The 56962-nt window shown below is 57.2% G+C and carries 58 protein-coding genes (1 of these 58 cut by a window edge); 40 read left to right on the top strand and 18 right to left on the bottom strand.

Translation table 11 applies throughout. The features are described from left to right. The 8 genes from GFC01_RS05815 to GFC01_RS05780 form a co-directional block, all read left to right on the top strand. A protein-coding gene (locus GFC01_RS05815) for a TRAP transporter small permease (protein WP_194174833.1) crosses the window boundary here: on the top strand, positions 1–281 show its 3' portion. It extends 220 nt beyond the left edge of the window; only the last 281 of its 501 coding nucleotides appear in the window; its start codon lies beyond the left edge, outside the window; it ends in the stop codon at positions 279–281. A gap of 40 nt (positions 282–321) precedes the next feature. Then, positions 322–1608: a TRAP transporter large permease gene (locus GFC01_RS05810; RefSeq protein WP_152945697.1), complete on the top strand. Its 1287-nt coding sequence runs from the start codon at positions 322–324 to the stop codon at positions 1606–1608. Between the two features lie 189 nt (positions 1609–1797). After that, complete coding sequence (locus tag GFC01_RS05805; protein ID WP_152945696.1) at positions 1798–2862, top strand: TRAP transporter substrate-binding protein; 1065 nt, start codon at positions 1798–1800, stop codon at positions 2860–2862. 149 nt (positions 2863–3011) lie between these two features. Next, a complete protein-coding gene (locus GFC01_RS05800) occupies positions 3012–4214 on the top strand; it encodes a CaiB/BaiF CoA transferase family protein (RefSeq protein ID WP_152945695.1) in 1203 nt (400 codons plus the stop codon). Positions 4215–4278: 64 nt separating this feature from the next. Further along, entirely contained in the window at positions 4279–5025 is a 747-nt protein-coding gene (locus GFC01_RS05795; RefSeq protein WP_152945694.1) for an IclR family transcriptional regulator, read from the top strand. Between the two features lie 83 nt (positions 5026–5108). Continuing rightward, positions 5109–6272 carry a glutaryl-CoA dehydrogenase Acd gene (acd, locus tag GFC01_RS05790; RefSeq protein ID WP_152945693.1) on the top strand — a complete coding sequence of 388 codons (1164 nt, stop codon included), beginning with the start codon at positions 5109–5111 and terminating at the stop codon, positions 6270–6272. Positions 6273–6297: 25 nt separating this feature from the next. Next, a complete protein-coding gene (locus GFC01_RS05785; RefSeq protein ID WP_152945692.1) occupies positions 6298–7839 on the top strand; it encodes an acyl-CoA carboxylase subunit beta in 1542 nt (513 codons plus the stop codon). Positions 7840–8043: 204 nt separating this feature from the next. Then, entirely contained in the window at positions 8044–8259 is a 216-nt protein-coding gene (locus tag GFC01_RS05780; protein WP_341473778.1) for a biotin/lipoyl-containing protein, read from the top strand. A 161-nt stretch (positions 8260–8420) separates the two neighbouring features. On the opposite strand, the gene GFC01_RS05775 is transcribed toward GFC01_RS05780, so the two are convergent. After that, positions 8421–9281 (bottom strand): flavodoxin family protein, encoded by an 861-nt coding sequence (locus tag GFC01_RS05775; RefSeq protein ID WP_152945691.1) that lies wholly within the window; start codon positions 9279–9281, stop codon positions 8421–8423. 689 nt (positions 9282–9970) lie between these two features. On the opposite strand from GFC01_RS05775, the gene aroF reads away from it, so the two are divergent. Together aroF and pheA are read left to right on the top strand one after the other, a co-directional pair. After that, the gene (aroF, locus tag GFC01_RS05770; protein ID WP_152945690.1) at positions 9971–10984 is read left to right on the top strand and encodes a 3-deoxy-7-phosphoheptulonate synthase; all 1014 of its coding nucleotides are present in this window, start codon (positions 9971–9973) and stop codon (positions 10982–10984) included. A 106-nt stretch (positions 10985–11090) separates the two neighbouring features. Then, a complete protein-coding gene (pheA, locus tag GFC01_RS05765; RefSeq protein ID WP_152945689.1) occupies positions 11091–12497 on the top strand; it encodes a prephenate dehydratase in 1407 nt (468 codons plus the stop codon). A 136-nt stretch (positions 12498–12633) separates the two neighbouring features. On the opposite strand, the gene GFC01_RS05760 is transcribed toward pheA, so the two are convergent. From GFC01_RS05760 to GFC01_RS05750, 3 genes are all read right to left on the bottom strand, one after another. Continuing rightward, positions 12634–12843, bottom strand: coding sequence for a hypothetical protein (locus GFC01_RS05760; protein WP_152945688.1), 210 nt, complete (start codon positions 12841–12843; stop codon positions 12634–12636). Positions 12844–13176: 333 nt separating this feature from the next. Next, positions 13177–13656 (bottom strand): bifunctional nuclease family protein, encoded by a 480-nt coding sequence (locus GFC01_RS05755; RefSeq protein ID WP_152945687.1) that lies wholly within the window; start codon positions 13654–13656, stop codon positions 13177–13179. Positions 13657–13774: 118 nt separating this feature from the next. Further along, positions 13775–14116, bottom strand: a complete 342-nt coding sequence (locus GFC01_RS05750; RefSeq protein WP_152945686.1) for a phage holin family protein — start codon at positions 14114–14116, stop codon at positions 13775–13777. Positions 14117–14331: 215 nt separating this feature from the next. Here GFC01_RS05750 and GFC01_RS05745 point away from each other — a divergent pair, with 215 nt between their 5' ends. Further along, the gene (locus GFC01_RS05745; RefSeq protein WP_152945685.1) at positions 14332–15516 is read left to right on the top strand and encodes a hypothetical protein; all 1185 of its coding nucleotides are present in this window, start codon (positions 14332–14334) and stop codon (positions 15514–15516) included. 20 nt (positions 15517–15536) lie between these two features. On the opposite strand, the gene GFC01_RS05740 is transcribed toward GFC01_RS05745, so the two are convergent. Next, the gene (locus GFC01_RS05740; protein ID WP_152945684.1) at positions 15537–15770 is read right to left on the bottom strand and encodes a hypothetical protein; all 234 of its coding nucleotides are present in this window, start codon (positions 15768–15770) and stop codon (positions 15537–15539) included. A gap of 87 nt (positions 15771–15857) precedes the next feature. After that, positions 15858–16448 carry a hypothetical protein gene (locus tag GFC01_RS05735; RefSeq protein WP_152945683.1) on the bottom strand — a complete coding sequence of 197 codons (591 nt, stop codon included), beginning with the start codon at positions 16446–16448 and terminating at the stop codon, positions 15858–15860. A gap of 210 nt (positions 16449–16658) precedes the next feature. Here GFC01_RS05735 and GFC01_RS05730 point away from each other — a divergent pair, with 210 nt between their 5' ends. Further along, positions 16659–17081, top strand: a complete 423-nt coding sequence (locus GFC01_RS05730) for a hypothetical protein (protein WP_152945682.1) — start codon at positions 16659–16661, stop codon at positions 17079–17081. A 288-nt stretch (positions 17082–17369) separates the two neighbouring features. After that, positions 17370–22274: a cation-translocating P-type ATPase gene (locus tag GFC01_RS05725; RefSeq protein WP_152945681.1), complete on the top strand. Its 4905-nt coding sequence runs from the start codon at positions 17370–17372 to the stop codon at positions 22272–22274. Positions 22275–22470: 196 nt separating this feature from the next. Here GFC01_RS05725 and GFC01_RS05720 read toward each other — a convergent pair whose 3' ends face one another. Further along, positions 22471–23127: a hypothetical protein gene (locus tag GFC01_RS05720; protein WP_152945680.1), complete on the bottom strand. Its 657-nt coding sequence runs from the start codon at positions 23125–23127 to the stop codon at positions 22471–22473. 259 nt (positions 23128–23386) lie between these two features. Between GFC01_RS05720 and GFC01_RS05715 the strand changes: the two genes are divergently transcribed. Then, positions 23387–24133 (top strand): tRNA 2-thiocytidine biosynthesis TtcA family protein, encoded by a 747-nt coding sequence (locus GFC01_RS05715; protein ID WP_243137279.1) that lies wholly within the window; start codon positions 23387–23389, stop codon positions 24131–24133. A 29-nt stretch (positions 24134–24162) separates the two neighbouring features. On the opposite strand, the gene GFC01_RS05710 is transcribed toward GFC01_RS05715, so the two are convergent. Beyond that, on the bottom strand, positions 24163–24426 hold the full coding sequence (locus tag GFC01_RS05710; protein ID WP_152945679.1) for a hypothetical protein: 264 nt from the start codon (positions 24424–24426) through the stop codon (positions 24163–24165). A 299-nt stretch (positions 24427–24725) separates the two neighbouring features. On the opposite strand from GFC01_RS05710, the gene acs reads away from it, so the two are divergent. The 15 genes from acs (at position 24726) to ftsY (ending at position 37639) form a co-directional block, all read left to right on the top strand. Beyond that, entirely contained in the window at positions 24726–26828 is a 2103-nt protein-coding gene (gene acs / locus GFC01_RS05705; protein ID WP_152945678.1) for an acetate--CoA ligase alpha subunit, read from the top strand. A gap of 15 nt (positions 26829–26843) precedes the next feature. Continuing rightward, positions 26844–27557, top strand: a complete 714-nt coding sequence (locus GFC01_RS05700) for an AAA family ATPase (RefSeq protein WP_341473777.1) — start codon at positions 26844–26846, stop codon at positions 27555–27557. Next, positions 27554–27892: a DRTGG domain-containing protein gene (locus tag GFC01_RS19950; RefSeq protein ID WP_341473776.1), complete on the top strand. Its 339-nt coding sequence runs from the start codon at positions 27554–27556 to the stop codon at positions 27890–27892. Before GFC01_RS05700 ends, GFC01_RS19950 begins: the two co-directional genes overlap by 4 nt. 295 nt (positions 27893–28187) lie before the next feature. Beyond that, positions 28188–28703: a YceD family protein gene (locus GFC01_RS05695; protein WP_152945677.1), complete on the top strand. Its 516-nt coding sequence runs from the start codon at positions 28188–28190 to the stop codon at positions 28701–28703. 33 nt (positions 28704–28736) lie between these two features. Continuing rightward, positions 28737–28913 carry a 50S ribosomal protein L32 gene (gene rpmF, locus GFC01_RS05690; protein ID WP_152945676.1) on the top strand — a complete coding sequence of 59 codons (177 nt, stop codon included), beginning with the start codon at positions 28737–28739 and terminating at the stop codon, positions 28911–28913. A 211-nt stretch (positions 28914–29124) separates the two neighbouring features. Continuing rightward, complete coding sequence (gene fapR / locus GFC01_RS05685; protein ID WP_152945675.1) at positions 29125–29703, top strand: transcription factor FapR; 579 nt, start codon at positions 29125–29127, stop codon at positions 29701–29703. Next, complete coding sequence (gene plsX / locus GFC01_RS05680; protein ID WP_341473775.1) at positions 29700–30713, top strand: phosphate acyltransferase PlsX; 1014 nt, start codon at positions 29700–29702, stop codon at positions 30711–30713. The genes fapR and plsX overlap by 4 nt, the downstream gene beginning before the upstream one ends. After that, positions 30713–31723, top strand: a complete 1011-nt coding sequence (locus GFC01_RS05675) for a beta-ketoacyl-ACP synthase III (protein WP_152945674.1) — start codon at positions 30713–30715, stop codon at positions 31721–31723. Before plsX ends, GFC01_RS05675 begins: the two co-directional genes overlap by 1 nt. An 86-nt stretch (positions 31724–31809) precedes the next feature. Continuing rightward, positions 31810–32703, top strand: coding sequence for an enoyl-[acyl-carrier-protein] reductase FabK (fabK, locus tag GFC01_RS05670; RefSeq protein WP_243137283.1), 894 nt, complete (start codon positions 31810–31812; stop codon positions 32701–32703). After that, positions 32700–33638, top strand: coding sequence for an ACP S-malonyltransferase (gene fabD / locus GFC01_RS05665; protein WP_152945672.1), 939 nt, complete (start codon positions 32700–32702; stop codon positions 33636–33638). Before fabK ends, fabD begins: the two co-directional genes overlap by 4 nt. Before the next feature lies 1 nt (position 33639). Next, positions 33640–34383, top strand: a complete 744-nt coding sequence (fabG, locus tag GFC01_RS05660) for a 3-oxoacyl-[acyl-carrier-protein] reductase (protein ID WP_152945671.1) — start codon at positions 33640–33642, stop codon at positions 34381–34383. 36 nt (positions 34384–34419) lie between these two features. Then, positions 34420–34650, top strand: coding sequence for an acyl carrier protein (gene acpP, locus GFC01_RS05655; protein WP_152945670.1), 231 nt, complete (start codon positions 34420–34422; stop codon positions 34648–34650). An 89-nt stretch (positions 34651–34739) separates the two neighbouring features. After that, complete coding sequence (gene fabF, locus GFC01_RS05650) at positions 34740–35981, top strand: beta-ketoacyl-ACP synthase II (protein WP_152945669.1); 1242 nt, start codon at positions 34740–34742, stop codon at positions 35979–35981. Positions 35982–35995: 14 nt separating this feature from the next. After that, positions 35996–36694: a ribonuclease III gene (gene rnc, locus GFC01_RS05645; protein WP_152945668.1), complete on the top strand. Its 699-nt coding sequence runs from the start codon at positions 35996–35998 to the stop codon at positions 36692–36694. A 33-nt stretch (positions 36695–36727) separates the two neighbouring features. After that, positions 36728–37639, top strand: coding sequence for a signal recognition particle-docking protein FtsY (gene ftsY, locus GFC01_RS05640; RefSeq protein ID WP_152945667.1), 912 nt, complete (start codon positions 36728–36730; stop codon positions 37637–37639). Between the two features lie 185 nt (positions 37640–37824). On the opposite strand, the gene GFC01_RS05635 is transcribed toward ftsY, so the two are convergent. From GFC01_RS05635 to GFC01_RS19700, 3 genes are all read right to left on the bottom strand, one after another. Then, the gene (locus GFC01_RS05635) at positions 37825–38910 is read right to left on the bottom strand and encodes an NAD(P)/FAD-dependent oxidoreductase (RefSeq protein ID WP_152945666.1); all 1086 of its coding nucleotides are present in this window, start codon (positions 38908–38910) and stop codon (positions 37825–37827) included. A gap of 182 nt (positions 38911–39092) precedes the next feature. Continuing rightward, positions 39093–39662 carry an NAD(P)/FAD-dependent oxidoreductase gene (locus GFC01_RS05630; RefSeq protein WP_152945665.1) on the bottom strand — a complete coding sequence of 190 codons (570 nt, stop codon included), beginning with the start codon at positions 39660–39662 and terminating at the stop codon, positions 39093–39095. A 69-nt stretch (positions 39663–39731) separates the two neighbouring features. Beyond that, positions 39732–40259 (bottom strand): NAD(P)-binding protein, encoded by a 528-nt coding sequence (locus tag GFC01_RS19700; RefSeq protein WP_341473783.1) that lies wholly within the window; start codon positions 40257–40259, stop codon positions 39732–39734. 457 nt (positions 40260–40716) lie between these two features. Here GFC01_RS19700 and GFC01_RS05620 point away from each other — a divergent pair, with 457 nt between their 5' ends. The 3 genes from GFC01_RS05620 to GFC01_RS05610 all read left to right on the top strand — a co-directional run bounded on the left by GFC01_RS05620 (position 40717) and on the right by GFC01_RS05610 (position 43535). Beyond that, positions 40717–41181 carry a hypothetical protein gene (locus GFC01_RS05620; RefSeq protein WP_152945663.1) on the top strand — a complete coding sequence of 155 codons (465 nt, stop codon included), beginning with the start codon at positions 40717–40719 and terminating at the stop codon, positions 41179–41181. A 542-nt stretch (positions 41182–41723) separates the two neighbouring features. After that, positions 41724–42170 (top strand): hypothetical protein, encoded by a 447-nt coding sequence (locus GFC01_RS05615; RefSeq protein ID WP_152945662.1) that lies wholly within the window; start codon positions 41724–41726, stop codon positions 42168–42170. A 243-nt stretch (positions 42171–42413) separates the two neighbouring features. Continuing rightward, positions 42414–43535, top strand: coding sequence for an endospore germination permease (locus tag GFC01_RS05610; protein ID WP_152945661.1), 1122 nt, complete (start codon positions 42414–42416; stop codon positions 43533–43535). 40 nt (positions 43536–43575) lie between these two features. Here GFC01_RS05610 and GFC01_RS05605 read toward each other — a convergent pair whose 3' ends face one another. Continuing rightward, a complete protein-coding gene (locus GFC01_RS05605; protein WP_152945660.1) occupies positions 43576–43818 on the bottom strand; it encodes a hypothetical protein in 243 nt (80 codons plus the stop codon). A 10-nt stretch (positions 43819–43828) separates the two neighbouring features. Then, a complete protein-coding gene (locus tag GFC01_RS05600; RefSeq protein ID WP_152945659.1) occupies positions 43829–44083 on the bottom strand; it encodes a ferritin family protein in 255 nt (84 codons plus the stop codon). Positions 44084–44232: 149 nt separating this feature from the next. Here GFC01_RS05600 and mtnP point away from each other — a divergent pair, with 149 nt between their 5' ends. The 6 genes from mtnP (at position 44233) to GFC01_RS05570 (ending at position 51313) form a co-directional block, all read left to right on the top strand. Beyond that, positions 44233–45018, top strand: a complete 786-nt coding sequence (mtnP, locus tag GFC01_RS05595) for an S-methyl-5'-thioadenosine phosphorylase (RefSeq protein WP_152945658.1) — start codon at positions 44233–44235, stop codon at positions 45016–45018. A gap of 162 nt (positions 45019–45180) precedes the next feature. Beyond that, on the top strand, positions 45181–46218 hold the full coding sequence (gene mtnA, locus GFC01_RS05590; protein ID WP_152945711.1) for an S-methyl-5-thioribose-1-phosphate isomerase: 1038 nt from the start codon (positions 45181–45183) through the stop codon (positions 46216–46218). A 175-nt stretch (positions 46219–46393) separates the two neighbouring features. Beyond that, on the top strand, positions 46394–47668 hold the full coding sequence (locus GFC01_RS05585; protein ID WP_152945657.1) for an adenosylhomocysteinase: 1275 nt from the start codon (positions 46394–46396) through the stop codon (positions 47666–47668). 156 nt (positions 47669–47824) lie between these two features. Continuing rightward, positions 47825–48526, top strand: a complete 702-nt coding sequence (locus GFC01_RS05580) for a class II aldolase/adducin family protein (RefSeq protein WP_152945656.1) — start codon at positions 47825–47827, stop codon at positions 48524–48526. A 31-nt stretch (positions 48527–48557) separates the two neighbouring features. Continuing rightward, complete coding sequence (locus tag GFC01_RS05575) at positions 48558–49853, top strand: amidohydrolase (protein WP_152945655.1); 1296 nt, start codon at positions 48558–48560, stop codon at positions 49851–49853. A 284-nt stretch (positions 49854–50137) separates the two neighbouring features. Further along, a complete protein-coding gene (locus GFC01_RS05570) occupies positions 50138–51313 on the top strand; it encodes a class I SAM-dependent rRNA methyltransferase (RefSeq protein WP_152945654.1) in 1176 nt (391 codons plus the stop codon). 465 nt (positions 51314–51778) lie between these two features. Here GFC01_RS05570 and GFC01_RS05565 read toward each other — a convergent pair whose 3' ends face one another. Both GFC01_RS05565 and GFC01_RS05560 read right to left on the bottom strand, forming a co-directional pair. Further along, the gene (locus GFC01_RS05565; protein ID WP_013822719.1) at positions 51779–52027 is read right to left on the bottom strand and encodes a CopG family antitoxin; all 249 of its coding nucleotides are present in this window, start codon (positions 52025–52027) and stop codon (positions 51779–51781) included. Continuing rightward, the gene (locus tag GFC01_RS05560) at positions 52011–52313 is read right to left on the bottom strand and encodes a BrnT family toxin (protein WP_152945652.1); all 303 of its coding nucleotides are present in this window, start codon (positions 52311–52313) and stop codon (positions 52011–52013) included. The genes GFC01_RS05565 and GFC01_RS05560 overlap by 17 nt, the downstream gene beginning before the upstream one ends. Positions 52314–52518: 205 nt before the next feature. Here GFC01_RS05560 and GFC01_RS05555 point away from each other — a divergent pair, with 205 nt between their 5' ends. Together GFC01_RS05555 and GFC01_RS05550 are read left to right on the top strand one after the other, a co-directional pair. Next, positions 52519–52998: a hypothetical protein gene (locus tag GFC01_RS05555; RefSeq protein WP_152945651.1), complete on the top strand. Its 480-nt coding sequence runs from the start codon at positions 52519–52521 to the stop codon at positions 52996–52998. Positions 52999–53217: 219 nt separating this feature from the next. After that, positions 53218–53721, top strand: a complete 504-nt coding sequence (locus tag GFC01_RS05550; RefSeq protein ID WP_152945650.1) for a CBS domain-containing protein — start codon at positions 53218–53220, stop codon at positions 53719–53721. Positions 53722–53796: 75 nt separating this feature from the next. On the opposite strand, the gene GFC01_RS05545 is transcribed toward GFC01_RS05550, so the two are convergent. From GFC01_RS05545 to GFC01_RS05530, 3 genes are all read right to left on the bottom strand, one after another. After that, complete coding sequence (locus GFC01_RS05545; protein WP_152945649.1) at positions 53797–54630, bottom strand: aminotransferase class IV; 834 nt, start codon at positions 54628–54630, stop codon at positions 53797–53799. A gap of 80 nt (positions 54631–54710) precedes the next feature. Further along, complete coding sequence (pabB, locus tag GFC01_RS19310; protein WP_243137277.1) at positions 54711–56414, bottom strand: aminodeoxychorismate synthase component I; 1704 nt, start codon at positions 56412–56414, stop codon at positions 54711–54713. Positions 56415–56441: 27 nt separating this feature from the next. Beyond that, positions 56442–56962 (bottom strand): anthranilate synthase component II (locus GFC01_RS05530; protein ID WP_152945648.1); only part of this gene is annotated, 521 nt, incomplete at its 5' end.

Below are 56962 nucleotides of genomic sequence, written 5' to 3'. Positions count from 1 at the left end.
GCGGCCATGTGCGGGTCACCCTTTTCCGCCACTTTATTCCCGGTCCGGTTAAAACGGTGGTGGATACCGGTTTGAATATTCTGGGGTTGCTCTTTTTTGCCCTGATAGTCTTACTGGGCTGGCAAACTTCCCTGCGGGCCATCAGGTTTCAGGAGACCTCCAGTTGCTTGCTGGCCTACCCCATGGCGCCGGCCTACTTGATTCTCACCCTGGGGGCGGCCCTGTTATGTATACGTATTTTAGAAACAATCGTTTCCCCGCGGAAAATCAAATGGGAATAGTCATGAAGGGCAATTACGGAGGGAAGGCGGAGGTACATTTATGATTGCCGCTACCATACTGGTTCTTTTGTTGCTCTTTCTTTTTCTGGGTATGCCCGTGGGTTTTGCCATGGGTGTGGCCGGGTTGATCGGGCTGTACCTTGAGGGTGGTCCCAGTGCGGTTCTCTCCATAATGAGTAATGCCCCCTACCGCAGTGTGGCCAACTTTTCGTTAAGTACGGTGCCCATGTTTATCTTTATGGCCGAAATCGTCTCCCGGGCCGACATCGTCCGGGAAGTTTTCGACGCGGCCAAAAAGTGGCTGGGAAAGACCCCCGGCGGTCTGGCTATCGCCGCGGTCATCGCCTCTGCCGGCATGGGAGCCATGTCCGGTTCCAGTACCGCCGCCGCGGCCTGTATGTCCGCCATCACCATCCCCGAAATGCGCCGGGCCGGGTACGACCTGCGGGTGGCCGCCGGCGTGGTCACCGTGGCCGGCACCCTGGCGATCATGATCCCCCCCAGCATTCCCCTGGTCATCTACGGCATCGTCACCGAGACCTCCATCGGCAAACTGTTGATCGCCGGGATCATCCCCGGGGTCATGACTACTTTAATCTACTCCCTGGGGATCATCTCCTGGAATAAATTTAAACCCGGCGTAATGCCCGCCGGTCAATCATTTCCCTGGGGAGAGAAATTCGCTTCCCTCAAACCATTGTGGCCTTTTTTGATCCTGGGTTCCATCGTGATCATCACCCTTTACTTCGGCCTGGGCACCCCCACGGAAGCGGCGGCCATCGGTGCCTTCGGCGCCGCCCTCATTTCCCTGGCCACCCGCCGCATTAACCTGAAAGGCATCTGCGATGCGGCCCTGCAGACGGCCAAGATCACCACCATGATTTTCACCATCATCATTGGTGCCATGGTTGTAGGGTACTTTTTCACGCTGACCCAGGCGCCCCAGGGTGTGATCAAAGCCATCGGGGGGGCGGGTTTCCCCGTGTGGGCGGTCATGACCCTGGTGGTCGTCTTGTATCTGTTCCTGGGCTGCATTATGGACATGATCGCCATATTGCTCTTGACCCTGCCGCTGACCTTTCCTTTAATCATGAACCTGGGCCTGGATCCCATCTGGTTCGGGATTATCGTCACCAAACTATCCGAAATAGGGCTGGTTACCCCGCCGGTGGGAATGAACGCTTATGTGGTCAGTGCCACCGTGAAGGCGCCTTTAGACCAGGTCTTTAGGGGAACCGGGGTGATGTTGACTTTTGAGGCAATTACCGTGGTCCTGCTACTGGTCTTTCCCATTATTGCCACCTGGTTGCCGTCCTTTATGAAATAGCCTTTTTTCAAAAAAGACCTTCATGTCAGGTGCAATTAAAAAATTTTGCATGGCATGGGGTACAAATGTTCGCGCTCTGTAAAAAGGAGGTGGTTGCTGCAGGTGCCGGTGGCTTTATTGCTGGAGTCGCGAGGCGAAGAAGCGGGAAGAACTGCCGTAAAAAAATTAAAAGGGGGCGCTGCTTAAAGGATGAAAAAGGTAGTTTATTTTCTGTGCGCTATCTTTTTGCTTGCTATTATCCTGGCCGGCTGCGGCGGCCAGAAGCAAGCCACTACCGGTGGAGCGACGGGTCAGCAGTCCGGTGACAAAACCATTACCTTAAAAATGTCCGATTACTACCCGGTTACCCACATTGCCTCCAGTGATCTGGCCAAGTTTTTCATTGACCGGGTGGAGAAGTTGACCAACGGTAAGGTAAAAATTGAGTATTATCCCGCCGAGCAATTGGGCAAGCTCAAAGACCAGTTAAATCTCACCAGTCAGGGTGTGGTTGATATCGGTCTGGCCCCTGCTTCCTTTCTGGCCGGTCAGCTTCCCCTGAATACGGTGATGATCTTGCCCGAGTGGGTTACTGCCCGCCAGGGTAGCGAGGTCTACAATAAACTTTCTAAAGGATCATTGATGCAGGAGTTTCAAAAATACGGGGTAAGACCGGTATTTGTTTATACCTTTCCCCAGTATGACGTGGGTACTGTAAAAAAGCCCATCAAATCGCCTGAAGATTTAAAGGGGATGAAATTAAAAACCTCCGGCGGATTATTTGACAAAATAGCGCAAAGATATGGTGTCACGCCGGTGGTGGTTCCTTCGCCGGAAATTTATGAGTCAACCCAGCGGGGCGTGGTGGAGGGAAATATTTTAAACCTGGTCAGCACCAAATCTTACCGGGCCAACGAACTGGAGAAATATCATACTTTCGGTGCGGCTCTGGGAGGATATCCGGCTGCTTATGTGATTAACGAAAAGGCCTGGCAAAAGCTTCCCGAAGATGTACAAAAGGCTTTAATCCAGGCCGGTGACGAGGCCAGCAAACATGCCGGGGAAGTTTTTGACGCCGAACAGGAGAAGCTGGCTAAAGAATTTGAACAGCAGGGTATGACCATATACCGGCTGACTGATGCGGACAGGGAAGTGTGGCGGAAACCTTTGCAGGGACTGGAAAAAGAATGGATAGATGAAATGGAAGGCAAAGGGCTCCCCGGCAAGCAGGTCTATGAAGAATTCCACAAGCTTTGCCAGCAGACTGCGAAGTAAGTTGAATATCCTTTCTGTTCTTGTTGCTGCTTTGCGTTTGGCCGGTGGCAACAGGAACCTTTTTCTTCTCGCAAGATGGAATCCATTTCATATAATGAAATAACCCGACTACGTCTGACGACCGACGACTTTTTCGAAGGGGGATAAAAATGCCGGCGGAACAACAAGTGCAGCTGCCCCTGGCGGGCATAAAGGTGCTGGACATTTCCCGTGTATTGACGGGGCCCTTTTGTACCATGATGCTGGGCGACCTGGGGGCGGAAGTAATCAAAGTGGAAATGCCGGGAGCCGGTGATGAAACCAGAAGCTGGGGGCCTCCCTTTGTCAACGGGGAAAGTGCTTATTTTTTAAGTATTAACCGGAACAAAAAAAGTATAACGGTTAATTTAAAATCGCCCCGGGGCCGGGAAATCATCTACAAACTGGCGCAGCGGGCCGATGTGATGGTGGAAAATTTCCTGCCGGGGACGGTAAAGCGGTTGGGTGTGGATTATGAGCAAATTAAGAAGATTAATCCCCGGATCATTTACTGCTCCATATCCGGTTATGGTCAGGATGGGCCCTACTGTTTTCACCCGGCCTATGATCTGCTCATGCAGGGGGAAGGGGGTCTGATGTCCATCACCGGGGAAGAGGACGGCGAGCCCGTTCGTATCGGGGTGGCCCTGGTGGATATCGGGGCCGGGATGTATGCGGTCATTGGCATATTATCTGCGCTTATGGCCAGAAGGGAATCGGGCCTGGGTCAGTATATAGATGTTTCCCTTCTGGAAACAGAAGTTTCCTGGTTGACTTATATGGCCAGCAATTACTTTGCCTCCGGACGGGATCCCATCCGGATGGGTTCGGCCCACCCCTCCATTGTTCCTTACAGGGCCTTTAAGGCCAGGGATAAATATTTTATTCTGGCCGTGGGGAACGACGCCATCTGGAAACGCTTTTGTGCTGCTTTAAACCTGGACTTTGCCGATGATCCCCGCTTTGTCACCAACGAAATGAGGGTGAAGCACCGCCAGGAGCTTGAACGCATACTGGCCGGTATTTTCATTGAAAAAGAAGCCAGCCACTGGGTGAACCTGTTGCATGAACATAAGGTGCCCTGTGGTATGATTAACGCCATTTCCGAAGTGGTTTCCCACCCGCAGGTGGTACACCGGGGAATGGTGGTGGAAATGGAACATGAAAAGGCAGGCAGGATAAAAGTGCTGGGCAGTCCCCTGCATTTTTCCGGAATGTCCGTTGAATACAGACAGGCTCCCCCTCTGACCGGCCAGCACACCGAAGAAATACTCCTGGGATTGGGCTATACCGGGGAAGAAATCGAAGAGCTGCGGGCTTCCGGGGTAATCTAGGGACAAAGCCCGGTTATCTGATTAAGGAAATATAAAATTTTGCATCAGGAATGGTTGGTGACAGATGAGCAATACCCTGCGTAAAGCCCTGGAGGTTTTGCTGACCATTTCCGAAAGGGAGTGCAGTGACGGTTTCTCCCTGAGCGAGCTGGTTTCGGCCACCGGTTTTCCCCCCAGTACCATCCATCGTTTTTTACAAACCTTCAAGGAATTTGGCATGGTGGAACAGGACAGGGACACCAGAAACTACCGGTTGGGTCCACAGTTATTGCGCATGGGTTTGCGGGTAAGGGGGATGCTGGACCTGCGCAAGCTGGCCATGCCCCTTTTGCAGGAACTCACTTCCCGCACCGGGGAAGATTCCTACCTGACCATTGTCCAGGGTAAAATGGGCGTTTTTTTGGAAAGGGTGGAGGGACCGCACCCGGTCAAGGTAATTGAGCTGGTGGGCAGGGAAATGCCCCTGCACAGGGGCGCAGCCAGAAAAGTTCTGCTCTCCCATATGGATGACGATTTCATCCGGTTGTATCTGGCTGAAATGATCAATAACGAGGAGTATAAGGATTTAAATCCCGGCGAGTTATTATCTGAGATTGAAAAAATCCGGGAACAGGGTTATGCAGTGTCCCATGGCGATTACCTGGAGTATGGCACCGGCATAGCCGCTCCCGTCCGGGATTTTTCCGGGTCGGTCAGGGCCTCCATCGGCATTATCAGCACCAGGGATTGCTGTACTGAAAAGCTGCTTATCTTGATCAGGGAGGTGAAGGATTGTGCCTTGACCCTCTCCCGTAAAATGGGTTATTTTTAAAAGACAAACCCGTTCCCGGTGGAAAAACCCATTGCACACAGGGCATTGGGTCCGGAACAAAAACAATAAAGGGGGAAAATTTCATGACTTTTGATTTGCCGGAAGAATTACAGGACATAAAAAGGGTGGCCCGTGATTTTGCGGAAGAGGAAATACTGCCCACGGTTGATGCCGACGACAAGGCACACCGCTTTCGCCGGGATCTGGTGGAAAAAATGGGTGAACTGGGATTTTTGGGGTGTGTCATTCCCGAAGAATATGGTGGAAACGGGCTCGGCTACCTGGCCCTCACCATCCTGGTGGAGGAAATAGCCCGGGTGCACAGCTCCCTGCGCATTATTTTTGCGGCCAACACCCTGGGACCGGCCATTACCATCTGGCGTTACGGAAGTGAAGAATTGAAACAAAAGTACCTGCCGGGATTAACCAGCGGTGCGCTGGTGGGCTGTTTTGCCATGACCGAACCCGATGCCGGTTCGGATGTGGCGGCCATGAAAGCCAGGGCCACTCTGGAGGGGGACTTTTATATTTTAAATGGCAGCAAGATGTGGATTTCCCTGGCACCGGTAGCGGATATAGCCCTGGTTTATGCTTATACCGATCCCACCCGCCGGGCCAAGGGCATGTCCGCCTTTATCGTGGATATGAAAAGCGATGGTGTTGTTGTAGAGTCCATCAAAGAAAAACTGGGTAACTGGGCATCTCCGGTTGGCTCCATCACCTTTGAGAACTGCCGGGTGCCGAAGGGGAACCTGTTGGGGCAGGAAGGGCAGGGATTTGCCATTTGTATGCAGCAACTGGACAACACGCGACTGGCCTCGGCCGCCGGGGCGGTGGGAGTGGCCCAGGCCTGTATCGATGCCGCTGTGGCCTATGCCACCACCCGGGAACAGTTTGGTCAACCAATTGGCAAGTTCCAGATGATCCAGGACTGGGTTGCCCAAATGGTGACTGAAACAGAAGCGGCCCGCCTGCTGACCTACCGGGCTGCTTATCTGAAAGACAAAGGTGTGCCCAATACGCTGGAAACTTCCATGGCCAAACTTTTTGCCAGTGAAACGGCCAATAAATGTGCCGATTACGCCCTGCGGATCCACAGCGCTTACGGTTATTCCGAGGAATATGCCGTAGCCCGGTTCTTTCGTGACGCTAAATATTATCAGATAGTGGAGGGCACCAGCAACATTCACAAGATTATCATATCCCAGGATGCCCTGGGTTACCGCAAGGCCAACCGTTCATCATAAGCCAGCCTTTAAGGGGGAGAAATATATGGATCGTTATCAGGAACTGGTGCAAAAAAAAGAAAAAATTAGGCAAATGGGCGGTCCAAAGGCTGTGGAACAGCAGCATAAAAGCGGCAAATGGACGGCCAGGGAAAGGATAGAATATTTCTTCGACCCGGGAACGTTCACGGAAATGGGCATGTTTGTCAGGCACCGCACCACTGCCTTTGGCATGGATAAGAGGGATGTTCCGGCCGAAGGCGTGGTTGTGGGCTATGGTAAGGTAAACGGCCGGAAAGTGATGGTGGCGGCGGAGGATTACACCACCATGGCCGGTACCTTTGGTGAATACCACGGTAAAAAATTTGCGCAGGCCATCGATATGGCCAGGGAAATGGGCATTCCCTTTATCGGCATGAATGACTCCGGAGGCGCCCGCCTGCAGGAAGGGATGGATACCCTGCAGGCTTACGCCTGGCTGTTCCGCTCGCAAATCCTGGCCTCGGGGATTATTCCCCAGCTGGCTCTTTTGATGGGACCGTGCCTGGGGGGGCAGGCCTACCACCCGGTGATGCAGGATTTTGTCTTTCAATGTAAAAAGACCGGTTTTATGGGTATTGCCGGGCCCGCTTTTGTGAAAACCCAGCTGGGGGAAGAAATCAGCCTGGAAGATCTGTGTGGTGTCCGGGTCCACGCCACCAAAACGGGTCAGACGCACGTGGTGGCGGAGGATGACCGGGACTGCCTGGACAAGGCCAGGGAATTGTTAAGTTACCTGCCCCAAAACAACCGGGAAATGCCGCCGCGGGTGGATACGGGGGATGAGGCCGAAAGGATTGTTCCGGAGCTGGATCATCTGGTTCCTGAAGAAGCCAGCTTACCCTTTGATATGCATGAAGTGATTAAAAGGGTGGTGGATAACGGTATTTTCTTTGAAATATTGAAAGATTTTGCCCAAAATGTCATTGTGGGTTTTGGGCGGATCTCGGGGCGGACGGTGGGGCTGGTGGCCAGCCAGCCGCTGGTGATGGGCGGAGTGATTAACTGCGACGCCGCCGATAAAGTGGCCCGGTTTGTGCGTTTCTGCGATTTGTTTAATATACCCCTGGTCAATTTCCACGATACTCCGGGTTACATGATTGGTTCCTACGAAGAGCACAGGGGCATATTGAGGCACGGGGCAAAGATGCTCTATGCTTACATCGATGCCACCGTGCCCAAGGTAACGGTAATCCTGCGCAAATCCTTTGCCGGCGCATATCTGGGGATGTGCTGCAAGGATACCGGGGCAGACATCGTTTATGCCTGGCCCATCGCCCAGGTATCCATAGTTGGTGCCGAAACGGCGGCCAGCGTGATCTTTGCCAAGGAAATTAAAAATGCCGATGATCCGTCCCGGGTGATGGCCGAGAGAATCCAGCAGTACCGCACCATGTATGAAAATCCCTATTGCGGTGCGGAACGCGGTTACATCGATGATGTAATTATGCCCGCCGATACCAGAAAATACATCGCCCGGGCGCTGGATATCCTGGAAAACAAGCAGGTAGCCAGACCGTACCGGAAGTATTCGAACATAAACTTATAAAATGTTATAGATCTTGACGGTGTAAAATTGAATATGCCCGGCACTCACAGGCATTACTGTTACTTAAAGTTAAGTTGCACTTAAATAAAAGAGTTCGTTTCGCAATTACCTTTGTTCATAAGTGCTGGGCTACTTAACCCGACGACTGACTTCTGACCACCGACGAGACTATCGACGACTATTTTTGAGGAGGAGGTGAAACCAGTGGCCATTCCGGTTAACTCTCCCATGGTCGGCAGATTGATTTCCATTAATGTGCAGGTGGGCGATCAGGTAAAGGAAAATGATCCCGTGGCCGCCCTGGAAGCCATGAAGATGGAAGTCAAAATCTATTCGCCGGCCAGCGGTGCGGTAAAGGAGATTAAAGCCGCTCCCGGTGAGGTGGTCAGCCCCGACACGGTAATTTTAACTTTGGAGTAGAAGTAAAATGGACCGGCCGTAGATCCAGCGAAACCGCTTCGTTAAAACCAGGGCACGGTGCTGTCCCGGGAAAAGTACTTTACGGGGCGGACCGTGCCTGAAGCGGTTTGAATGAATGGTTACGGGGAGATTCACACCCGTGTCAGGGAAAAACGGTCAATTTAATCGTTGCTTGAACCCCTGTACCGTCCCAGCATTTCCTTGATTTGTCCCCGTTTGGCCAGGTAACGGTCGCGGCTGGGGATGATCCAGCTTTCCAGGTGGTGCCGGCGGTGGGTCATGGTCCAGAAATGTCCTTCCGGGCCGGGCGGAGCGGGTACAAAATGCAGGTCGCCATTTTCCGGAATCAACCGCCCGGTGGTGTTGCAGACCACACAGGTTGCCCCGTCCCCGCCATTTAAGCGGAAGGAGCGGCTGTAGCAGTGGGGGCACTGCCCGGGTTCCACCGGGCGCTGTCCTGTTCCCTCCTGCAGTGCCCGGGCCACCCGCCGTCCCAGTTCCCGGGCGCGGGCCGCATTGGCGGGGTCCAGCAAAACCTCACCGGGTCCGGGGGCATAGGCCTCCAGATAATCAATCACCCTGTAGCCGTAGGCCAGGGAGAACAGGTTCAGCTGTTCCACGCCCAGGGGGTTCCACTGGCTGTTGCCGGCCACGCTGATGGTGGCGGCTACCCGGTGGCGTTTGGCCAGGGTTTCCAGGTGCGGGGACAGGGTAAGGGCCCGGTCCGTCACCAGCTTCACTATGCCGGCCGGGCCGAGGAGGTAGGTGGGGGCGGCAACAATCAGACCATCGGCCTGCAGGACTTTTTCCAGCAAAATTCCCAGATCGTCGTTTTTGATGGCACAACTTCCTTTATACACGCAGGCCAGGCAGCCCCGGCAGGGTTCAAAACGCAGGTCGGGAAGGCGCAGGAAATCTATGGCCACTTCCTTTTCCCGGGCGGCTTCCAGCGCCTCTTTCAGCAGTATCTCGCTGTTTCCCGGATGGCGCCGGGAGCAGCAGATGCCCAGTACAACCGTCATGCTCTCACCCCTTTTGGCAATTTATAGTTATGGTACCATACTTTTTAGAATCGTACAATATACCGTGATCAAGTGGGGTTTAAACCGGGGGTGGAGGAGAAACCCCTGCTTTTAGGGAAGGTAAGTGGAGAGCTGTTTGCTGGCGTACGTTTGCTTCCATATAACTTGAAAAAGGGTCAACTTCCCCCTTGCGCTGCAGTGCTTTTTCTTTTATAATACATGGTAAGTTTAAATGGTAAAAGTCCATGAAGGGGAAAAGTAGGCCGGACCCAGTTTTCCAGGGAGGAGGCGCCGGCGACTGGAAGCGCCTCCAGAACATGGCCGGTTGAAGTTCTCCCCGGAGATGCAGGCTGAAACCCGGATCACGGGCAAGTAGGCCGGGCCGTTTTCTTCCCACGTTACCGGGAAGGGGGTATCGGAAAACATTCCCGTACCTTAAAAGAGGTGGGCCATTTTTGTGCGGCCAACCAGGGTGGTAACGCGGAAAGCATTATGCTTCTCGTCCCTGACGGATGAGAAGCTTTTTATTTTCCCCCGTTGCCGTGGAATGTATTTTCCCGTACTTCGATCAAGGGGGCCGGTTTTTTGCCGGCCAACTGGGGTGGTACCGCGAAAAGTCCGCAAGGCTTTCGTCCCGAGGGATGAAGGACTGCGGATTTTTTATTTTAATAATCATGGAGGGATTAAAAATGGTGGTAGTGATGGACGGGCGGGCGCCGGCGGAACAGGTGCAGGCGGTGATCAGCAGGCTGGAGGAGTGCGGCTTCAAGGCCCATCCCATCCACGGTGTCCGGCGGATTGTCATCGGCGCCGTGGGGGACCGGCGGGCCATTTCTTCCCTGGGACTGGAGACCATGCCGGGAGTGGAAAGGGTGGTGCCGATTATGAAACCATATAAGCTGGTCAGCCGGGAGGCCAGGGAAGAGAATACGGTGGTCCGGGTGGGCAATGCCGCCATCGGCGGGGACGGACTGGCGGTCTGTGCCGGGCCCTGTGCGGTGGAAAGCCGTGAGCAATTGCTGGAGGCGGCCCGTATGGTGAGCGGGGCCGGGGCGGTTATGCTGCGGGGAGGTGCTTTTAAACCCCGCACATCTCCCTACAGCTTCCAGGGTCTGGAGGAAGAGGGCCTGAGACTGCTGGCGGAGGCGGCCCGGGAAACCGGCCTGGCCACGGTGACGGAAGTGGTGGATGAATACAGCCTGAACCTGGCCGTTCAGTATGTGGATGTGCTCCAGATTGGCGCCCGGAACATGCAGAATTTCCGGCTGCTGCAGATGGTGGGCCGCTCGGGAAAGCCGGTGCTGCTGAAAAGGGGACTTTCGGCTACAGTGGAGGAATGGCTGATGGCCGCTGAATACATCATGTCCGAGGGAAACGGGCAGATCATCCTCTGCGAGCGGGGTATCCGCACCTTTGAGCAGTCCACCCGCAATACCCTGGATTTAAGTGCCGTGCCCCTGGTCAAATCCTTAAGCCACCTGCCGGTGATTGTGGATCCCAGCCATGCCACGGGGGACCGTAAACTGGTGGGTCCCATGGCCAGAGCGGCGGTGGCGGCCGGGGCCGACGGGCTGCTCATCGAGGTGCACCCCGATCCGGGCAAGGCCCTGTGCGACGGTCCCCAGTCCCTTACCCCGGCCCAGTTTGCCGCCCTGATGGAGGAATTGCGGGCGGTGGCCGCCGCCGTTGGCCGGGCGGCATGACTTGCCTTGAGTGCCGGGCTGTATCTATACCGGTTTGCTTGAACAGCAGTCCGGTGTGCTTGAAAAAGTAGCCTGTGCCCTTTTGGGGGTAAGGGGGAAATATGGTATGGACAAACAAATTGGTTATCTGGGACCGGCGGGTACCTTTTCGGAAACGGCGGCGCGGAAATATTTGAGCCGCCAGGGGTCCGCCCGCGCCCGGCTGGTGGCCCTGCCCGGCATAGACGAAGCCCTGGCAGCGGTTGCCCGGGGAGATATGGACGAGGCAGTGGTGCCCCTGGAGAACTCCACGGAAGGGGCGGTTAACCAGACCCAGGACCTGCTGGCCCACGTCTTTTCCACCCTGCAGATCAAAGGGGAAGTGATCCTGCCGGTGGTGCACCACCTGCTGGCCCCCCCGGGGGTGGAACTGGCCCGGGTGGAAAGGGTTCTTTCCCACCCCCAGGCCCTGGCCCAGTGCCGGGAGTTTATACGGCAGCACCTTCCCCGGGCCCGGTTGGTGGAAACGGCCAGCACGGCGGCCGCCGTCCGGCTGGTGGCTTCTGCCGGCGCCCCCTGGGCGGCCGTCGGCCCGGAGGCGGCCGCCCGGGAGTACGGCCTGACCGTGCTGGTGGAAAAAATCAACGATCTTCCCGGCAATGCCACCCGGTTTATCGTGGTGGGGCGGGAAGAAAGTGCCGGTGGGATTTCCGGTAACGAGCCCCCGGCTGCAAACACTACCACCGGCCCGGACGGCCGCCGTTTGCCTGTACGGGGAGGGGGGAAGGCGTCCGGCTGCAAAGGGAGCGGTTATAAAACCTCCCTTATCGTCTCCATAGCCCACCGCCCGGGGGCACTGCATGAAGTGCTGGCGGAATTTGCCCGGCGGGGCATTAATTTGACCCGCATCGAATCCCGCCCCTCCCGGCGCCGGTTGGGGGAATACCTGTTTTTTATTGATCTGGAGGGTCACCGGCTGGAGCAGCCGGTAAGAGGGGCGCTGGAAGCGGTGGCCGGCCGGGCGGAATTGCGCATTTTGGGGTCCTATCCCGTGGACGACTGCCCCGTTGATGGGTCCGCTTTACAGGAAGGAGGGATTGATCCCTGTTCCGGTACCGCCACCGGGGCCTGCAGCCGGGCAAGGGTCGTTCCGGCTGAACCGGTTGGTGGAGATGAATCCCTTCCGGCAGTGCGCCGGAAGCAAATGGAAACTGTGCGGGCGGCCATTGATCAGGTGGATGCCCGGATTGTGGATTTGCTGGCCCGGCGCCAGAAACTGGTGGCCCGGGTGGGGCAATTGAAGGCGGGTATGTACCCGGTGCGCGACCACCGGCGGGAGTCCCGGGTGCTGGCCCGGGTAAAGGGCCTGGCTCTGGAGAAAGGGCTGGATCCGGCCAGAATAGAACAAATTTACCGTTTGATTATCCATTATGCGGTATGCATACAAAGTGAACGGCAGGGGGAGGCGACCTGCGGCGCTGATCCGGCCGGTGCGGCCCGTGATGTTTCCGGGGGAACATTGAATACACCGTGAAAACCCCGGGGGTTTTCTGGCCGGTGAATATATAAAAGATATATTCCGGTTACGTTCATAAGTCTGTTTGTTTTCCGGACGACCCTTTGTGCCGGTCGGTACTGCGGTGCCGGTTGCCGGGCGCCCCCGGGGCATTTTACCTTTCTTCCGGTTTTTCCCTCTGGCCCGTTTTATACGACATGGGCCACTTTACAGATTTATTGGTACCGTGCCGGTGGGCGCTCTCCAGCTGTGCCTGCTGGGATTTTATTTCCCGGGGACGGGGAGCGCCCGGCGGACGGTGCAGGTCGGAAATGGTTTCCGGTTTCTGATATCCTTTATCGCCGGGTCTTCTGGGAATGGTCATGAACTGCGCCTCCTTTCAAAATGGTCGTCGGTCAGACGCCGCTCTGGTTAAATGGCCCAGCACGCACGCCATACGGTAATTTTTGGGTGATGAACCCGCTTGTATCTTATTGAGCTATCCGAACGTCTGTGAGCGCCGGGTATGTTTTATGGAGGGAACTTTTACCCGGACGGCCCCTTTAAAATGGTTGCGGTCACGGCAGACCGTTTTGTTTATTGTTCTTTTGCCGCAGCCTTTTTATCCCTGGACATATCTGAAAAATAAAAAACCTCCTTCCCAGGAGGTTTGCGGGTGGCAATACCCCGCATCATGGGTTGGGAATATTGGAAAAATTTAATGTAAAGACTTTTTATATTCCTGCATGAGGTCGGTTTTAAAAAGCTTTTCCAGTTCGGCCCGGGTTTCTTCGTCAAAGAGATCTTTCAGAAAAAGCATTTGGTCGTTGAGTTTATCGGCAAGGAATACCGGCGCTGCCGCCCGCAGGGCCAGGGCCACGGCGTCGCTGGGCCGGGCATCCAGTACCACTCCCTGCTGGGGAAGAGCCAGGTGAACCTCCGCATAGAAGGTGCTTTCCTTCAGGTCGGTAATCACCACCTGGGAGATACGGGCTCCTAAAGCCTCGCAGGTGGACTTCAGCAGGTCATGGGTCAGGGGACGGGGTACGGCGACATGTCCCAGGGCCACTGCAATGGCGTGGGCTTCCAGCAATCCTACCCAGATGGGTAATACCCGCTCTTCTTCCACATCGGTTAACAGTATGATTGGATTGCCCGAGATGTCATAGGCAATGCCTTTCACATTTACGCGGATCATCGCTCCCACCTCCGTTTACATGCTATCCGGGAAAACCCGCATCCTGCCCCGGGGTTCTATTGTTATTTTATCATTTAGTTGAAGACTGTCAAATGTTCTTTTGAAGACAATTATACACTTATTCTCTTTCCAGGAACAGGTTAATGAGCCAGCCTGCCATACTGGTTAATAACGCCCCCCAGAAAGCCCCGGCAAAGCTGTAAACCTGAAAACCGGGTACCAGCCAGGCGGTGATGGTAAAGGTGATGGCGTTGATCACAAAAATAAACAAACCCAGTGTGATGACAGTGAGGGGCAGGGTGAAAAATACCAGCACCGGACGCACCAGGGTGTTCACTATGCCCAGGACAAAGGCGGCCAGCACGGCCGGTCCAATCCCCACAATCCGGAAACCGGGCACCAGGTGGTCGATGAACAACAGGGCCAGCCCGTTCAGACAAAGGCTCAGCAGCCAGCGCATGTGCAAACCCTCCAGATCCCGTGCTCGCTTTTTCTCCGACATTCCTATTGCTTTGCCGGTTTACTGGTTCCAAACATCTCCACGGGCCTAACTTTAATCTTCGACGTCTTCATTGCCGTTTCCTGCCGGTTGTGACTCTTTGCAGACCGGTGGTTGTGGTGGCAGGGAATTTAATCCTATCTGTCGAATAGCATATGTCTCGTGGGGGTGTAGTTGTGTCGCCTGCAGTGTCCGGAAAAAACACAAGTTTACCCGGGCGGGAAAACGTCCGGAAAAACATCCTGCCTTCCCTGCTGGAGGGTATGATCCCTGCCCTTGTGGCGGCGTTGACGGTAAAAAATCCCTGGCATCCCCCTGTACTGGTGCTTGCCGGGTATTACACCGCCTGGCGGGCCGGGCGGGTGCGGCCCGTCTGGTTTGGGACCGGCCTGGTGCTGGGTAGTTTGCTGGTTGCGGCACCCCTCTGGTGGTGGTCCGGCCGTCCGGGAACCCCGGCTGTTCTGGGATATCCCACCGCCGGATTGGCCGCGGTATGGGATGGCCCCCTGGTGGCCCTGTCCGTTCTGGTTGCCTACCATCTCTTTGCCGGGGCCTATTTCTTCGCCACCTATTACCGTTCCCCCCTGGCCTGGGTCACCACTATTATTATGGGTGTGCTGGCCGCCCTGGTGGTGTGGTGGGCAGGGACCGGGCTGGTTTTGATGATGGTTGTCCCCATGCTCTGGCTCTGCCTTTTGCCCCTGTGGGCACCCGACTGGCGGTTGATGCACAGCCTGCTCTTTGCCTCCATCTACCTGGCTGCCGTCTACCTGCTGGCCCGGGTTTCCGGTGGCGTATCCATACTGGCGGACCGCTGGCCGGACGGGGTGGCGGTGGTGGGGATGGCCCTGGTGCCCCGGTGGATGGGCTATCTCTATCCGGCTCGCAAACACCCCCTGGATTCCCTGCCGGTGATTACCCCTACCCTGAATTTGTGGCAAAAGGCGAGGGCATGGCGGGAAGTGTTTTTTCTGGCTGTTGATTTTTATGCCCTGACCATGGAAAAGTATACCTGGTTTTCCCGCCTGGCATTTTGGGGCTACCCTTTCATTGTTCTGGGTATAACGGGCGAAATTTTGATTTCCTTCGGCCATTTTTCTTCCGGGTTTTCTTATCTGACCGCACTGCTTTTTACCGGTGGACTGGCTTTACAGTTGGGAAAGGGGGATTACTTCTCCATCCAGTTCCTGGGACTTTATGGAGCGGCCCTGATCCTGGCCCGGTGTCTGCCGGCCTTCCATTTGGATTTTAAGTCCCTGGTTGCGGGAGTGGTGTTGCTGGTTCTAAGCCTGATTTTATGGTCGGGCCGTCCCCGGGAGACCCGGAGTGAAAGAAAAAGGTGGCAGGAACTGAACTCTTAACAGCCATCGGTAGTATCCCTCTATTTGGGCCAGATGCGGTGAAATGATATGGAAGCAAATAAATTGCGCCGGGTTTCCCGGCTTTTTTGCTTTATGTAAGCGAGAAACTCCCGCAAAAAATCCTCCCACATGGCCGTTATTTCTTTCCCCGGTCCGTCGCCCAGGAGGGGCAGGCTTTCATCCACCCCCTCTTTGATCAAGGCCAGGGCCTGGCCCAGTTTGGATTTTATTTCCGGCAGCTTTTCATGGTCCACCTTCCATTCCTCCTGCTTTAATTTTCAGGCCGGCAGTAAAAAGGTCCTGGAGTGAATTCTTTCCATCATGCCCTTCGGAGATACCTGTCATCCTTCCGCGGGTGGCTGTTGCTCCCCCTTTTCCCCCAGGGAATCCTTCAATCTTTCAAACTGCGCTTCGGCCACAATGTCCTCCACTCCCTCCTTGATTTGAGCCAGGAGCTGCTGTGCACTTCCCAGCAGGGCAAATAAATGCTCCAGAATGGCGGTAATCAGCGGGCGCAGCTTATCCCGCAGGGCGGGAACGGATACCAGGGCCAGCAGAATCAGGAGCAGGGTAAGGGTGTTTCCCCGGTTGAAAAAGTCCGGGAGGCGGCTCATGACGCCGCCACAGTTGCGGGGCAGGTTGTCCACCAGATCCCGCAAAGAAAGGCCCTCTGTCCGGGTTTCATCCAAAAGTTCCCGCAGGACCGTCATCACTTCCGGAGATCCGTTCCGCTGCAACCTTTCTTCCATATCCCGCAGGACCTGTAATTCCCGGTAGAGATCCCTTTTCAAGGCGGCTATTTCCCGGCGGGAGTAGGGACGCCGGTACGATCCCCCCCGGGTGCTGTTCCGCAGATCGTTTAACAACTCTTCCCTCAGTTCTTCCACCAGATCGGCTTCGGGCCGGTACCGTCCGGCATAGTAGCGTCTCATTTGAGGACACTCCTTTGTTTGTGGGGTTTATAATATCTTAGCAGTTAATTGAAATTGAGGCAAGTAAAACAATGCAAGAAAAATTCCTCCCCGCCCAATGAATTATTAAGTTACTGTTAATTTTTTGTTATAAATTGATTAAATTGCGTATTGACATATCCGTCAAATTATGTTACTATGAGTCAAAAGCTGGAAGGAGGGAGAAAACCAGTGCTTACCCGTGTGCTGCAACGTACTTCTCCTCTGGGCCTGCTGGTTTCCGGCCTGGTCGTGGGTGTGGCTGTCAGTCCCGTTTTGCGCAAAGGGGTGCGGGGGTTGCTGGTACAGACCGCCAAAATGGTGCTGGTGGCTTCCGATCAGGTGAAGGGGATCGGCAATAAAATCAGTGAAGGGGTTAACGACCTGGTGGCTGAAGCCCGGGCAAAGGCAGAGGAAGAAAAGCCCCCGCTGATAGCCGAAAAAGTACACGCGGCCACCGTGGCTGCCGTGGGGACGGGGCTGGCTGCGGCTGACCGGGTGCGGCAGGTGGCCGACGGTTTCAAGGAACGCTTCACGGGCCTGGTGGAAGAAGCCCGGAAGCAGCAGGCGGCCGAAGGGGAAGAAGAAACGGCTCCCGGTGAAAAACAGGACTGAAACGGGAAGAGGGTTTGGCGGGTGGCTGTGCGAGGGAAGATGTGCCGGCCGAACCCAAAAGGAACGGTTGACGGCTGGGGACGACCACAGAGCGGGTCGCACCGGGTGGCCGCAATAACATCTCTGGAAAAAATAAGGTGTCTTTTGTAGGAGATGGGCCTTTTGGTTGAACAGTTTAACAGGCTTCCCCTGGCCGGCGGTTGAATAAGGCTACGGCCAAACCGGAAATTAGTCGGACAGAACAAATGTGCTGCCGGGGGCGGCATTTTTCTTCAAGGGGGGTAGTCCATGGCCGTCACTGAAATAAAAAACAGCCTGCGCCCGGAAATAGTACACCGTCTCCCGGGACGGTTGCGCCTGCACCTGCCCGGGCTGGCCCGGCGCCCCCGGCTGGCGGGGGAACTGGCCGGTGGTCTGGCGGCACTGCCGGGTGTCCGGCGGGTGGTGGCCAACCCCGTTTCCGGGCGGGTGCTGATTCAATTCGACCAGGGGGGAGACTGGCAGTGGCTTGTCCGGCAGGTGGGTGAACTGTGGTCGGAGTTGCTGTCCAATCCCCGGCCGGTTGATCCCGGTGGGCATGGGCACGACCCTGCCGGTAAGAGGGAAAGGGTGGATTTTGACACCTCCCTGAAGGAGCAACCACCGCCTTCCGCTCCTGGAGCCAGGGCTTCCGGGGAAAGCGACCCCGTGGTCAGGAATATGACCGCCCTGGCCCTGGGCGGGGCGGCCATTGCTCTGGTGGGGGTAAAGCGCCTTTTTAAAGGCCCCTCCACCCTGGCCGGTTCCCCTTCCCTGTTCCGTGCGGCGGTGGCCACCAACTTGCTGGCCGGTTACCCGTTGTTATCAGGAAGAAAGGAAGGAGCCGGCGGTGAACAACCTGCCTGGCAGAGGCTGGTAGCACTGGTGGGTCTGGGGGCGGCATTGTTGAGGGAAAGCTTGCCCGGCCTTACCCTTTTCTGGCTTTCCAGCGTGGCGGCTGTCATGGATGCCCTGGTACGCCGGCGCTATCGTAAAACGGGTGGCGAAGGGGGGGACATTGCGGCCGGGGAAGGGGCAGGGGATGCATCCCGGTGCGCCCGGTTGACCGATACATATATGGCCGAAACAACCGGGACGGCCCTGGGCCTGTCCGCCCTGACCGGGCTATTTACGGCCAGACCTTCCCGGGCGCTGGCCATGCTGGTGACGGCCAATCCAGCCGGCGGCCGTAAAAGCCTGGCCATGACCGGTGCGGCCCTGGCCGTGAAAGCCGGCCGGCTGGGCATAAATGTCCCCCACTCCGGTTTCTGGCAGCAGCTTTGTGATGTGGATACGGTTTTCTTCGAAGATGCCGGTCTGTTTTTGATGCCTGCGCAAATGGGCGAAGTGCTTGCCCGGCCGGGTGTGCGTCCCCGGGAGATTTTGCACACGGCAGCGGCACTGGCCGGAAAAGCCGGCCACCCCCTGGCGGCCCTCTTTCCCGCCCGGGTTGAAGAGCAGGAGGTGGAAGTACTGGCCGGCGGTCCATTGGAGCTAAAGGGCCGCATTGGCCTGGAGAATGCCTTTGTGGGGCCCCTGCAAAAAACCGGCGGACTGGTTGACCAGTGGATTGACCTGAAAAGCAAGCAGCTGGTTCACCTGGGACAGGTGCCCCTGGGAGTGGTCCGGCAGGGACGTTTTCTGGGTCTTATGGGCGTTTACTGTATGCCCCGTCCGGGTATCACACAGGTAATAACCGGACTGCGGACCGGCGGCGTGCAAAACATCTTTGTCTTTGCCCCCGAGCGGGGGGTGGGATCTCTCCTGGAAGGTATGGGTCTGGATGTGGTGGAGGATCCGCACCAGTCCGGGCTGGAGGAGCGGACAGCCGGCATGGTCGCCGCCGGACAGCGGGTGGCCCGGGTGTTCACCGGTCCTTCCGGCGGGCTTTTTGTGCATCTCCAGCCGGGGCGGGATGTGATGGTTATTCCCGATGGCCACCCCGGGAAACTGGCCCTGGCCTTTCACCTGGGCCGGACCTTTGCCGTCCGGGTACAAAAAAATATTCACTTTCTGCGTCTGGCCAATTATCTGGGCCTGTTCCTTGCCGCCACCGGGAGAATTTCTCTTTTTGCGTCCCTTCTATATTACGACCTGGTCAATCTCCTGCTGGCTGCCGGCGCCTACCGGGAGTTGTTTGGCAGGAACGGTCCGGGGGAAGCCGGGCCGGGAGCCGGTGATGGGGACAACGCACCGGGCGGCCGGAAGTGGGGTTCGCGGGGAAAACAGCCGTCTTTCAGGCTTATTTCCGGGACCGGGCACCGGGAACCGGGTGCCGAAAAGGGCGCAGGGGTGCCGGATCCCGGGAGCGGCGGGGTACGGCCGGAGCGGGTAAAGGATACCGCCGGGCCGCATAAGGGGAATGCCGCGGCCGGTGCGCGGGCCCACCGCCCCTTTAACGGCAACGGTTGGGCAGGGCAAACCGGTGCGGAAGTGGTAACCCGCCTGCAAACCGATGCCCGCCGGGGACTGGATGAAACGGAAGCCGCCCGCAGGCTGGGCCTGTATGGTCCCAACCGTTTGCCGGAGGGCAAACCCCCGGGTTTCTGGTCCCGTTTTGCCGCCCAGTTGCAGAATCTGATGGTTCAGACGCTGCTGGGTTCCAGTGTGGTTTGTCTGTTCCTGGGGGAAGTGGGGGATGCCCTGGCCATCATCTCCATTGTGGTGTTGAACGCCATGTTCGGCGTGCTGCAGGAACAGAAGGCGGAAACGGCCTTAGCGGCCCTGCGGGAAATGACCGCGGCCACCGCCCGGGTGATCCGGGGCGGGCGGCCGGTGGAACTGCCGGCGGCGGAACTGGTGCCCGGCGATGTGGTTCTGCTGGAGCAGGGTGACGGAGTGCCTGCGGACATGCGCCTGCTTTCCGTGGAGGATCTGGCGGTGGAGGAATCGACTTTGACCGGTGAGTCCCTGCCCGTGAGCAAATACACCGCCGCCCAGGAAGACTGCCTGATGCTCCACGATTGCCGCAATATGGTCTTTATGGGTACCACCGTGACCAGGGGCAAGGCCACCGGGGTGGTGGTGGCCACGGGCCTGGATACGGAAATAGGCAAGATTTCCGGCCTGCTGCAGAACGGAGAGGAGGAAACCCCGCTGCAAAAGCGCCTGGGGGTGATCAGCCGGGGGGTGCTGCTAGGCTGTCTGGCCGTGAGCGGCCTGGTTTTTCTGGCCGGGATCCTGCGGGGTGAGCGTCCCCTGAGCATGTTTATGACCGGTGTGAGCCTGGCTGTGGCGGCCATTCCCGAGGGTTTGCCGGCCACGGTAACCATAGCCCTGGCCGCCGGGGTGTGGCGGATGGCCAGAAAACAGGCCATCGTCCGCCGCCTTTCGGGGGTGGAAACCCTGGGCTCCGTTACGGTGATCTGCAGCGACAAAACCGGTACCCTCACCCGGAACGAGCAGACCGTGCGGGCCGTTTACACCGCCGGCAGGTTATACCGGGTGACCGGCGCCGGCTATGATGCCGCGGGTGAACTGCTCTGCCGGGATAAGCGGGTGATGGCCGGGGAAGAAAAGTCCCTGTGGCGCACATTGAAAGGAGCGGTGCTGTGCAGTGATGCCCGCCTGCTCCCGGGAGAAAGGGAGAACAACTTTAAGGTATGGGGGGATCCCCTGGAGGGAGCCATTCTGGTTTGTGCCCGCAAGGCGGGGATCGATCCGGAAAAGTTGCGCCGGGAGCACCCCCGGAGGGGGGAAGTGCCCTTTGATCCCGAACGGGGGCGCATGACGGTGGCCTGCCGGGAAGAAGGGGGAACCACCCTGTATACCAAGGGGGCACCGGAGGTGGTGCTGGACCTGTGTGACAGGGTGTGGCTGGAAGATGGCCCCGCTCCCCTGGACGACAAAATGCGCCGGGCCATTGGGCTGATGAACCGGGAAATGGCCCGGCGGGCGCTGCGGGTGCTGGCCGTGGCCTGCCGCCCCGGCATAGAACCGGCGGAAAAGCTGGCCGGGCAGGAAGGGGGGCTGATTTTCCTGGGGTTGCTGGGGATGGTGGATCCCCTGCGGGAAGAAGCCCCGGCGGCCGTGGAAAGATGCCGCCGGGCCGGCGTGCGGCTGGTGATGATCACCGGGGACCAGCCCCAAACGGCCCGGGCGGTGGCAAACGAGCTGGGCCTGATGGGCGTGGCCGGCCGGGTGCTGTCCGGACGGGAAATAGAAAAAATGTCCGACGAAGAACTGATGCGGGCGGCGGCGGAGGTCAATGTGTTCGCCCGGGTGCTGCCCAGGCACAAGCTGCGGCTGGTCAAGGCCCTGCGGGATGCCGGGCATGTGGTGGCCATGATTGGCGACGGGGCAAACGACGCCCCGGCGGTAAAGAAGGCCCATGTGGGTATAGCCATGGGCAAAAGCGGCACCCATGTCACCCGGGAAGCTTCCACCATGATCATTGCCGACGACAATTTTGCCACGGTGGTGGAGGCCATGGCTGAAGGACGGGGCATTTACGCCAGCATTCGCCGCTCGGTGCGCTATCAGCTGGCCACCAATGCCGGCGAGGTATTGCTGATGTTCATGGCCGTGGCTCTGGGGCTGCCCCTGCCTCTGGTACCCATTCACCTGCTATGGCTGAACATCCTGGGTGACGGCCTGCCGGCCCTGGCCCTGGGCATGGAACGCCCGGCCGCCGGTGTAATGGAACAAAAGCCCCGGCCCACCACGGCCCGGTTCTTCGACCGGGAATACACGGGTCACATCCTTTCCCGGGGGCTGGCCATCGGCCTTTCCGCCCTCGGTGCCTACCTGATCAGTCCGGGCGGGAGGAGGAATTTAACGGCGGCCAGGACGGTGGTACTGGGCACCCTGACCATGAGCCAGTTGCTTTACGCCGTACAGTGCCGCCGGGATGCGGCCACGGGGGCAAACCGCTTCCTTACCGGTTCCCTGGCCCTCTCCGGGGGGTTGTTGCTGGGCGCCTGTTACCTGCCCGGCCTGCGTTCCTTCCTGAAAACCAGCCCGCCGGGCCTGTTGGATTGGCTGGTGATGGGTCTGGGAGTGGGCTTGAGTGCAGTCCTGGACCGTCTGGTCTATTCCATAATCGGAGCGGTTTCACGACCGGCGCGGCAAAAAGAAATACCATTGTTACCGGTTTCCGGGGAACCGGCGCCCGAAGAAACGCCTGCCCACCGCCGGCCCGTGCTCGTATCCCTGGCCGGTCCCGCCAACATTTGATTAACCGGTTTCCGTTGGCGTTTCCGGGAGCCCAGCACTCAATGAAAGGTATGCTCTGCGAAAGGATTATCTGTTCGCCAGGTCATCTATTATCAATATGCAAGCATAGAATCGTTGAGTGTTGGACCAAACGGTTTCAATAACAGCTATGGAAATAGAAAAGCGGCGGTATGCACCGTCGCTTTTTGGCGTGTTTTCAGGCGGGAATGCTTTCGGCGGTATCCCATGTTTGGGGTTCGTACCACTGGTAAAGGAGTACCGCCACCCGGCGGCAGACGTCATGTTCCAGCCGCCGCCATATCTGCCGCACCAGTCCGGTGATACAGCGTTTTAAATAATCCCACTCCATAGCCCGGTGTTGATTGATACTTTCCCTGGGTACGGGGGGCATAAGCTCCCCTGCCGTTTCGGGAAGGGGAAAGGGGCAATTTTCTTCCCACACCTGGCGGCAGGCCCATTGTTGTACCGCTTCGCTGAAGACGGCCAGCTCCCGCATTTGCCGGCAGCCCTCCATCACCGGCTGCAAGGCGTCCATTTCCCCGGAAATGTCCATCCAGCCCGGCCGCACTTGATCCGGCGCAAGGTAAAAGGCCGGGTAACCGGTGTCTCGCTCCAGGGTATTTTTGATCATTACTGTCAGCCGGTCAATAATTGCAGGGGGAAAAAAGGTATTGTAAAAACTTTCCTCCCAGTGTTCCCCCCGGTAAAGCACCCGGCAAATATATTCCTCCACCTGATTTATGCAGGCACCGGCCAGGTTTTTTATTTCCCTTTGCAGGGATTGCAGGCATTTTTCCACCATCAATGAGGGTTCCAGGCTTACAGGAAAGGACTTGTTCAAAACTCCCTTCACCTGCCGTTCCCCCTTTCCCTGTTGTCTGGGGCTATTATAAGGCCCGGGTTTTAAGCAGCAATTAAAAACGGGTTAAAAAAATGTAAAATTTTTGCCCGGCGCCAGCTTTGGCGCCGGGCGGCAATCTGGTAGCGCCGACCGTTATGACTCCCCCGGGGCTGGCAATCAAAACCGGCAGGTATGTACACTTTTCCTTTAACAGGGGGCGGCCGGCGGGTATAATTATTTATATTTCGACCAGTCAAGGGAGCGGTTTATCTTGGCCAGAGAATTTGAGTACCGGGTGCTGGGCCATGTCAAAAGGGCCATCGTTGATTATAACATGATTAAAAACGGGGACCGGGTGGCTGTGGGACTGTCCGGGGGAAAGGACAGTACCGTACTGCTGCACGTGCTGCACCGGGTTCGGTTGTCCGCTCCGGTAAAATTTGACCTGCACGGTATTTATGTGGACCCCGGCTGGAACATGGAGGTTAATATCCTGCGGGAACTGTGCCTTTCTTACGGCGTACCTTTTTATTACAAGCCCACCGATATTGCCACCGTGGTTTTCGATTTGCGTCAGGAAAAAAACCCCTGTTCCCTGTGTGCCAATTTGCGCCGGGGGGCGTTGAACAGCACGGCCCGGGAGCTGGGCTGCAACAAGGTAGCCCTGGGGCATCACCTGGATGACGTGGTGGAGACCTTTTTCATGAGCCTTTTTTACACCGGACAGTTACGCACCTTTGCCCCGGTGACCTACCTGGATCGCAGCGGCATTACCATGATCCGCCCCCTGGTCTATCTCACCGAAGGCCAGGTGCAGGAAATGGTCATGAGGCGGCATCTCCCCGTTCTGGAAAACCCCTGTCCGGTAAATAAAAAAACCAAACGGGAAGAGATAAAACAGTTGGTGGCCGGTTTGAGCCGGCAATACCCCGAATTGCGTTTCCGGCTTTTAAATGCCCTGCAGACCGCCGATCTGCGCAATCTGTGGCCGGGGAAAGCAAGAAGGCCGGAGGGTTAACAACACTATCGATGAAACAGATGAATATATTACCGGATTGTTTCCTGTAAATAGGGCCATACTGCTCCGGTAATCTTTTCCCGCCATGCCTGCTGTACATCCGGGGGCAGGGGACTGCCGTCCAGGCAGCGCATACTTTCGGGTAATTCCAGGTCATTGGCCCGGGCCTGGCGATGGACCTGGATTGTTCCGTCGCCCAGCAACTGCCCCCTCTCAAAAATTTGATAATGGACAATATAACTGGGGTCGGAGGATAGATCTTCACTTACCCGGGCGATGACTTTGAAGCGCATGCATTTCCCCCCTTTTTCGCTATAGCATATCCAGCAAGTGTATGATACTATCCCGGTCAATTTCATTCTCAATATGAGTAGTAGGGAGTATGATCGGCAGACAAATTCAAAACTTTCCGTATTTGTCTCTTGGTTATTTTCGTTCTATTTTCAATATTGTTATTTTCCCCTTTAGGATAAATTATAGTTTACTCACCCCGTTATCATCTTTATAATGTAAGTAGCAAGGTGCCGGGAAAGTCTTTCTCCTTATCACATCTAATTCAACTGGTCATGAACTTGCCAAGAGGGGTGAGAATATGGGTGAGCTAACCAACTTTTATAATCCCACAGCCGTAGCTATAGTAGGTGCTTCAAAGAAGCCCGGAAAAGTGGGTAATTCCATTGTAAAAAACATGATTGAGTCCGGCTACCCCGGAAAGATTTATCCGGTAAACCCCAAAGACAGTGAAATTGAAGGGTTAAAGGCCTATCCTTCAGTGACAGCCATTCCCGGTCCGGTGGAACTGGCGGTGCTTTCCGTGCCGGCTGCTAAAGTTGTGGAAGCGGCCAGGGAATGTGGCGAAAAGGGTATACCCTACCTGGTGGTTATTACCGCTGGATTCAAGGAAATCGGCAAAGAAGGGCTGGACCTGGAAAAGGAACTGGTGGCCACCTGCCGCCGTTACGGTATGCGCATGCTGGGTCCCAACTGCGTGGGGATGGCGGATACCCATACGCCCATCAACGCTTCCTTCACCAGAAACTCCCCGCTCAAAGGTGATATAGCCTTCCTTTCCCAGAGCGGCGCCACATTAATTGCCATCCTGGACTGGAGCCGGTCCGTGGGCCTCGGTTTTAGCAAAATGGTCAGTTTGGGCAACAAGGGGGATCTGTCGGAGATTGAATTTATTGCCGAGGCGGCGGCAGATCCCTATACCCGGGTTATTGCCTGCTACCTGGAAGATGTGGCCGACGGTGCCCGTTTTCTGGATGTGGTGCGGGAGGCCACCCGGAAAAAACCGGTCATTATCCTCAAATCCGGCACCAGCCAGGCCGGTGCCCAGGCCGCTTCCTCCCATACGGGGGCCCTGGCCGGCAGCGATCTGGCCTATGATACGGCCTTCCGGCAGTGCGGTGTCATCCGTGCCCGTTCCCTGACCGAACTCTTTGAGCTGGCCATTGCCTTTTCCCGCTGCCCGGTGCCGGCCGGCAAGCGGGTGGCCATAGTGACCAACTCTGGCGGCCCGGGTATTGTGGCTACGGACAATGTGGAGGCCAGAGGCCTTACCATGGCCCGCTTCACCCGGGAAACCATAGACGAACTGCGGGCGGGGCTGCCTGCCGAGGCCGCCCTGTACAACCCGGTGGATGTGCTGGGGGACGGCAAGGCGGATCGCTACCGTTTCGCCATGGAAAAGGTTCTGGCCGATCCCAATGTGGACAGCATGGTGGTTTTGATGTGCCCCACCGCCGTGGCCCAGCCGGTGGAAACCACCCGGGCGGTTGTTGAGCTGCAAAAGCAGTATCCCGGCAAACCCATTCTGGGAGGGTACCTGGGGGGCGAGTCCATGGCCGAAGCCGTCCAGCTGATGGCCGAAGCCGGCATACCCTGCTTCACCTTTCCCGAACCGGCCATTGCCGCCATCAGCGGCCTGGTGAACTATGGACAATTCCGGGAGATGCCCGGCGATGGCAACGAACTGAGCTACCCCGACGTGGATAAAAGAGCCGTGAAGGCCATCTTTTACGACGTGATCCGGGACAACCGCCTGGTCCTGCTGGGAAGCGAGGCGGCGGCGGTGGCCCGGGCCTACGGTATTTCCGCCGCCCCCGTTTCCCTGGCCACCACACCCGACGAAGCGGTGGAAGAGGCGCAAAAGATGGGTTATCCGGTGGTACTCAAGGTGGCTTCGCCCAAAATCCTGCATAAAACCGATGTGGGCGGGGTCAAAGTGGGCCTGGATTCTCCCGAAGCCGTCCGCAGGGCCTTTGTAGAAATCATGGAAAATGTGAACCTCCTGCTACCTGAAGCGGTGGTTTACGGTATAGAAGTGCAGAAAATGATGCCCAAAGGCACCGAGTTGATCATTGGGATGACCCGGGACGTTCAATTCGGTCCCATGATTGCCTGCGGCCTGGGCGGTATTTACGTCAACCTCTTGAAGGACGTATCCTTCCGCCTGGCCCGGGGGCTTACCCGGCGGGAGATTGAGAACATGCTGGCTGAGACCAAGGCCTATACCCTTTTGCGGGGTTACCGGGGGGAAAAGCCCGCAGACCTGCCGGCCCTGGTGGATGCCATCGGCCGCACCGCCAGGCTGGTGCTGGACTTCCCGGAAATCAACGAGATAGACATCAACCCCGTCTTTGCGTATAACCAGGGCTTAAGTGCCCTTGATATTAAAATTACCATTTCTTAAAGCGAGGTGTAAATAATGAAAAACCTTTACATCATGGGCACTCCGGCCAGCGGAAAAACGGCCCTGGCCCTGGGGCTGGCTCAAAAATTTAAAAAAGAAGGCCTGCGGGTGGCTTATTTTAAGCCCATCGGTAACCCTTCCCCGGGACGGGAGCGGGTGGATGAGGACGCCGTTTTAATGCGGGAAGTGCTGGGGATGGATACCCCCCTGGAGCTCATGGTGCCCCGGATGGCCGGCCCGTCCTACCTGTCGGGTAACGGCTGTAAAGATGCCCTGAACCAGGTGCGCTATGCTTATCAGGGGATTGCCGCCGACAGCGATGTGGTCATTATTGGCGGTGCCATTTATCCCTATGCCTACGCCGGGTGTGGCCTGGACGATGTCACCCTGGCCAAAGAGCTTGCCGCTCCGGTGTTGTTGGTGGTCAACATTGAAAACGACTTCAGCCTGGATCAGACCCTTTTCTTCAACCGGAGCCTGGCCGCGGCGGGAGTAAACCTGCTGGGGAACGTTTTTAACAACATTCCCCGTCCTCTGCTGGCCAAGACCGAGGGCATCTACCAGCCCATCCTGGAGAAGCAGGGTTATAAAGTTTTGGGCATTATCCCCCGCCGGCCGGAAATTGCTTCCCCCACGGTGGAGGAGTACTACGAGGTCCTGGGCGGCGAGATTCTGGCCGGAGGGGACAATCTGGATCGCCTGGTGAAGACGTGGTTATCGGGGCCATGACCGCTGACAGCGCCCTTACCTATTTGCGCCGTTCTGCCGATAAGGCGGTGATTCTGGGTGGTGACCGGGCCGATATGGCCCTGGCCGCTCTGGAGACCAGCACGGCAGTGCTGATCCTCACCGGCGGCCTCTATCCGGACGTAAAGGTGATTGCCCGGGCACAGGAAAAGAACGTACCTCTGATCCTGGTTCATTATGACACCTACACCACAGTGGAAAAGATAAACCACCTGACCCGCCGCTTAAAACCGGGGAACACCACCGCCATTCAGGTGGCCCTGGAGAATGTGGAAAAATATTGCCAGTGGCAGACCATTGTGGAGGCCATGCGCTAGCACACCGCACCGCCGGAACCTGTGGCCGGCGGTGTTTTTATATTTTCTTTCGGAAGGTGTTGTTCCCCGACATACACATTGCCGGATGCATCTGGAAGCCTTCCGTTCACGTTTGAAAGGAGCATTTTTTATCCGGGATGCCATTACGGAGAAAAGCTTTCGGGTGTTCGGACCGGCATATGGCCGTTTACTGTTTTGTGGCGGCATCCCGGGGGATGTGCAGGCATTTCCCTTGACAAATTACCGGCCTCTTCTATATAATGTGTTTTGTTATAATCAAAGGGGTGTCTTTCCAATGCATATTGATGTTTCAAAGATCAAAGCCAGCCCCGGAGAAAGAATGCACCTGGAACTGGAAGCCCCTTTGCCATCCCTGGAGGCCGGCGGGGAACGGGTGGAATTTACCGGTCCAGCCCGGGCATCCCTGGAAGTGAGCAATACCGGTAAAGCCCTGCGGGTGGAAGGACGGTTGAAGGCACAGCTGCGGCCGCAATGCGCCCGGTGCCTGGAACCCTTTACCATGCCGGTGGAAACGGAGATCAGCGAAACCTATTACCCCGAGGGTGGTGGGGAAGCCGCTCCGGATGAACGGGAAGAGTGGATTCCCTTTTCCGGGGATGTACTGGATATCACCCCGGAAGTGCTCAAAAGTCTCATGCTGGTTTTACCCATGCGTTTTGTTTGCCGGGAAGACTGCCGCGGCCTTTGTCCCCGGTGCGGTCGGAACCGGAACCTGGTTTCCTGTGACTGTCCCGGTGAGGATGTGGACCCGCGCCTGGCGGTATTGAAGGACTTTTTTAAAAGTAAATGAAGGTTAAAAACGGGCCGAAGGGGGTGGATGGACATGGGTGTACCCAAGCGGAAAAGTTCCAAACAGCGGGGCAGGCAACGGCGTGCCCACTGGAAAATTGAAGCTCCCGGGCTGGTGCGTTGTCCCCAGTGCCATGCCCTGAAAGTTTCCCACCGGGTTTGTCCTGAATGCGGGTATTACAAAGCCAGGGCGGTGGTAAAAGTGGACTGATTGCCGGTGGCCGGGCCGGTTGCAACATCGTTAACCCGCAGAGATGGAGCCACCGGATTAATAAGCATAACAGCAGGTTGCGGCGACAAAACCATTCCGGCAGTGGCCTTTGCCCTGCCGGAAATTTTTTGCCCGGGCGGTTGCTTTTTTTTGCCATTTACTTTATACTAAGTTTTAGCACCTGGTACTAATTTCTTTGACGGTGGTATCCATGCCCAGAAATCATGGCGCCAAGGTGGAGCGGCAGCAACTGCTGTCCCGTTACCTGGCCGGCAATCCCTTTCTCACCGATGAAGAACTGGCGGCCTTACTGGGAGTAAGTGTGCAGACCATCCGGCTGGACCGGGGGGACCTGCACATACCTGAAAGGCGGGAGCGGCTGGAGCAGGTGGCCCGGGGGGTTTACGGCCGCCTGCGCTCCCTGGACCGCACCGAACTGGTGGGCGAACTGGTGGAACTGGAAGTCAACAGGTACGGAGTTTCCATATTAACCATTACCGGGGAAATGACCCTTTATCGCAGCCGGGTGGCCCGGGGACATCATCTATTTGCCCAGGCCAATTCTCTGGCGGTGGCCCTGTGTGACGCCCCGGTGGCCCTGACGGGCACCACTAAAATTAGCTTCCGCCGCCCCGTTTTTTGTGGTGAAAAGGTGGTGGCCCGGGCTTATGTCAGACGCAAAAAAGGTAATAAATACATGGTAAGGGTTACCTCAACGGTACACGGTGAAACGGTACTGGAGGGGAAATTTCTCATCTTTGCCATTGCAGAGGAGGTCTGGCGGCAGTGAAAATTGCCGTGGATGCCATGGGCGGCGACCACGCTCCCGGGGAAATCGTTCAGGGTGCCGTGGAGGCGGTCAGGGAATGTGGCCAGGAGATTGTTCTGGTGGGTGACCGGGAGAAGATTACAGCCATCCTGGGTGGCAAACCACCCCGGGAGATAGAAATCTTCCATGCCCCGGAGGCCATAGCCATGGGTGAACACCCGGCGGTGGCCGTGCGGCGGAAAAGGCAGTCTTCCATTGTTCAGGCTGTGAAACTGGTCAAAGAAGGTGAGGCCCAGGGATTGGTTTCGGCCGGCAGCACCGGTGCGGCCATGGCGGCCTCCCTTTTGGGTCTGGGAAGAATCCGGGGCATTGACCGCCCGGCCATCGCCAGCATTTTGCCCAACCGGAACGGTCAGACGGTGCTGGTGGATGCGGGGGCCAATGTGGACTGCAAACCGGATAACCTGTTGCAATTTGCCATCATGGGTTCCCTTTATGCCGAAAAGATCCTGGGTATCCAGAATCCCCGGGTTGGTCTTTTAAATGTGGGCGAGGAAGAAACCAAGGGCAATGAGCTGACCCTGGCTACCTTCCCCCTGCTGCGGGACTCCCACCTGCATTTTATTGGCAATGTGGAAGGCCGGGATGTTTTTGCCGGCACGGTGGATGTGGTGGTTTGTGATGGTTTTGTCGGTAATATAGTATTGAAGGCCGGGGAAGGTCTGGCCGCAGCCCTTATTCATATGATCAAGGAGGAAATTACCCGGAGCTGGCTGGCCAAAATGGGAACGGTGATGACCCTGCCGGCTTTAAAGCCCTTCAGCCGCCGGCTGGATTATGCCGAATACGGCGGCGCACCCCTTCTGGGTGTAAACGGGGTGGTGATTATCAGCCACGGCAGTTCCAGCGCCCGGGCCATAAAGAATGCCATAAAAAGGGCCAGGGAAGCGGTGGAAAACGGGCTGGTCGGAGCCATCCGGGAAAGTATTGGTGAGATAACCACGGATGAAAAGAAAGCGGGGATAAATTAATGGCACAGCAAGTGACGCCGGTGGGCATCATGGGCACGGGTATCCGTGTTCCGGAACGGGTACTGACCAATGAGGATCTGGAACGGATGGTGGACACCAGTGATGAGTGGATCCGTACCCGCACCGGCATTCGGGAAAGGCACATTGCGGCAGAGAATGAGGCTGCCTCCGACCTGGCCATAGGGGCGGCCAGGAGGGCGCTGGAGGATGCCCGGGTTTCCCCGGAGGAACTGGATCTGATCATTGTGGCTACCAACAGCCCGGACATGCTTTTCCCGGCCACGGCCTGCCTGGTGCAGGATGCCCTGGGCGCCGGCAGGGCGGGGGCCTTTGATCTGCAGGCCGGCTGTACCGGTTTTTTGTACGCCCTGGCCTGCGGCGGCCAGTTTGTGGCCACCGGGACGGCCAAAAGGGTGCTGGTAATCGGCGCCGAGGTCCTTTCTCCACTGATCAACTGGCAGGACCGCAATACCTGTGTTCTGTTTGGCGATGGAGCGGGAGCGGTGGTTTTGGGCCCCGTTCCGGAAGGTTACGGCATCCTGGCCACCCGATTGGGTTCCGAAGGAAGGGGCGCTCCTTTGATCAGCCTGCCCGGGGGACTTTCCCGCCACCCGGCGTCGGCGGAAACCCTGGCCGGCAACCAGCATTTCATACATATGAACGGCCGGGAGGTATTTAAATTTGCCGTAAAGGTGATGATCGACGGCTGCCTGGAAATACTGCAGGCGGCGGGTTTGGCGGCTGATCAACTGGACTGCTTGATTCCCCACCAGGCCAATATCCGTATCATTGAAGCGGCGGCTAAGCGGCTGGAACTGCCCATGGACCGGGTATGGGTCAATGTGGACCGTTACGGCAACACCTCGGCCGCTTCCATTCCCCTGGCTCTGCATGAGGCGCTGACAGCCGGCCGGATTAAAAACGGGGATAACGTGGTCATGGTGGCCTTTGGTGCCGGGCTCACCTGGGGCGCCATGGCCCTGCGGTGGTATGACCGCTGCGTCCGGTAACAAATTACGAAAGGAGACGGATAACCATTATCCGCACGAAGCTCTGTGATTTGCTGGGCATTGAATATCCCATCCTGCAGGGGGGAATGGCCTGGGTTTCCACGGCCGAACTGGCGGCGGCCGTCAGCGAAGCCGGCGGGCTGGGAATCATCGGTTCCGGCCAGGCACCTCCGGACTGGGTGCGGGGGCAGGTGCGCCGGGCACGGGAATTAACGGCCAGGCCCTTTGGGGTGAATGTGATGCTCCGCTCCCCCTTTGTGGATGCGGTGATGCAGGTGCTTTTGGAAGAACGGGTGCCGGTAATCACCACCGGGGCGGGCAACCCCGGTAAATACCTGCCGGACCTGCAGGCTGCCGGCATAAGGGTGATTCCTGTGGTGTCTTCCGTGGCCCTGGCCAAAAGGCTGGTACGCAGCGGTGTGGACGCCCTGGTGGCCGAAGGTATGGAAAGCGGCGGCCATGTGGGGGAACTGGGCACCCTGCCCCTGGTGCCACAAATTGTGGATGCGGTGAATGTGCCGGTGATTGCCGCCGGGGGCATTTTTGACGGCCGGGGCCTGGCGGCGGCTTTGATGCTGGGGGCGGCCGGGGTGCAGATGGGCACCCGCTTCATGTGTGCTACCGAATGCACCATCCACCCGGCAGTCAAGGAAATGATTATCCGGGCCAAAGACCGGGATACGGTGGTCACCGGGCGGCCCACCGGTCACCCGGTGCGGGTGCTGCGCAACAAATTAAGCAGGCAGTTTGAAGAACTGGAGAGCCGTTGTGCTCCGGTGGAGGAACTGGAAAAGCTGGGCACCGGCAGGCTTAAGGCGGCCATGGTGGACGGGGATGTGGAATACGGCTCGGTAATGGCCGGCCAGGTGTCGGCCATGGTCAGGGAGATCCAGCCGGCCCGGGAAATAATCCGGGATGTGGTCCGGGGGGCGGCGGAACTTTTAAGCCGGGCCGGTCAATGGGTGGTGGCCCGGGAATGAAGCTGGCTTTTATCTTTCCCGGCCAGGGTTCCCAGTATGTGGGTATGGGCCGGGCCATGTATGATGCCTTCCCCGTTGCCCGCCGGGTTTTTGCGGAAGCCGATGGGGCGCTGGATTTTCCTTTGAGCAGCCTGTGTTTTGACGGTCCGGCGGAAGAACTGCAGCATACGGTGAATGCCCAGCCGGCCATCCTCACCGTCAGTGTGGCCTGCCTGCGGGTGCTGGAGGAACGGGGGGTGTTCCCGGCGGTGGCGGCCGGGCACAGCCTGGGGGAATACAGCGCCCTGGTGGCGGCCGGGTCCCTGGCCTTTACCGATGCCGTACGGCTGGTGCGCCAGCGGGGGCGATTCATGCAGGAGGCGGTGCCCCTGGGGAGCGGGGGCATGACGGCCGTGCTGGGTCTGGACGCCCCCGCGGTCCAGGAGATCTGCCGCCAGGCCTCTGCCGCCGGGGTGGTGGAGGCGGTCAACCTGAACTGCCCGGGACAGGTGGTCATAGCCGGGGGGACGGCAGCCCTGGAAAAGGCCGCCGCCCTGGCCAGGGAGAGGGGAGCCAGGCGCTGTGTTTCCCTGGCCGTCAGCGCCCCCTTCCATTCCAGCATGATGCGCCCGGCCGGGGAGAAACTGGCCGCCGCACTGGCGGCAGTGCCGGTGGCTGACCCCCGCTTTCCCGTGGTGGCCAATGTTACTGCGGATTACGTCACCCGGGGGGCTGATGTGCCCGGGCTTCTGGTGCGGCAGGTATACAGCCCGGTGCGCTGGGAAGAAAGCATGCGTCGCCTGATTGGCGATGGAGTGGATGCCTTCCTGGAAGTGGGGCCGGGTAATGTTTTAACCGGTCTTTTGCGTAAAATTGATCGCAGGACGCCCTGCTGGCCGGTCCAGGACCCCGATTCCCTGGAAAAAGCCCTTGCCAGCCTTAAGGAGGTTAGCTAAAATGTTACTTGACGGCAGGACGGCCATTGTTACCGGCGCCTCCCGGGGGATCGGCCGGAGCATAGCCCTGGCCCTGGCCCGGGAAGGGGCGGATGTGGTGGTTAATTATGCCGGCCGGGCGAAGGAAGCGGCGGAAGTGGTAACCGCTATCCGGGAAATGGGCCGCCGGGCAGTGGCCTGTCAGGCGGACGTTTCAGATCCCGCCGGGGCCGCCGGGCTGGTGGAGATGGCCCTGCAAGAATTCGGCCGGCTGGATATTCTGGTGAATAATGCGGGCATTACCCGGGATAATCTGGTCATGCGTTTAAATGATGAAGACTGGGACCGGGTGCTGGCCATAAATTTAAAGGGCGCCTTCAACACCATCCGGGCCGCCTCCCGGCCCATGATCAAGGCCCGTCGGGGGCGAATCATCAATATCAGTTCCGTGGTGGGTCTTACGGGCAATGCCGGTCAGGCCAATTACGCGGCCAGCAAGGCCGGGTTGATCGCTTTGACCAAATCGGTGGCCAGGGAACTGGGTTCCCGGAACATTACGGTTAATGCCGTGGCTCCCGGATTTATTGTTACCGATATGACCGGTGCGCTGCCCGAAGCTACCAGAGAGCAGATGCTGGCCCGGGTGGCCCTGGGGCGTTTCGGCCGGCCGGAAGAAGTGGCTGCCGCAGTGGTTTTCCTGGCCAGCGAGGCCGCGGGGTATATTACCGGGCAAACCATTGTGGTGGACGGCGGTATGGTCATGTAAAGGCAAAGGGCAAAATAGCGGAAGGAGGTGAAAGGTTTGTCTGTTTTTGAGAAGGTTAAGTCCATTATTGTGGAACAACTGGGAGTGGATGAGTCGGAAGTGACCATGGAAGCTTCCTTTATTGAAGACCTGGGCGCCGACTCCCTGGATATCGTGGAACTGGTGATGGCTTTGGAAGAAGAATTTGACCTGGTCATTCCCGATGAGGATGCGGAGAAGATCCGTACGGTGGGTGAAGCGGTTAAATATATCCAGGATCATCAATAGTCCATTTCAAGTCCCGCGTTACACCAGCGGGACTTTTTGAAATAGATGGTTTTTTGATGACTGTGCCTTATTTTAAAGGGGGTAATGGATTGCATAACAGGGTTGTGGTAACCGGTCTGGGGGTAATATCCCCGGTTGGTACCGGGGTGGAATCCTTCTGGTCCAACCTGACGGCGGGCAAGAGCGGGGTGGGGTTAATTACCCGGTTTGATGCCAGCGCCTACAGCACCCGTTTTGCCGCCGAGGTGAAGGACTTTGATCCCGCCCGGTATATAGACAAAAAAGAAGCCCGGCGCATGGACCGCTTTACCCAGTTTGCCCTGGCGGCGGCCGGCATGGCCCTGGAGGATGCCGGAATGGATTTGGAAGGGGTGGACCGGGACCGGGTGGGTGTGATCCTTGGTTCCGGGATCGGCGGTATTGAGACGCTGGAAGAGCAGCACCAGGTGTTATTAACCCGCGGGCCGGGGCGGGTAAGCCCCTTTTTCATTCCCATGATGATTGCCAACATGGGCGCGGGGCAGATTGCCATTGCCTACCGGTTGCGGGGGTGCAATTTGACCACCACCAGCGCCTGTGCTTCCAGCGCCCATGCGGTGGGGGACGCCTTCCGGCTGCTGCAGCGGGGAGAGGCGGATGTCATGATCACCGGCGGCAGTGAGGCGCCCATTACGCCCCTGGCCATAGCCGGCTTTTGTTCCATGAAGGCCCTGTCCGCCCGCAATGATGAGCCGGAAAGGGCCAGCCGGCCTTTTGATGCCGGGAGGGATGGTTTTGTCATTGGCGAAGGGGCGGCCATACTGATCCTGGAGACTCTGGAACATGCCCAAAAGAGGGGAGCGCGTATTTATGCCGAGGTGGCCGGTTACGGCACCAGTTGTGACGCCTATCACATAACTGCCCCGGATCCCGAAGGCGGCGGGGCGGCCCTGTCCATGCGTCTGGCCCTGCTGGATGCCGGCGTTGCTCCGGAATCAGTGGACTACATTAATGCCCACGGCACCTCCACCCCCCTGGGGGATAAACTGGAAACGGCGGCCATCAAACAGGTCTTCGGCGATCATGCAAAAAAGCTGGTGGTCAGCTCCACCAAATCCATGACCGGTCACCTGCTGGGGGCGGCCGGCGGGCTGGAGGCCGTGGCCAGTGTACTGGCCATTGACCGGGGAGTGATTCCTCCCACCATTAATTACGAAGAGCCCGATCCCGAATGTGATCTGGATTATGTTCCCAACCGATCCCGGGAATTCCCGGTGAAAACGGCATTGAGCAATTCCTTCGGTTTCGGCGGGCATAATGCCACCCTGCTGTTCCGTAAATTTCTTGGTTAAACCGGGTGAAAGGTATGAACGTCATAGAGGAAAGAATTAATGCTCTAAAGGAACGTCTGGGTCTGTCCTGGCGCAATGAGGAGCTATTGCGTCTGGCCCTGACCCACAGTTCCTATGGACATGAGAACAACCAGCGGCTGGAGTTCCTGGGAGATGCGGTGCTGGAACTGGTAATCAGCGATTATCTCTACCGCCATTATCCCACTTACAGTGAAGGGGAGTTGACCAGGCTGCGGGCGGCGGTGGTTTGCGAGCCCTCCCTGGCCCGGGTGGCCCGGGAATTGGAGTTGGGCCGGTGCCTGTTTATGGGCCGGGGCGAGGAGCGTTCCGGCGGGCGGGAACGCCCGTCCATCCTGGCCGACGCCTTTGAATCCCTCCTGGGAGCCATTTACCTGGACCAGGGGTTGCCGGCGGCCGCCGCAGTGGCCCTCAGTTACCTGAAAAATGTCGTGGAAGATGTTCTGGCCGGGCGTATGGAGCGGGATTATAAAACCGAATTGCAGGAACTGTTGCAGAAAGAAAGTGATGTTTCCATCGAGTATGCCATTTTACGGGAAGAGGGACCGGATCATAATAAGACTTTTACGGCGGCCGTATACTGCCGGGGCCGGGAAATGGGCCGGGGAAAGGGGCATTCCAAAAAGGAAGCGGAACAGCAAGCCGCCTGCCGTGCCCTGGTCGGTCTCGGTTACATCCAGCCCCGGGGAGAATAGTCGCCGGTCCCTGGATATGGCAGGAGGTTTGTCATGGGCTTTTTTGACCGTCTTAAAGAAAGTCTGACCAGGACCCGCCAGGGCCTGGTCAGTAAAATTGAACAGGTGGTTGCCGGGCGGCGGGCCATTGATGAGGGGCTTTATGAAGAGCTGGAGGAAGCCCTGATTGAAGCCGATGTGGGTGTGGACACGGCCCTGGAGTTAATGGAGGGTTTACGCCGGCGGGTTAAGGAACGGAAGGTTAAGGAGCCGGAGCAGTTAAAACCCCTTTTGCAGGAGCTGATCCAGGAAATTCTGGAAGACGGGGAAACGGCCCTGAACAGGGGGGGACCCCCCACGGTGGTCCTGGTGGTGGGGGTCAACGGGGTGGGCAAGACCACCACCATCGGCAAGCTGGCCCATTTCTACAAGTCCCGGGGGGAGCGGGTAATCCTGGCCGCTGCGGATACTTTCCGGGCGGCGGCCATCGACCAGTTGGAGATCTGGGGCCAGCGGGTGGGTGCGGACGTGATCAAGCACCGGGAAGGGGCCGACCCGGCCGCCGTGGCCTACGATGCCCTGCAGGCGGCCCGGGCGCGCAGAGCCGGTGTGGTGATCTGCGACACTGCCGGCCGGCTGCATACCAAAAGCAATCTCATGGAAGAGCTGAAAAAAATCGGCCGGGTGCTGGGCAAAGAACTGCCCGGGGCGCCCCATGAGGTGTTGCTGGTGCTGGATGCCACCACCGGACAGAATGCCGTCTCCCAGGCCCGCCTTTTTGGGGAAGCCACCGGTGTGACGGGCATCGTTCTCACCAAGCTGGACGGCACTGCCAAAGGCGGGGTGATCATCGGCATTCGCCGTACACTGGATATACCGGTGAAATTCATCGGTATCGGCGAAAGGGTGGAGGACCTGCGCCCCTTCAATCCGCAGGAATTTGTGGCGGCGCTGTTTGAGAAGTAAGGTAATTGTTCAGGTGTGTCAGGGGACGGTTCTTTGTCACGCTCAGTGTGTCACGTGTGTCAGGGGACGGTTCTTTGTCACGTGTGTCAGGGGACGGTTCTTTGCTGACACGTTACCCGCTCAGTGTGTCAGAGAACCGTCCCCCTGTCACAAGTGTGTCAGAGAACCGTCCCCCTGTCACACTGTCACATACGGGGGCGGATTTTTCGTTTCAACCGCTCCAGATGCGTTAGCAAGATGGTGCTGAATTTAAATACGTCGATGTTGGTGTTATAAATGAGCTGCCTGACCCCCGGTGCTGTAAGCAGCCTGACCAGGCGATCGTAGTCGGCGTTGGTCAGGCTGTTAAGCACCCGCCGGATAGCCAGGGCCCGGATGATCTGTTGGCGCAGGTCGCGGGTCAGGCCGGTGTAGGATTCACCCCGGGCCAGTGCCCGTGCCGCATAAATTCCGCTCCTGATGGCCGCCATTAAGCCAAAACCCAGGAAAGGTTCCAGAAACCCGCCGGCATTGCCGGCCAGCAGTACGTTGCCCGCCTGGGGAGGGTAACAGTACCCGGAAACATGCTGGAGAGAGAAGTTTTCCACCACCTGGTAATCAAACCCCTCCACCTCCCAGAAAAGGCGCCACTTTTTTTCTATTTCATCCGGGTAGCTGTCCGTTGTAATTAAAACCAGCGAAGCCCGGTGCCTGTTGAAAGGAGTGAGGTAGGCATAGTTGCTCCGGCAGTATTTGGTGTTCAGCCACATGGTCAGGGTATGGGGATCGAAGTGGCCCAGTACCGTGGCTCCCCGTACCCATGTGTTTAAAATATCCTGCCAGCAGCCCAGGGTACGGGGGACCTGCTGGGTACCGTCTGCCACCACCACATAATCATAATGGCGGGCCATTTCCCGCCAGTCGGCGTAGTGGTTGTAAAATACCGGGGTTCTCAATAAGTTGAAGAGCTGGCTTTCCATGGATCCTTCATCCTGCCCCCGCAGGAAGAGGTAGCCCAGCCGGCCGGTAATGCTGCCGGTGGTGTTGGGGGTATGCATGATAATTCTTTTCAACGGCGCCAGGGGCCGCAGGGGCAGTTTCAGCCGGCGGTATAAATAGGATATCTGATCTTTAATGGGCCGGTTCATCAACTGCAATATCCCGGCCACATGGGCAAAAACCTCCCCTGACCGGTTGCGCTGTTCAAAAATGGCCGGGGTTATCCCGTGGCGCTCCAGTTCCAGGGCACAGGCCAGGCCGGATACACCGGCACCGATGATGGCAATACGCAATGGTCTTCCCTCCGCGGTGGTAAACAAACTGGTAACCCTGTACCACTGTCCATGTGCTTTTGCTGCTCCTTACTCTTCTAGTGGTATCCCGGGTGAAAGGTCTGCCGGCAAAAACATGGGCGGAACCGCTTTACTGTACTCCACTGGTAAGTAGCGGTCCTTCGCAAATGCGTCTTCAGGGTTTAAGGGTTTTTACCGTGCACAGGAAGGGCCGCTTTTATGTGCCGCCGGATGGTTATTGTCCCCTTCCGGAACGCCGGGCCTTTTTGTCCGGAAGCTATCCCGGACCGCTTCAGGGGAAATCTACCATGCAGGACCCGGTGGGAAAGAGAGATAACGTCTAGTTCCGAATTATAAACCATCTGTTTTACTCCCGGCATGCCCATCAGTCCCACCAGCCGGTCCAGGCCTTTATTATCCAGCTTATCCAGGGACAGACGCAGTTCGTTCAATATATCTATGCGCCGGACCAGCTGCCGCACCAGACTCTCATAGTCCAGGTTGCAGGCAATGGCCCGGGCGGCCAGCACGCCGCTGATCATGCCGGGAAACAGCCCCAGGCCCAAAAGGCAACTGACAAAACCGCCGCTGTTACCCACCAGCAGGATATTGTTTTTCTGGCGGCAGATAACCCGGCCGGCGTGAAATTCCTGCTCAAAGGTTTCCACAATGGGATAATGCATTTTTTCCGATTCCAGGAAAAGTTCCCAGTGGTCGTCCATATCCTCCGGCCGGATGCCGCCCACGCACAAGTGCAGGGAGGCCCTTCCCCGATCAAAGGGGGCCAGATAGCCGAACCCATGGCCGGCATAACGGGTATCTCAGTAAAGATGGAATGTGCGGGGTTCAAACTGCCCCAGTATCGTGGCCCCTCTGATTATGAGGGGGGAGAGTTCCTGCCACAGGCCCAGCCGGCGGGCGGTTTTGCTGTCTCCCTCGGCCACCACCACGTAATCGAATTGTCCGGCCATTTCCAGCGGATCGGCCAAAACCTGAAAATTCACCGGGGTGGAAAGACGGGCGGCCAGCTGGTTTTCAATGGAAAGGGGCGACCGCCCCCGGTGAATGAGGTATCCCAGGAGACGTTTCCTGATGACCGACCGGCGGTTCGGGCCGTACATGATGATGGCATGCAGGGGTGCCGCGGGCATCAGAGAAAGGTGGCAGTGGCGGGCCAGGTAGGCCAGCTGGTCTTTGACCGGGCGCCAGGCCAGGTGTAAAAGCATATCGATCCGCTCCACTGGAAGGCCGATGCGATGGTAACGTTCAAAAATAACCGGTTTTATACCCAGCCGCTCCAGTTCCAGGGCACAGGCCAGGCCGCTGGGGCCGGCACCGATAATGGCCACACGCAATAAAAATTCACCTTCCATTTGGAAGATATCTTTAACGGCGCTGGTATACAGGCCGGTTAATGGTTGGAAAATACCGCTGAGCCGGGTGTTCAAGGATCCGCTTAGAGTTCTGAATTCGTAGTTTAGAGTTTGGATAAAGTGCAACTCGAAATCCGCAACTCGCAACTGGTTACTCATTACTCATATTGTTCGCCGGGGTCGGGGATATTATTACCGGACGTGAAAGAGACGGCCTGGATAAGGGCAAATGGGCCATCCCTTGAACCATGGCGGAGTGTGTTGCTTTTCCGGTAATGTCCGGTGAAATCACAGGGTACGCGTTTTCCACGCTTACTTTATAGCCATTCCGCTGGTACCGCAGGTTGCTTTATCCATGGCTGCGGCAGGCCACTGGGCATGATGAAGTGGAAGGTTCACCTGAACAGGGAACTGGTTTGCTGGAGGAAAGGAAATGCCCTGGGTAATTGCCTTTGTAATCAGCTGGCTGGTCTTTTTCCTCCTGGCTGACCTGCGGCGGCCCGCGCCGTTGCTGTTGGGAGGGCTGGGGGCGGTGGTGATTCAACTGCTCACCGACGTTCTGGGCCAGAACCTGCAACTATACCGGATTCTGCAACCTGTGTTGCCCCTGTGGGGTTCCTCGGCCTTTTTTACCTTTGGCCCGGTTATCACCATGGGGGCCCTTTTCGGCCAGTACCTTCCCCTTTCCCGCTGGCTGCAAGGTTTATATATACTGGCTTTTGCCTGTTTTTTTCTGCTGGAAGAGCACATGCTAATGCTGGCCGGTGCCCTGGAATACACTGCCCACTGGAGTCACCCGGCCAGTTTTGGCATGGATCTGCTGGTTTTCATTTGCCTGGCCTGGCTGGTGGAGAGCCAGAGGGTGGGGTGGCGGCACGGCGTGCGGGCTGGTAAATAAGAAAGATCGTTTCACCTGTAGTAACTGCCCGGCAAAACGCTGCCACCGGCAGAGTCCAGGTTGCACAAATTGTAAGTGTTCACTGAAGCCGGTGGTTAGTATAAAGGCACGGCGTTGTTCTTAAGCGATAAGACATTGCGAAGCGCCGGAGTGAGCGGGACAACGCCGTGCCTGCACCGGTTTGACTGAATACATACCACAAATTAAGCGACCCGGCACACTCTGATAACAGCACCTTTTGACCTGAGGGTAACCCGGCACTCACCTAACGGTGCATTGTTCTGCGGCATTTGTTCACTGTTGTTGGCCAATCCGGTCACATTGCCCGCCGTGATCCTGCCCGTTGGGCGTTTGTTCCCTGTCGTTTCTGACATGAAAAGGGATGATGGCATTGATCGATCTCTTTGTCTTTACTGTTTTTTCCATTGGCGTTGCTACAGCGGTGGCCCTGTGGCTGCTGGTAATCAAAAGGCTGCAACAATCGGGGTTTTAACGGTCGTAGCCCGGTTTTTTCCCCGGAAGAGGGGGAAAGGGGAGATTCAATGGCCTGGCTCATCTGGTTGGGTATTTCCCTTGTGCTGTCTTTCTTTCTGGCCGGCAGAAAGGGCTGGCTGCGGTTCTGGCCGGTGGGACTGGTTGCCCTGGCAGTGGTCTATATCCTGGACAGCACGCTGATCCGCCTGGGAGCCTTTGCTTATCACTACGGTCTGCCGGAACTGGGCGGATTGCCCCTGCTTTATTTCCTGTCCACCATACCCAATGGTGTGACCGTAGCCCGATTTTACCCGTCCCGGCACTGGCTGCGCCTGCCCTACGTGCTGGTGCTGGCGGCCGTACTTTTACTGGTGGAGTGGCTGATGAGCATCACCGGCAATTTCCGGCATCTCCGGTGGTCCCCGGGTCAGAGCCTGGGTCTCAACGTAGTGGGGCTGGTCCTGGTTTTCTGGCTGGGCGAATGGCTGGGAGTATTGAATGAGGATGGGAGGTAGGTGTTCGCATCCGGGTGGAACCCCTGTCAGGTCATGGATATAAGTATTTGTTTAATTATACTGATAAGCCATGGGGCTGGTGGGACGGGCTGGCGTTGTGAAAATAATCGAATGTTTGCTTGAGCCAGCCTATTATGGTGTCGCTCATGCAGTTTTCGCCCGTGCCTGAGAAAAAGGGGCATGTATAGTCTTGTATTGCCTGTTGCACAATAATTTGGAAATGGGGGAACGGGAGGGATACCGGTGTCGGGCGGAAACGGCAATCTGGTTGAAAAAGGGCGGATATCCTCCCGCCAGCTGGCTATGCTCCTCTTTACCATGGTCATTACCACCGCCGATATCTACCCGCCGGCCCTGGTGGCCGGGGTGGCCGGACGGGACGCCTGGCTCTCCGTGTTCATGGCATTTGTCTACAGCCTGGCCGTCTGGCTGGTGGCTGTTGCCCTGGCTTCCCGTTTTCACGGCCAGTCCCTCATTCACTACAGCCGGCGCATAGCCGGTCCATGGCTGGGCGGTTTCCTGGGGTTGTTATTTATCCTTTTTTTCTTTTTTATGGGCTTCAGTTTGCTCCGGATGTTATCGGACATAATGGCTACCGCCTTTATGCCCTATACGCCCCTGGTGGTTTTTGCCGTCAGTGCAATCCTGCCGGCCTGTTATGCCGTATTTTGCGGTCTGGAGGTCATTGCCCGGGTAAATGAGATCCTCTTACCCCTGGGTGTGGGGAGCCTTCTTTTTGTTGGTTTCGGTGTCCTGCCCGATGTGGATTTCGCCTATTTTCTTCCTGTACTGGAAAACGGTCTGGGCCCGGTTAACTGGGGGGCCATTCTTATATTTAATTTTCTGGGCGAGATAATGGTGGTGCTGCTGCTTTACCCCCATGTAACCGACCCGCAGCGGGTGGGCATGCATGGTTTGATGGCCCTTACGGGTTTGGGAGCGGCTTTACAAATCGGGGTACTGGCCATCGGTCTTTTCACGCCGGCGATTACCGCCACCATGACCTATCCGGCCCTGGAAATGGTCCGGCTGATCACCCTGGGCACAATGGTTACTCATCTGGATGTGGTGATGATGATGGTCTGGGTGGGGGGTATTTTTATAAAACTGGCCCTGGTATATTATGCAACTGTTCTGGGGCTGGCCCAGTGGTTGGCCCTCTCGGACTACCGCCCCCTGGTGGCGCCGGTTGGTGTGTTGATGGTTGTTTACTCCCTGCTGGGCTATCACACCCTGGCCGATTATCTCCAGATGCTTTTAAAGGTTTTCCCCGGCTATGCCGTGGTGCATGAGCTTTTATTACCCCTGGGACTGCTGATCACGACCGTGGTCAGGGGATTGCCTGGAGGAGATAAAATATCTTAACTCATTTTGGAAACATATATTTTGGAAACAAACGCCGGCATTACATCCGGAAACGGGGCCGTCTTTCCAGTCCGGGCAGGATTTTGGTGATGGGGAAAGGGTTTGATTCCATGTGCAAAAGTTCGGTGCGCAGGAAAAGAACGTGCCGGGCTTCTTCATCCCTCAGCCGCATGAAAAGGTGCCGCACCTCCGGGTTGACCATCATGAGCATCTGGTCGTTATAGAAGGCCTGGCTATACATTTTATCATACAGGGCGTCCCGGAGTATATCCATCTTGTTCATTGTTTCCACCTCAACGAATGTTGAGATTTTTCATTTCCGTCTTTAAGAGGGCTATATGGCGGCGGCTGGTTACGGCGAAGCCGCCGAACAATTCCTTTAGTTTTTTGTCCCGGGCGTTCCGGGCCAGAAAGGCATATTTGGTCTGCCTGTGCTCTTCCATATCCAGGGCCATTTTTAAAGCATTGTTAACGATTTCTTTTTCCGTCAACAGGGCCATGGGGATCACCTCAAAACTATTTTTTATCCTCACCGGCCGATTATACATTTCCCTATCCCTCCGGCCCAATATTTTGCTGCCGCCGACAGGAAAGAAGAAGGGAAGGGAGAATAGTAGGATGGGTTGCAAAGAATGCTGGTACAGGGAAACCTGAAGTTTGGGCCGGTGGTAAATGTTCTTTTCGGGGGGGATAATTTTTGGCTGTGCGGGTAGCCATTATTGGAGGGACGGGGGTTTATGATCCCAGCATTTTAAGTCACATCCGGGAGGAAGTGCTGGAAACGCCCTTTGGTCGCTCCCGGGTGAAAACCGGTACCTACCAGGGAGTGGAAGTGGCCTTTATGGCCAGGCACGGAGAGGATCACTCGGTACCTCCCCACCTGGTTAATTACCGGGCCAATATCTGGGGGCTGCGTCTTATAGGGGTTAAGAGCATTCTGGCCACTGCTGCCGTGGGTTCACTCAACCCGGAAATGAAACCCAAACAGTTCGTTTTTGTGGATCAGTTCCTGGATTTTACCAAAACCAGATCCCAAACCTTTATGGAAAAGGGGGTGGTGCACCTGGATATGACTGATCCCTATTGCCCGGAACTGCGTTTAATCCTGTCCCGGGCGGCCGGGGATCTGGGGTTGGAGTATCATGCCAGGGGCAACTATGTATGTACCGAGGGGCCGCGTTTTGAGACCCCGGCGGAAATCCGCATGTTCCGTCAGCTGGGGGGGGACCTGGTGGGAATGACCAGCGTGCCGGAAGTGGTCCTGGCCCGGGAGGCGGGGATGTGCTATGCCACCATCGCCATGGTAACCAACTTTGCCGCCGGTATTTCGCCTACCCGTTTGTCCCACCAGGAAGTGGTGGATGTAATGGCCGAAAATGCGGCCAACCTGCGCCGGCTGGTTATGCGGGCCATTGAATTGCTGGATCCGGACCGGTCCTGCCTTTGCCATGAATCGCCCCTGGACCCCTCCGCAGTGAAGTAAGGATTATTTGATCATCTTGCTCGTTATCCGGCGTCTGAAACGGGATGGACAGTTGGAGGGAAGCAGTTCCGGGAATACTTTGTGTATTGACCGGCCTATTGCCTGGGGACCCGGGTGGGATAGTCTTATTAAAAAAATTTCTCATGGGGGTTGAGCCGGACTTTGGATACCATGCGCTGGGAAAACGGAAGGTTGATCCTGCTGGATCAGACCAAACTGCCCGGAATGGTGGAGTACATCGACTGTAGGGATTGTGAAACGATAGTTGAAGCCATCCGCCACCTGCGGGTGCGCGGTGCCCCGGCCATCGGGGCGGCCGCCGCCTATGGTCTGGTGCTGGGAGTGCAGGGGACCGGTGCCGGCAATCGGGAAGAAATGTTGTCCGCCGCCCGGGAGGTGGCCCGCAACCTGGCCGCCACCAGGCCCACGGCCGTGAACCTGACCTGGGCTTTGAACCGCCTGCTGGCCCGCCTGGAAGCGTCTACGGAAACAAAGCGGGAAGCGCTGCTGGACCTTTTACTGCAGGAAGCCCACGCCATCTACCGGGAAGATGTGGAAGGAAACAGGCGCATCGGGCGGTTTGGTCAGGAACTGGTTCCTCACGGGGCCAGGATTCTCACCCATTGCAATGCCGGCGCCCTGGCCACTGCCGGTTACGGCACGGCCCTGGGGGTAATCCGAGCGGCCCATGAAGCGGGGAAAAATGTGAGCGTTTATGCCGATGAAACCCGGCCCCTTTTGCAGGGGGCCCGGCTGACCGCCTGGGAGATGGTCCAGGAAAACATACCGGTAACCCTGATTACCGATAACATGTCCGCCTATCTCATGGCCCGGGGCATGGTGGACCTGGTGATTGTGGGTGCCGACCGTATAGCCGCCAATGGCGATGTGGCCAATAAAATCGGTACCTACGGCCTGGCCGTACTGGCCAGGGAACACGGTCTGCCCTTTTATGTGGCCGCTCCTTTGTCCACCGTGGACATGGCCCTGGCCAGCGGCCGGGATATTCCCATAGAGGAGCGGCGGCCGGAGGAAGTAACCCATCTGGCCGGTGTACCGGTGGCTCCGGCCGGGGTGCGGGTTTGGAACCCGGCCTTTGATGTAACACCGGCCAGGCTGGTGACGGCCATCATCACCGACCGGGGAGTGGCCTGGCCGCCCTACGAAGAAAGCCTGTCCCGGCTGTTCCGGCAGCGGTAGGGGAATAGTCCTTCCCTTTTCAAACATAGCCCGGGAGACATGGTGACGGGAGGCGACCGCGGGCCGGTCAGTTTTACGAACTTATTCTGGTTAACGGGTCATACGGAAGGTTAAAAGGCCCCCTGGCCTGCCATATAAAAAATAATAACAATCTGTATAAACAAGGAGAGGGAAAATGGAAAACTGCATTGTGCGGGATATTAACCTGGCGCCGGCAGGCAGGTTGAAAATCGATTGGGTGCGTGCGCATATGCCGGTGCTGAACACCATCCGGGCCCTATTTGAAAAAGAGCAGCCCTTTGCCGGTGTGCGGGTGGCCATGAGCATTCACCTGGAGGCCAAAACGGCCTACCTGGCCGAAGTTTTGCGTGCCGGGGGGGCACAGGTGGCCATCTCCGGTTCCAATCCCCTTTCCACCCAGGATGATGTGGCGGCGGCCCTGGCGGCCGCCGGTATCCATGTCTATGCCTGGCACGGCGCTACTGCCGAGGAGTACACGGAGCACCTGATCCGGGTGCTGGAAACCCGCCCCCGGGTGGTTATCGATGACGGCGGGGATCTGGTGCATCTCTTGCATACCCGTTGCCGGGATCTGGCCGGGGAAGTGGCCGGGGGTTGCGAGGAAACCACCACGGGGGTGCTGCGCTTAAGGGCCATGGAACGGGAAGGGAAGCTCCTGTTTCCCATGATTGCCGTCAATGACGCCCATTGCAAGTTTCTTTTTGACAACCGTTATGGTACCGGTGAATCGGTATGGGCGGGGATTATGCGCACCACCAATTTGCTGGTGGCCGGTAAAACGGTGGTGGTGCTGGGTTACGGCTGGTGCGGCAAGGGGGTGGCCATGCGCGCCCGGGGACTGGGGGCTAAGGTGGTGGTCTGCGAGGTGGACCCCATCCGGGCGGTGGAAGCTCACATGGATGGATACCAGGTTATGAAAAGCGACCAGGCTGCTTATATTGGAGATATATTTATTACCGTCACCGGATGCCGGGATATTTTAAGATCACACCATTTCCGGCGTATGAAGGACGGGGCCGTTCTGGCCAATGCCGGGCATTTTGATGTGGAGATTAACAAGCCCGATCTGGTTGGGGTGTCCGTATCCCGCCGGCCGGTGCGACAGAATATCGAGGAATTTACCCTGCCCGATGGCAGGCGCATTTATCTGCTGGGGGAAGGACGCCTGGTAAATCTGGCCGCCGGGGATGGCCATCCGGCCGAAATCATGGATATGTCCTTTGCTTTGCAGGCATTGTCCGCCCGTTATGTCTGGGAAAACAAAGGTAAGCTGGCGCCCCGGGTGTACCTGGTGCCGGAGAAACTGGACCGGCGGGTGGCGGAGTTGAAGCTTTCTTCCCTGGGTATCGAAATTGACCGGCTGACGCCGGAGCAGGAATGTTACATACACGACTGGCAGGCGCAGTTAGCAACCATGAAAATCGATTAAACAATTTCAATCTGCCCGGTACTCAATGAAACATGTTTTATAATTAGAACTTCAGCAAAGGTAGCTGGAGTTGACTGAAATCCACTTTATATCCTTGAGATGGGCTACCTGGCCGGGTAACCGGCGATCATTTTTCTTGAGGGGGTTTTAGGTGCCATGTCGGTGGCAACGGAAAAGTACAAAGAGCAGGTATATAAAATGGGCCTGCGTATGGGCACCAGCGGTCTGGTGACCGGTACCTGGGGAAATATTTCCGCCCGGGTACCCAGGGAAAATCTGGTGGTGATCAGCCCCAGCGGTATTCCCTATGCCACCCTGCAGCCCCGGGATATGGTGGTTCTGGACATGGAAGGCCGGGTGGTGGAAGGGGAACGCAAACCCTCTACGGAATACCGGCTGCACCTGGGCATTTATAACGCCCGTCCCGATGTTCAAGCCATAATGCATACCCACAGTGTCTTTGCCAGCGCTCTGGCCGTTGCCCGCAAACCCATCCCTCCCATTCTGGAAGACCTGGCCCAGATGGTGGGCAACGGCGTGGCTGTGGCCAGATATGCCCGGGCCGGTACGGAGGAACTGGCCCGGGCGGCGGTGGAAGCCCTGGAAAACCGGGGTGCGGTGCTACTGGCCAACCACGGGGTGGTGGGGGTGGGGCGCAATCTGGAGGAGGCTTTTATGGTTTGCCAGGTGGTGGAAAAATCGGCCAAAGTATATGTCTGGGCCGACCTGGTGGGCCAGCCGGCCGTATTGCCTTTGGAGGAAGTGGAAGTTTTACGGGACTGCTACCTGAACAGCTACAGTCAGGTGTGTATGCGTAATTGTCCCGGAGTCTTTCCCAGGCCGGGAAACAGCCATTGAGTAAAAATGTTCGGATGGGGGAATTGGCGTGATGATTTTCATTCGCGGGGCTGCCGTGCTGACCATGGAGAGTCCCGGGGTCCTGTATGAAAATGGGGAAATATTAATCGAAGGGCAATATATCACCCACGTGGGGCCGGCGGGAAGCGCTTCCCCGCCCAATGACATAGACCGGATTATTGATGCCCGGGGCATGCTGGCCCTGCCCGGTCTGGTGAACTGTCACACCCATGGGGCCATGACCCTGTTGCGCAGCTATGCCGACGACCTGCCCCTGCAGAGGTGGCTGGAGGAGAAAATCTGGCCGGTGGAAGAACGGCTGGATCCGGAGGACATTTATTGGGGCACCATGCTCTGCTGTCTGGAGATGATCCGTTCGGGAACCACCTCCTTTGCCGATATGTATTTTCACATGGATCAGGCGGCCAGGGCGGTGGAAAAGGCGGGCTTAAGGGCCAGCCTGTCCCGGGGAATGATCGGCCTTTCCACCGGGGCCGGTGATGCTCTGGAGGAAAGCCGCCATTTTATCGGCGAATGGCATGGTGCAGCTGACGGGCGCATTACCACCATGCTGGGTCCCCATGCGCCTTATACCTGCCCCCCGGATTTCCTGAGAAAGGTCATGGACATGGCCGCCGAAGTGCAGGTGGGTATCCACATTCACCTGGCCGAAACGGGGAAGGAAGTGGAAGACATCCGGCGGCAATACGGTAAAAGGCCGGTGGCTCTGATGGACGAACTGGGTCTTTTTGCTTTTCCCGTCCTGGCCGCCCACTGCGTCCACCTGGATGAGGAAGAAATAAACATCCTGGCGGAAAAGAAAGTGGGGGTGGCCCATAATCCGGAGAGCAACATGAAGCTGGCCAGCGGCATTGCGCCGGTGACCCGGTTGCTGGAGGCCGGTGTGCTGGTGGGCCTGGGTACCGACGGGCCGGCCAGCAACAATAATCTGGATATGATGGAAGAAATGCGCTCGGCTGCGTTGTTGCAAAAAGTGGCGACCATGGACCCCGTGGCCCTGCCCGCCTTTACCGCCCTGTCCATGGCCACGGTGAACGGCGCCCGGGTGCTGGGATTGCATGACGTGGGCCTGCTCAAGCCCGGTTATAAAGCGGACATCATTTTAATCAACCTGCACCGGCCCCATCTCTATCCCCGGCACGACCTGGTGGCCCATCTGGTCTATGCCGCCCAGTCCGCCGATGTGGAAACGGTGATCGTCGACGGGCGGGTGGTCATGGAAAAACGGCAGGTGCTCACCGTGGACGAAGAGGAGGTTTACCGTCAGGTAAGCAGGAGGGCGGAAAGGCTGGCCGGTAGAAAATAGGGACGCCTTCGAAAATATGTGATTCTGTTACGTTTTTAATGACGTTTTTCGTTGGCGTCCTCGGGCGCCGAGCCGGCAACCTCAGAGTTCGCTGGGTACTGTTACCGGCGCTTCGTCCGGCACTCACTGGCGTATAAGATCTTCGTAGCACTATGGTATCAGTATGAAACCCAGCATCAGAAGTAGAGTAATTTTTGGTGAGTGCCGGATCGTTCGCTCTGGACAGCGCCGTGCCTTTGCATTAACCACCGGTTTCAGTGAACAGTTATGTGGAAGGTGACTTTATGGCGGTAGTAAAGCTTACCCGGGGTCAGCCCCACCGGGTCTTACACGGGCACCCCTGGGTTTATGGCACCGAGGTGTCGGATATCCACGGCCATTTCAACCCCGGCGACGTGGTGGAGGTGGTGGATCACCGGGGCCGTTTTGTCGGCCGGGGTTATATCAATCCGGCCTCCCAGATCCTGGTGCGCTTGTTAACCCGGGAACAAGGGGAAAAAATAGACCGGGCCTTTTTCCACCGGCGTTTGACCGCCGCCCTGGATTACCGGCGGCGGGTGGTGCGGGACACCAATGCCTGCCGCCTGGTGTATGCCGAAGCGGATTTTTTGCCGGCGCTCATTGTGGACCGCTTCGGTGATTATCTTTCGGTACAGACCCTGGCCCTGGGTATGGATGTGCACAAACAGACTCTGGTGGACCTTCTGGATGAGCTGGTGGAACCGGCCGGCATCTATGAACGCAATGACGTACCGGTACGGGAACTGGAGGGCCTGCCTTTAAAAACCGGCTTTTTAAAGGGGCATTTTAATCCGGTGGTGGAAATAGAAGAGAACGGGCTCAAGTTTCTGGTGGACCTGGCCGGAGGGCAGAAAACCGGCTATTTCCTGGATCAGCGGGAAAACCGCCTGGCCCTGCAGGGGCTGGCGGAGGGCGCCCGGGTGCTGGATTGCTTCTGCCACACCGGCACCTTTTCGGTATATGCGGCACGCTTCGGGGCCAGGAAGGTGCTGGGCATTGACGTGTCGGCGGACGCCCTGGAAATGGCCGGGGAAAACGCGGCCCGGAACGGATTTCGGTCCGTCTGCACCTTCCGGGAGGGCAACGTCTTTGATGAATTAAGGGCCATGGACCGGGCCGGGGAACGCTTTGATTTGATTATCCTGGATCCCCCGGCCTTCACCAAATCCAGAGAAGCCCTGGAAGGCGCCGCCCGGGGCTACAAGGAAATCAACCTGCGGGCCATGAAGCTTTTGCCTCCGGGGGGCTTTCTGGTTACCTGCTCCTGCTCCTACCATATGACGGAAGATTTCTTTCTTCAGGTGTTACTGGACGCCGCCCGGGATGTGGGCCGGCAGCTGCGATTGGTGGAACTGCGCCGTCAGGCCAGGGACCACCCCATGCTTCTGGCCTCGCCGGAAACGTACTACCTGAAATGCGTGGTGCTCCAGGTGTGGTGAAGCCTTGAAAATCAAGGCTTCCGGGGTTTTGGTATGAACTGGAAGTCCAGAACGGTCCAGGAGAGACCGGCCACGGTCGGGCCAAAACAGGGACAGGTTGGCCCAAAAACCGGCCCGGTTGCACAAAAAAACAGGGCGGTCGGAAGGGACGGCCCCACCGGGAAACCCGCTGGCCGTGGAATGGAACGGCTGGCGGGGGTTTTGTTTTTTAGGGCAGGGACGACTTGACGTCAAAGCGGGCCGTATGACCTTGCATGGCCGTCCCGGAAAAATTCCGTGATGGTATACGTTAGCAGGAACGGAGAACGGTGGTATACGCGGGGGCCGGAAGATCCCCAACCCGGACCCGGCGGAAAAGGTGCCCTGCCTGAGTGCTGGGTTTTTTATTTTTTGAACTGACCCACCTTCCTGGCAGCCACTGCCTTCACGCCCCGCCGGAAAGCCGGGGTGTCCAATACTGTTCAATTACCTTCCGACCGCCTTCCGCAACACCATCCGGATGTAAGTTGTATGCCCGACACCCAACTTACTGGCTGCCCGCTTGATGGCGGCTAAATCTTCTTTCGGCAAGCGGATTGAGACATGAACAAGCTCAGGTTTCTTGAATTCAACGTCAGCGTCTTCCCACTCCAACTCCTGGGTGTCGGTACGGTCGAAGAATTCAGTTAACCTATCCATGTCAGTTAAGTCCGGCAAATCAACGATTTTTTTCATGGTAATATCTCCTTTCGGCATGAGTCATATTTCGGGCCGTGACAAGGTAGGCACGACCCCGGCCTTTGTAAATGAATATGACCGTCAGGTATCGCCCTGCCTCTGTCCGACCCAGAAGGCGGTAAACCTTCTCTTGTGAAGCGGAATTGGCAGCTTTTAACCGCTGGATAATGTGGTGAGGATCGTCAAAAGCCGCCTGCCAGACCTTCTCCGGCGTTACAGAGTGTTTAACCGCAATATGATTAGCACGGTCGGGCGGGATAATAAAGCGAGTTATCTTTTTCAATGTTTTTCACCTTGGCAAGCAAGTTGGTGCTTATATTATACCACAATGTGCTACAAAAACATTAACTATTTGGGGGTGTTTTGTTTTGTTTCAAGCGTTCACTCGTTTTCTTCGTGACGACCGCGGCGCCGCCGTCCCTACCGCGCTCCTACCGCTTCTCCGTACTCAATCTTCCGGCCAATCTCCATATGTGGACGGGCAGTAGGTGACGCTGGGCATTGGTCAGTTGAAACTGGAAACGGATTATGTGCTGACGGTAAAGGCGAACGCTGTGAAGGATGCCGCCAGCGGTATCCCCGGTCCGGCGCAGGACGTGGTGGTGAAATTCAGGATCGTGCCGGAGCTGAAGGTGGTAGAAATCACGCCCGCTCCCGGCTCCACGGTAGACGCCTACCAGCCAGCGAGGGTCAGGTTTGACCGCCCGGTGAAGCTGGACGGCACCCCGATGGGGTATTACGGTTACGGGCTTACGGGCGGGTGGGTGCCCGACCCCAACGACCCCTGCATGGTGGTGCTTAAGATGAACCGCAGTATCGGGGGCGAACCTTTCTACCCACCGCTCAGAAACCGGACTGTATGTGGCCCGCCGAGAGCGTGGGAGGGGTTAGGCTCGGGGTGCTCTACGACCCCGTGGACGGGGCGCTTTACGCGGTGGAAATGGATAAAGCCGACAGCAAGAACATAGTTAGACATGAATGGGTGCTTTTCAAGGGAGGGATAATGCAATATTGTTAAATAACATAATCAATCCGGGGGAAGGGGGAAATGGGCGAGACCAAAGGCGTGCTGTCTATGTTGTTGGATGACGAGAATGGCCTTCGGAGGGCAATCCCGTTGACAGAAATAACTATTTATGGTATCGTGTCTATGAATGTGATAATATTCACTTGAAAGGAGTGGGAGTATGCCCGATACCAAGAAGGTGGGCGAACTGATGGTCCCTTTGTCCGAGTACCCGGCGGTTTATGAAACGGATACCCTGAAAGAGGCCATAAAGGTGTTGAAGGAGTACCGTTCGGCCGGTCATTCCCACCGTTCCCTGCTGGTTTTCAGCAAAACGAAAAAGGTGCAGGGCGAGGAAATGCTGGTGGGAATCCTTACCACCCGCGATATCCTTAACGCTATTAAGCAAAATAAAATGATTTACGACAACAGCGAACTCTTTACCATGTCATGGGCCATATTTTACCACCGGGGATCCCTGGAGAAACTGACGATTATCAAGGTGGGGCAGGCCATACGGCCGCTGGTCGATGCCTATGTACAGGTGGACGATACCGTAACGAAGGCCATTGAACTGATGATGACCAAAAACGTCAACATCCTGCCGGTTTTTGAAGGGAAAAAAGCGGTCGGAATAATCAGGGCCATAGACCTGCTGGATTATATGGCGGAAATGCTGGCTTAACAAGTCATTTCGGTTATGTTGGTTTGATCTCCTTTGAGCCACGCATTGCGGGTGCTGAAATGTAAGAAGTCATTTTTAGCGAAAGGGCAATTCTCTTAATGTTTTTTCAATTAGCCCGGTAAGCATTCCCGGCCGTCCTCCACCAATGGGACGGCCGTTTATGCTGATCAGGGGCATGACGACCATGAGGGAGTTGGTGAGAAAACATTCGCCGGCATCTGTCAGCTCGGCAGGACAGACCGGTCGCTCCTGCACCTCGATGCCCAGCCGGCGGCAGGTTTCCAGCACCACCCGGCGCATGATGCCCGGGAGCAGCCCCTGATCGATTGAAGGGGTAACCACCCGTTTATCTTTGATTATAAAGATATTGCTCAATGTTCCTTCGGCCACGAAACCAGCAGTGTTCAAAAAGAGCGCTTCATTCCAGCCCTTCTCCCGGGCTTCCCTTCTGGCCAGCAGATTTTCCAGGTGGTTCAAAGTTTTTAATCTTACCAGGGGCGAATATTCATTGCGCTTTAAGGACGACCACCCCGCCCGGAACCCCTGCCGGTAGTCCCGGGGGCCATAGGGGAGGGGACGGGTGGAGATGATCAGGTTGCCTGGCACCTCCCCTGGAGCAGTCCCTGCTGACAATGTTAAACGCAGGGCGCCGTCTACGGTGCCATTTTCTGCGATGGTCTGCTCCACCAGCCGGGGAAGTTCGTTTAAAGGCAGGGGTGGGGTTATTCCCAGGACAGCGCTGCCATCTTTCAGCCTGTTCAGGTGTTCCGCCAGTAAAACAGGCCGTTTTTGCCGCACCAGGATGGTTTCAAAAAGACCGTAGCCATATAGAAAACCCTGGTCCAGGACGGATACCCGGGCATGATCCGCGGGTAAAAAGCGGCCGTTTAAACATATCACTGCACCCATTGCCTCACCTTCCAAGTGTGTCAGGGGACGGTTCTTTGACACATTTTACAGAGGACAATTTTTTGATGTACCTTAATTTTTTATATGCCATGGTGGCGTCCCCTCTCAAATCTGTGTGTCAGGGAACCGTCCCCTGTCACACCGTCCCCTGTCACACCTGTCACACTGTCCAGCCCTTGCACCAGCGCCCGGGCCTTGTCCAGGGTCTCCATGTACTCCATACAGGGGTCCGAATCAATGGTGATACCGCCGCCTGCCTGGAAATAGATATGCCCGTCCTTGAATATCAGTGTGCGGATCACAATGTTTAAATCGGCGTTGCCGTTAAAACCAATATATCCAATGGAGCCGGTGTAAATGCCCCGGCGTACCGGCTCCAGTTCCTCAATGATTTCCATGGCCCGGATTTTGGGTGCTCCGCTGATGGAACCGCCGGGAAAGGCGGCGGCCAGCAGGTCCACCACGTCCTTATCCGGCGCCAGTTCCCCCACCACAGTGGAAACCAGGTGGAAAACGGTGGCGTATTCCTCCAGCCGGTACAGCTGCGGTACCTGTACCGATCCCGTCCGGCAGACCCGCCCCAGGTCGTTGCGCTCCATATCCACAATCATTACCAGTTCCGCCCGGTCCTTTTCACTATGCCACAATTCTTCCCTGAAGCGGGCGTCACTGGCCGGATCTTTCCCCCGGGGCCGGGTGCCCTTGATGGGCCGGGTTTCCACCCGCCTTCCGGTTACTTTCAGAAACCTTTCCATGGAACAGCATACCACCTGAAAGGGGCCAAAGTTCAGGTAAGCGGCCATGGGGGCCGGATTTATGGCCCGCAGTTGCCGGTACAGGGGCCAGGGCTCCACCAGCCGGGGCAGGGAAAAGCGCTGGGACAGGTTTATGACGTAGATGTCCCCGGCGGCAATGTAGTCTTTGGCCCGTTGTACCGCCCGGCAGTAGCCGTCTTCATCAAAGTGGGCGTGGAGAAAAGGGGTTTGGCTCCCCGCACCCCCCCGCCTTTCGGTGGGCAATCCGCTACCCCGGGATGCGGCCCGGTCGTTGACCGGTGAAAGCGACAGCTGAATTGCCTCCCTGGGTGCCGCCACTGGCAGGCCGCCGGCGTTGTGGCCCTTGCTTTCAGTGGTACCGGTCAGAAAGCCGGTGGTTCCGGCCGGGGGAGTGGCTGTTTTAAAGGCCGGTTTTTGTTCACCGGTGCAAAGGTAATGATCTTCTGCCTGCGGTTCCGGCTTTCCTGCCAGTATGGTATGCATCTCTTCCAGCCGTTCCCGTGCCCTTCGCCCGGCTGCCGCCGGGTCGGTTTCCGGAAAACCGGTGGATACCACCCACACCTCACCCGTTACCCGGTCCACCACCGTGACCACGTCGTAAAATCCCAGGCAGAGGTCGGGGGTTTGCAGGTCATCGGTTGCCAGAGAGGGTAGTTTCTCCAGCACCCGCCCCAGATCGTAGCTGAAATAGCCCACCGCACCACCGCAGAAGGGAAGATGGCAGTTTTCCGGGTGCAGCCGGTACCGGGCCAGCACTTTTTTTAATTTATCAAGGGGGTGGCCGCAATCCAGGGTAATTTTTCCTTCCCGTTCCAGCCACAGGCGTTCTCCCCGGGAGTATAATACCAGAAAAGGATTGGCTCCCATCAGCGAATACCGGCCCAGTCCCGGCATAATCAACCCGCTGTCCAGCAAAAAGCTGTAAGGCCGGGCGGCCAGCCTCTCAAAAAGGGCCGGCACGTTTGCCGGTAAAGATATTTTTTCCATCAAAGGTAGACGCAGTGTCATAATTATCCCGTTCCTTTATGTACCCGGTTATTCACTTATTAACCGCCCATGATAAGTGTTATCACAACCCACGGATGAAAATCCCAAATGGGGTCTGAAAGTGCCGCTGGCAGGGGTGTAGGTGTCCCCTTGGGACAGGAAATTTGCCAGCAGTTTTTTCCCCACCCCGGTGAGGATGGATTCCGGGTGAAACTGCACTCCTTCCACCCGGTAATACCGGTGCCTTAAACCCATGATTTCCCCCTGTCCGGTTTGGGCGGTAACTACCAGGCAGTCCGGCAGGGTTTCCCTTTCCACCAGCAGGGAGTGGTAACGGGCGGCGGGGAAGGGGTTGGGCAGGCTACGATAAATTCCCCTGCCGTCGTGATGTACCAGAGAAGTCTTGCCGTGCATGGGCCGGCGGGACCGGACCACCCGGCCGCCAAAGGCCTGGCCGATGGCCTGATGCCCCAGGCAGACACCCAGGATGGGGATGCGCCCGGCAAAGTATTTGATTGCGGCCAGGGAAATACCCGCATCACTGGGGGTGCAGGGGCCGGGGGAAATGA

This window comes from Desulfofundulus thermobenzoicus, assembly GCF_009428905.1.
GTDB lineage: Bacteria > Bacillota > Desulfotomaculia > Desulfotomaculales > Desulfovirgulaceae > Desulfofundulus_A > Desulfofundulus_A thermobenzoicus.
The sequence above is the reverse complement of the archived record's forward strand: the minus strand, read 5'-3'. Positions and strand labels throughout refer to the sequence as shown.

Coding starts and splice junctions, on each gene's coding strand:
- GFC01_RS05700 (WP_341473777.1), top strand. CDS start 26,844: ATGAAAAACCTTTACATCATGGGCACTCCGGCCAGCGGAAAAACGGCC.
- GFC01_RS05800 (WP_152945695.1), top strand. CDS start 3,012: ATGCCGGCGGAACAACAAGTGCAGCTGCCCCTGGCGGGCATAAAGGTG.
- GFC01_RS05545 (WP_152945649.1), bottom strand. CDS start 54,630: ATGGGTGCAGTGATATGTTTAAACGGCCGCTTTTTACCCGCGGATCAT.
- GFC01_RS05710 (WP_152945679.1), bottom strand. CDS start 24,426: ATGCGCTTCAAAGTCATCGCCCGGGTAAGTGAAGATCTATCCTCCGAC.
- GFC01_RS19950 (WP_341473776.1), top strand. CDS start 27,554: ATGACCGCTGACAGCGCCCTTACCTATTTGCGCCGTTCTGCCGATAAG.
- GFC01_RS05580 (WP_152945656.1), top strand. CDS start 47,825: ATGTCGGTGGCAACGGAAAAGTACAAAGAGCAGGTATATAAAATGGGC.
- GFC01_RS05605 (WP_152945660.1), bottom strand. CDS start 43,818: ATGAACAAGATGGATATACTCCGGGACGCCCTGTATGATAAAATGTAT.
- GFC01_RS05775 (WP_152945691.1), bottom strand. CDS start 9,281: ATGACGGTTGTACTGGGCATCTGCTGCTCCCGGCGCCATCCGGGAAAC.
- GFC01_RS05565 (WP_013822719.1), bottom strand. CDS start 52,027: ATGAAAAAAATCGTTGATTTGCCGGACTTAACTGACATGGATAGGTTA.
- GFC01_RS05735 (WP_152945683.1), bottom strand. CDS start 16,448: ATGAGACGCTACTATGCCGGACGGTACCGGCCCGAAGCCGATCTGGTG.
- GFC01_RS05615 (WP_152945662.1), top strand. CDS start 41,724: ATGGCCTGGCTCATCTGGTTGGGTATTTCCCTTGTGCTGTCTTTCTTT.
- fabD (WP_152945672.1), top strand. CDS start 32,700: ATGAAGCTGGCTTTTATCTTTCCCGGCCAGGGTTCCCAGTATGTGGGT.
- pabB (WP_243137277.1), bottom strand. CDS start 56,414: ATGACACTGCGTCTACCTTTGATGGAAAAAATATCTTTACCGGCAAAC.
- GFC01_RS05620 (WP_152945663.1), top strand. CDS start 40,717: ATGCCCTGGGTAATTGCCTTTGTAATCAGCTGGCTGGTCTTTTTCCTC.
- aroF (WP_152945690.1), top strand. CDS start 9,971: ATGGTGGTAGTGATGGACGGGCGGGCGCCGGCGGAACAGGTGCAGGCG.
- GFC01_RS05810 (WP_152945697.1), top strand. CDS start 322: ATGATTGCCGCTACCATACTGGTTCTTTTGTTGCTCTTTCTTTTTCTG.
- fapR (WP_152945675.1), top strand. CDS start 29,125: ATGCCCAGAAATCATGGCGCCAAGGTGGAGCGGCAGCAACTGCTGTCC.
- acs (WP_152945678.1), top strand. CDS start 24,726: ATGGGTGAGCTAACCAACTTTTATAATCCCACAGCCGTAGCTATAGTA.
- GFC01_RS05695 (WP_152945677.1), top strand. CDS start 28,188: ATGCATATTGATGTTTCAAAGATCAAAGCCAGCCCCGGAGAAAGAATG.
- GFC01_RS05725 (WP_152945681.1), top strand. CDS start 17,370: ATGGCCGTCACTGAAATAAAAAACAGCCTGCGCCCGGAAATAGTACAC.
- GFC01_RS05550 (WP_152945650.1), top strand. CDS start 53,218: ATGCCCGATACCAAGAAGGTGGGCGAACTGATGGTCCCTTTGTCCGAG.
- acd (WP_152945693.1), top strand. CDS start 5,109: ATGACTTTTGATTTGCCGGAAGAATTACAGGACATAAAAAGGGTGGCC.
- ftsY (WP_152945667.1), top strand. CDS start 36,728: ATGGGCTTTTTTGACCGTCTTAAAGAAAGTCTGACCAGGACCCGCCAG.
- fabK (WP_243137283.1), top strand. CDS start 31,810: ATGGCCTGGGTTTCCACGGCCGAACTGGCGGCGGCCGTCAGCGAAGCC.
- GFC01_RS05795 (WP_152945694.1), top strand. CDS start 4,279: ATGAGCAATACCCTGCGTAAAGCCCTGGAGGTTTTGCTGACCATTTCC.
- GFC01_RS05785 (WP_152945692.1), top strand. CDS start 6,298: ATGGATCGTTATCAGGAACTGGTGCAAAAAAAAGAAAAAATTAGGCAA.
- GFC01_RS05570 (WP_152945654.1), top strand. CDS start 50,138: ATGGCGGTAGTAAAGCTTACCCGGGGTCAGCCCCACCGGGTCTTACAC.
- GFC01_RS05675 (WP_152945674.1), top strand. CDS start 30,713: ATGGCACAGCAAGTGACGCCGGTGGGCATCATGGGCACGGGTATCCGT.
- pheA (WP_152945689.1), top strand. CDS start 11,091: ATGGACAAACAAATTGGTTATCTGGGACCGGCGGGTACCTTTTCGGAA.
- GFC01_RS05600 (WP_152945659.1), bottom strand. CDS start 44,083: ATGTATAATCGGCCGGTGAGGATAAAAAATAGTTTTGAGGTGATCCCC.
- GFC01_RS05575 (WP_152945655.1), top strand. CDS start 48,558: ATGATTTTCATTCGCGGGGCTGCCGTGCTGACCATGGAGAGTCCCGGG.
- GFC01_RS05750 (WP_152945686.1), bottom strand. CDS start 14,116: ATGCGCTGGCTGCTGAGCCTTTGTCTGAACGGGCTGGCCCTGTTGTTC.
- GFC01_RS05760 (WP_152945688.1), bottom strand. CDS start 12,843: ATGACCATTCCCAGAAGACCCGGCGATAAAGGATATCAGAAACCGGAA.
- GFC01_RS05805 (WP_152945696.1), top strand. CDS start 1,798: ATGAAAAAGGTAGTTTATTTTCTGTGCGCTATCTTTTTGCTTGCTATT.
- rpmF (WP_152945676.1), top strand. CDS start 28,737: ATGGGTGTACCCAAGCGGAAAAGTTCCAAACAGCGGGGCAGGCAACGG.
- GFC01_RS05755 (WP_152945687.1), bottom strand. CDS start 13,656: ATGATCCGCGTAAATGTGAAAGGCATTGCCTATGACATCTCGGGCAAT.
- fabG (WP_152945671.1), top strand. CDS start 33,640: ATGTTACTTGACGGCAGGACGGCCATTGTTACCGGCGCCTCCCGGGGG.
- rnc (WP_152945668.1), top strand. CDS start 35,996: ATGAACGTCATAGAGGAAAGAATTAATGCTCTAAAGGAACGTCTGGGT.
- GFC01_RS05585 (WP_152945657.1), top strand. CDS start 46,394: ATGGAAAACTGCATTGTGCGGGATATTAACCTGGCGCCGGCAGGCAGG.